The organism is Bacillus sp. FSL W8-1143, from assembly GCF_037965155.1.
Taxonomy (GTDB): Bacteria; Bacillota; Bacilli; order Bacillales; family Bacillaceae; genus Bacillus; species Bacillus pumilus.
This window is the reverse complement of sequence record NZ_CP150182.1, coordinates 230,687-288,357: the sequence shown is the minus strand read 5'-3', so window position 1 is coordinate 288,357 and position 57,671 is coordinate 230,687. Positions and strand designations below refer to the sequence as shown.

Sequence of the window (57,671 nt, the reverse complement as noted above, 5' to 3'; positions counted from 1 at the left end):
TCTTCAAATTGAACAGGGAATCCCAGCACGAGACTTCCCTTTTCAGGCAGCACTGTTTGATCCGGTTTTACATCTACTTCAACCTTTTCAGCTGTCACCATATTCTCAAAGTAAAGAGACTCGTCCGTTTTTTCATTTAATAAAAGCAAAGATGGCTCCATGTCTGTCCATGATTGAACCACTTGTTTTGTTTTCGGACGGGTAATATCCTCCGCTTTCTTTGTCAGGAATTCTTGGAAGATGGTTTCTTTCTGATCCGTTAATGGACGGAAGAAGATGCCCCATACACTCAAATGAAAGACTGAGATTTGTTGCGTTTCTTTATCCATATCTGCAAGAAAAGAAAAATCATTAATGAATTGATTGATGGCTCTCTGATGTTTAGAGAATGCGTAATTCATTAAATCCTTTTGAACTTGTACAGCTTCCTTAAACACAAGCTCAGACGTTTGTTCTACGCCTGACTTTTGACCACAGCAATGTTTATATTTTTTTCCGCTTCCACAAGGGCAGAGCGCATTTCGTTTAATTTTTCCCAAAATAAAACCTCCGACATTCTAGTCTAACCTCACTATTTTAACAAACGATTGCACAGGAGAGTTTTATTTTCAAGAAAAAAGAAAAATCAGAATGATCAGTTAAATAATAAAGATACTTGAAGATCACGACAGATCATAGGAATAGCGGTCTTTTTCTGTTTATTTTCTCCAATCATTCCAATAGATTTTCTTCAGCTCATTCCCTCAAATAGCTGCTTTGCTTCAAAATAAAAGATTTGAACAAACTTCTTCGTATTGACTCTGCCCGTTGATCCTGCGGATGAAGAGGTTTTCTGCATTTCTTTCATTCTTTGGCTGACATCGGTAAAGTCAAAAAACTTCGATGCATAGTGCTCAAACTTAGGATTCGAGAAATCTGTTAATCCTAGTGAAGCAAAATGATTCAAGGAATGATGAATAGCGCGTCTAATCCGCTGCTCTGCCGCTTTCACTTCCCTCATCACTTCTACATCGGTCGCCCCATGATCCAGCTTCCTCTCCGCTGTTTTGATAAAGAGCTGCTTTAGCGGCGGGAAATTGACCTCATGAGAATTGGCTGACTGTGTTTCATATAAGTAGATCAGGATCTCTAGTAAATCCTTAGATCCGCTCTCTCCAACAATTCCTAGTTCGGATAAGAGAAATTCCCCCGCCTCTTTCATCGTCCTTTTCTTCAACCCAGCACCCGTTGTATTATGAGAAGTCACTGGCTCTAGTGGCAGCACATGGCGAAGGGAAGCTTGAATATCGTAAATCGATTTCTCGAGTTTGATCCGCTCTATGACTTTTCGAATCACACTGACGATCTCAATTCGATTGACAGGTTTATGAATATAATATTCGATCCCTAATTCATAGGCTTCTGCCATCATCTCTTTCGCCTCTACTTGGGAAATCATCATGATTTTACCTTTGAATTCAGGGTGAATATGACGAATCGTTTGAATGCCATCTCTAGCAGGCATTAAAAGGTCTATCAGAAGGATGTCTATTTTTTTTAGGTTCAATGAATGTGCTTCTAATCCCACTCCGTCATCGGCTTCATCCACGACCTCTCCCAAATCTTCATCTTCTATGATTTGACCTAAAATCGAGCGTATTGCACGATCATCATCTGCAATGAAAAATCGCATACACTCACCCTCTCTGTATTAAATTTTGTATAGGAAGGAGTAGCTGAAAAGCCGTTCCCCTTGTTTCTCTTTGTTCGATTTTAATTGTACCGCCAAGCTCTTTAACCAGCTCTTTCACATAGGATAAGCCAATCCCAGTTGATGGTGTTCCATATGCATCAAATTTAGAAGTATAGCCTGGATCAAATACTATTTCTCTCATTTTTTCAGGAATCCCCGGGCCATCATCTTCAATCCGAATCTCTATTTTATCATGATTTCCTTTCAATACGAGTGAGATCATTCCGTCATCCTTTATGGCTTCAACCGCATTTGCCATTAAATTATTAATGAGCGATAAGAAAATGAACACATGATAATCATGCAAATGAATGCCTCTTATATCAGATGTAAAGGAGATGTTTTTCCCTAGAGAGAGCGCATACTTTTCTTGAATGCGAAGGACAATTTGAACGAGCTCTTCCGCCTTCATATAGTCTTGCATATTTTCCTTAGAAATCAGCTTCGAAAGCCCAGCATAAATACGTTGATTGTCCTTTTTCACCTCATGGATTTCTCCTGCGAGCTTCAACAGCTCCTGACTCACTTTCTTCCCTGCTTCGTGTTCATGCAAGAGACGATAAAGCCTGTATGATTCTTGCGTAATATGCTCTGTATGTTTTAACGTTTTCTTTAAATGAACCGTTTCTTCATATAAATTTGAAATGACCATCATCATATGCTCATTTTGTTTCATGATCTGCTTCTCTCTTGATTGTGCCTCATACAGCTTCATCATATTAAAAAAGCTGATTACGACAAAGCTGTGAGCAAACGCAATGAGAAACATATCACTCAGCTTTGATAGCGTCATCGTCGTATCAAACACTAAAAATTGTACAAACAGCTCAACAAAATCAGCCACTAATTCAATCATGAGACCAATGATCCCAATAAAAATAGAACGCTGTTTAAAACGTCCCGTACGGACGGCAAAGAACAAGAAAGCATATGTAAAATAAAAAAAGAAACTTGGGAATTGCTGATAAAATGATGTAGCGAGATCAGCATGATGCTGCATCAGATCTAAACCTACTCGAAAAAGCACAATGGCTGCGCCTGTTAAAAACCCGGGCAAGAACGGTCTAGATTTCCTTAAGAGTAATAAACAAAAGAAAAACGCAGGTGCCCCAAAGCTGATCCGGAACGTTTCATTCACAGGATAAAACTTCAGTTCTCCTGCAAGCGGCACAATAACCACCATAAAAATTAATATGAATGCGTCTTTTTTAACAAGCTGGTTTAAACTCAAATGACTGACATCCCTTCCCCTTTTTGCATAGCCACAGTATACAAGGAGACTCTTTTCTTCACAACGTACAAAAAAATAATTTTCACGGCTCCTTCTTTCCTCAAAATCCTTTTTTATGACTATTCACCGAGGCGCCATGGTGACCTTTCAGCTATTCAGCATTTTGGTGATTGTCTACAATAATGGGAATTGTTTAGACAATGATCGACAAACCGATTTTTATTTGTAAGTTTTTCTGTAGATTTTCGTCAGATTGTGTAGTTTCCAAGATAAATTGAATGAACAATTTTAGTGAAACTATATGTAAGCGTTTTCTGAATTTTCACTAAAAACCCTTTTTGTTTTTTCGCCGCCAAAGCCTTCATTGAACATATATTTAGGTGTAAAGGAGTGGTACAAGCAGCGCATGACAAGTTCTTTGAAGATGTGTAACATGTTTTCGTGCCTATTTGATCGCATTTTTTGTCATCCGCCAATTCAATAGGGTACTTTTTGATTTTTGATTGGAGGAATCGTATGAAAACAGCAATTTCTAATAATACACAACACGCATGCCAGTCTTCTGTTGATCAATGGGCAGAAGAAATACGTCCGTATTACAAAAACGGACAGAATGCTGGCTACATTCCAGCACTCGGAAAAGTGAATTCCTCTCAACTTGGTATCAGCGTGATAGGCCCAGATGGATCATCTGTACGATATGGTGATTGGGACGTTCCCTTTACCCTGCAAAGTATCTCAAAAGTCATCAGCTTTATAGCTGCCTGTTTAGGAAGAGGCGTACCATACGTCTTGGATCGGGTAGATGTAGAGCCAACTGGTGATGCATTTAATTCCATCTACCGTCTTGAGATGCATAAACCAGGGAAGCCCTTTAATCCAATGATTAATGCTGGAGCTATTACCGTATCCTCCATCCTTCCCGGAAAGACTTCTACAGAAAAGCTAGCATATATTTTCGATTTAATCGAAAACTTAATAGGTAAGCGTCCCTCTGTTAATGAAGAGGTTTATCAATCAGAATGGGCAACTGCGCATCGCAACCGGGCACTTGCTTATTATTTAAAAGAAACCAATTACTTAGAATCAGATGTCGAGGACACATTAGAAGTGTACTTAAAGCAATGTTCCATCGAGGTTACAACAGAGGACATCGCCTTGATTGGGCTGATTATATCAAGTGATGGCTATCATCCCTTTAAACAGGTCCAAGTCATTCCAAAGGATATCGCAAGACTAACAAAGGCATTGATGCTGACATGCGGCATGTATAATGCGTCTGGTAATTTTGCTGCTTTCGTAGGCGTTCCAGCCAAAAGTGGTGTGTCTGGAGGAATTATGGCTTGCGTTCCGCCAAGCGCAAGAAGAGAATTCCCATTTCAGACAGGCTGCGGAATCGGTATTTATGGTCCCGCCATTGACGATTGCGGAAATAGTATTACCGGTGTCATGATGCTGAAAAAGCTCGCAAAAGAGTGGGATCTCAGTATTTTTTAAAATGAACAGTCATGAATTCGAAGAGGTGATGTTATGAACGAAAAAGCTTTGCTATCTTATTTAACACATACAAATGATTTTATTTGGACTTATATTGTCATTGCTCTGTTACTTGGAGTTGGTGTCTACTTCACATATAGAACACGCTTCCTGCAAGTGAGAATGATTAAAGAAATGGTGCGTGTCCTGAAAGAAGGAAGAAAAGAAAAAGAAGGAATATCACCGTTCCAAGCATTTGCCATCAGTATGGCGGCACGTGTAGGAACAGGGAATATCACAGGGATTGCCATCGCCATTGCAATTGGTGGACCTGGGGCAATCTTTTGGATGTGGATCGTAGCGATTATCGGTTCTGCCTCAAGCTTTGTTGAAAGTACGTTAGCCCAAGTGTATAAAGTGAAAGATAAAACAGGATTCCGCGGTGGACCTGCTTATTACATGGAAAAAGGGTTAAACAAGCGCTGGATGGGAATTTTATTTGCGATTCTGATTACAATTTCTTTTGGAATCGTCTTTAATGCGGTGCAATCAAATACAATCACTGTCGCTTTTGAAAACTCCTTTGGATTAGACCGTTTAACAGTCGGTATTGTGATGGCTGTTATTTTTGCAGCAATTATTTTCAAGGGAATCCAAGCCATTGCAAAAGCTTCTGAATACATTGTCGTTGTGCTGGCTCTAGCTTATATCGGAATTGCATTCTTTGTTATTGTGACAAATATCACTGAACTTCCTGGTGTCATCAGTACGATTGTGAAACACGCCTTCGGGTTTGAACAGTTTGCTGGTGGAACATTAGGCGGCGCATTATTACAAGGGATTAAACGCGGTCTTTTCTCGAATGAGGCTGGTATGGGTAGTGCACCTAACGCAGCAGCAACAGCTGTGACAAGTCACCCTGTAAAACAAGGATTAATTCAGGCGTTTGGCGTGTTAACAGATACATTAATTATTTGTACAAGCACAGCCTTCCTTGTCCTGTTCTCTGATGCATACAAAACAACGAACCTGCAAGGAATTGAATTAACACAGGCTTCACTCAGTCAGCACATTGGACCATGGGCCTCTGGATTCCTTGCTATCATGATTTTCCTATTCGCCTTTAGTACATTAATCGGTAACTATTACTACGGCGAAACGAACATTGAATTCCTTGGAGCCAACAAAGTTTGGCTTAACATTTATCGAATTGCCGTTATTGGAATGGTTCTTTTCGGTGCAGTTGCTACTGTTCCTCTCGTGTGGGGTCTAGCCGATCTCTTCATGGGACTCATGGTCATCGTCAACCTCATCGCCATCACCATGCTGTCTAAGGTCGCCTTTGCAGCATTGAAGGATTATACGAGACAGAAAAAAGAAGGCAAGGATCCTGTCTTCTATAAAAATGTCGTTCCAAACAATGAGAAAATTGAATGCTGGGACGACGAACCTGCTTCGTTGAAAAAGAATCGAATCGGTTAAATCAAAAAAGCTCTGGTCCTCTTGGGACTGACCCCATAAGATGAGACAAATAAAAAACACCTTCAAGTTTGAAAACGGATCGTTGTGATCCGAAATAAAACATGGAGGTGTTTTTTCTATGGGGACAAGAGTGAGTTTCCCCCTCTGATCAGAGCTTTTTTCTTTAGTTCAAAAATTCGAGTATGAGTTTGTTCACCACTTCTGGTTTTTCATGATTGATCCAATGAGAAGCATCATCGACAAAAATTAGTTGTCCATTTGGGCAAATCTTCATCGTTTCCTTCGCCAGCTTTCTGCTTAAAAACTTGTCCTCCATCCCCCAGATCATGCGAACAGGTACTAAAATGCGCTTTGATATCGGCTTTTCAAAGCCGCCCTTTTTGATGGCGCGGTACCAATTCAGCATTGAGGTCATGGCACCTGGCTGCGTCCAAGCCAGCTTATAGCTTGATACATCTTCCTTCGTGAACAAATGGGGTCTTGCAGTCAGCCCAATGGCTTCATCCAGCTTTTGAAAGTGATTTTCCTGAAGAGCTGCCTCTGGCACATTCGGAAGCTGAAAGAATGCGATATAGGAGCTCTTCTTCCACTGCGGGGGATAAAATGGAAGAACCTTCATCATCACCCGCGGATGCGGCATGTTGACAATGATTAGTTTCTCTACATATTGAGAACGTGTGGATGCCAAATGCCAAGCAACTGCTCCGCCCCAATCATGACCACCCACAATCGCCTTTTGATTCGGACTAAGCGTCTTAATCAGCCCTACGATATCATCTCTCAGTTGATCTAATACATAGGATTCGATTCCTTCTGGCTTATCACTTAGATGGTAGCCCCTTTGATCAGGAACGACGACACGATAACCTGCCTCGGCTAGGGGCATAATTTGATTCTTCCAGCCGTACCAGAACTCAGGAAATCCATGTAGCAGTATAAGCAGCGGGCCATCCTCAGGTCCAGCCATTGCTGTGTGAAGTGTTACACCATTTGTTTGGATTGATTGAAATTCAATTTGCTCCATCCCTTTGCCACCTTTCTCCTTGTTCTTTATTCTTCCAACATAGCATATTTCCCATTTTTCAGAAAATAAAAGCACTCCCAAAAAAACCTTCACGAAGGTGAAGGTCTTGGTTTATTGCATATAATTCAGCACCCAGATCAACCCATTTTTGCGGTCCTGTACTTGCCCGTGAAGGGCGCCAAAGAACGTATCCTGTAATTCGACCAGTACATCTCCATCAGCTTCTAGCGCTTCATATACAGCCTTTAGTTCTTCTTCATTGTCAAACTGCATAATCAATCTGAGATTCTCGGGCTTTGGTGTGCGGTCAAACGTATCTGAAAAGTGAAGCAGCGATTCTCCAAGGTGCAGTTCTGCATGCAGCACACGGTCTTGATGTTCATTTAAAATATGAATATCACCGCCAAAAATCCCTTGATAATATTGAAGAGATTCCTTCACATCGTCTACCACAATATAAGGACTAACACTAATCATACCCCTCATCCTCCTCTTGTTCCGTCCATCTTCTCTTTTATAGCTTATCCCAAATCGTATGAAAAAAGGCACAAATCGTCAACGGATTTGCACCTTTTTCTCATGAAGATTTCGCTAATTCACTATGTTTGTTTGAATACGCTGCGTACATGACAACACCGATTAACAGCCAAACACCAAAGTAAAGCCACGTCCGGCCTGGTAAGTTGAACATAAGGAACAAGCAGCAGCCCATTGAAATAATCGGCAAGACCGGCACAAATGGAACCCGGAATCCCCTCTCAAGCTGCTGATGTGTCTTTCTCAAAATGAGGACAGATAAACTCACCATTGCAAACGTCAATAAAGCACCGATATTCGCTAAATTGGACAAGTCCTTTAAATCAATAAACCCTGAAATAACAGCTGTCATGCCGCCAATCATCCATATGCTTGCAACAGGCGTATCGCTTTTGTTTGTTTTCGAAAACACTTTCGGCAAAAGACCATCTCGTCCCATCGCATAGGCAATTCGAGTTGCTGCATAATTATTGGCGAAAATCACAGCCATCAATCCAATGACCGCACCGACAGAAATAATACCGGCTACACTATTTTGATGTACACTTTGCAAGACATAGGACATCGCCTCTGTGACATTCAGTTTTGTATAGTGCACCATACCTGTCATAATCAAACAAACGACAATGTAAATGATCGTGCAGATGAGTAATGAGCCAATAATGCCAATTGGCAGGTTCCGCTGCGGATTTTTCACCTCTTCTGCAGAAGCAGAAATCGCATCAAATCCTAAGAAGGCAAAAAACACAGCAGCAGCACCAGCAATGACGCCTTCTGCACCAAACGGCATGAACGGCTGCCAATTGGATGGCTGTACATAAAACCCGCCTACTACAATGAAAAGAACAATAATACCGAGTTTCACAAACACCATGATATTATTGAATTTTTTACTTTCCTTCGTTCCTCTAGATAAGATCCACGCAATCAGTAAGGCAATGATAATGGCTGGCAGATTCATATATCCGCCTTGTTCAGGTCCCGCTAAAAATTGATGGGGAATCGAAATTCCAAACCCGTCAAGCAAGCTGTTGAAATAGCTCGACCAGCCACTGGCGACAGCTGAAGCAGTCAGCATATAAACGGACAATAACGTCCATCCCATTAGATGCCCGACAAGCTCACCCATCGTTGTATATGAATAAATGTACGCACTGCCGAATACAGGCAGTGCTGAAGCCATTTCTGCATAGCAAAGTGCTGCCAAACTGCACACAATCGCTGCGATGGCAAAGGAAAAAATGACAGCCGGCCCTGCATCCTTAGCCGCTGTAATTCCGGTTAACACCATGACCCCCGTGCCAATCACTGCCCCTATACCAAGGAGCGTGAGATCGAGCCCGCCCAGCGTTTTCTTTACCTTTTGCTGCCTGCTCTGTTCTAACAAATCGTGAATGTGTTTCTTACGTAGAATATGTCGCAAACCCTTTCCCTCCAAAACGTTAGAAAAACAAAAAATCATTCAAATTTCATTATAGCAGAATAGGTACTACGCATTCACAACCAATTCACGTAAATCTTTCTTCATGATTTTACCAAGCTTGTTTTTTGGCAGCTCCTGTGTGAAATGAATGGAGGGCACTTTGTAATCTGCCAAACGTTCCTGGCAATAGTTCACCACATCTTCTTCGCAAAAATCGACAGAATCGTCTTTTACTATATACGCACTTGGCACTTCACCATATAATTCGTCTGGTACCCCAATGACAGCTGATTCAATCACACCTGGAATTTGATCAATGACCTCTTCTACTTGGTCAGGGTAGATATTATCCCCACCGTACAGAATCACATCTTTGTATCTCCCTGTGATGAAAAGAAAACCGTCTTCATCTAGATAGCCTGCATCTCCCATATGGAACCAGCCATCTTTCAGCACCTTCTCTGTAGCGTCAGGCTGATGATAGTAGCCTAGAAAATAGAATGGGCTTCTCATAACGACTTCGCCAATTTCTCCAGCTGGCAATGTCTCCTCTGTCTCAGGGTGCATGATTTTCACTTCTACATCCGGATCCACTTTACCTGCAGAGCCCATTTTATCCTCGCCCATCGCTGGATGCCACGCACTCACAACCCATGCTTCGGTACTTCCATAGCCATGCATCATCTGAATGCCTACTTCTTTGTAATCTTTAATTAAGCGTACCGGCACCTTCGTACCGCCAGAAATCGCAATTTCAAAAGATGAGAGATCGTACGAACCGCGTTTCATTTCTTCTAGCATGTACGTGTAAGCTGATGGGAAAGCCATCATGAACGTAATTCTTTCTTTCTCAATCGTTTCTAAAATGCGCTTCGGTGTTGCATCATGTAAGAAGACAAGCGTATATCCTTCAATCGCAGCTGCGATCAGGTGATTAATCGAACTCATATGATACAGAGGGTGACTCGCCAAGTACCGTTTTCCTTTCAGATCGAATCCTCGATTCCCATGTCTTGTTAAAAATTGATAGATTCGTCCATGTCCGACCATACAGCCCTTTGGATTTCCCGTTGTCCCAGAGGTGAATAAAATCATCGCTAGATCCTCTTCTGATACCTCTTCAGCAAGGTTACTTCCATCATTTGAAGCCAACATGTCTTCAAACAGCTGTGTTGTATTCGCATTGGCACCGGATTCCACCATCAGACAATCTTCTAAAGACACATTCACTGCCGCAATGATGTCACGGAATTCACGGTCAAAAAATAAAGCCTTTGGCTCTGCTTTTTTCAAAATACCTTCCAGCTCAAAAGAAGTAAGCTGCCAGCTAAGCGGAACTGCGACTGCACCTGCTTTAATGGCTGCCAGCATAATTGTTGAAAAGTGATGATGGTTTTGACAAATAAAGCAAACACGGTCCCCTTTTCGAATCCCCTTTTGATGTAAATAATGAGCGAGCTGGTCAATACGCTTTGCATATTCTTCAAATGTATAAGACACACCCCCGCCAGTTACCGCTTCAATTTGTGAAGAGCGTTCCATTCTGTCGTTAAGTAATGCCTGTAATGTATTCAATATCTTCATCTCCAAACGTTTGATTTACAATAGCCAATTTCCAGTGAATGGGTTGGCAGATTTTATCTCATTCACATTCTAAAATAAAACCAGCTGAAAGTAAAATCATTTCAATTTGGAATTGTTCTTTATATTAATTGATAATATAGGTAATTTTATAGCCGTCTTCCATTTTGGTTTAAATGATGATAACTATTATGATAAGATAGACCTAGTAATTGATCGGAAAATGCGAATGCAATAGGAAAAGAGGTATGGAGAATGCAACATTTCGAGCTAGAGGCAAGTTTATTAGACCATGCGCTGACAAAGTATTTAAAGGCGACGAAACAAATAGATGAAGAGAACATTCCGAAAAACGTCACGAATGTGAAAGGGTTTATTTTACGCATCATTTATCGTCATCAATCATGTACTGTGAAAAATATTCTGCAGGAAGTTTCATTATCTCCCTCTGCAACAACAACCGCTCTCAATCACTTAGAAGATGAAGGGTTGATTATTCGCTCTCGAAATAATAATGACCGCCGCACTGTATGGATTGAACTCTCTGAATCAGGTGAACAAATTGCAAAACAAATGATTGACAACCGCCAGCTGCTTGTCAATCAGCTGTTCAACCACCTTTCAGAAGAAGATAAAAAAACATTTTTTGAATTAATCGAAAAAATGATGGACGAGCCATTAAAGGCTTAGGAACATTCCTAAGCCTTTGTCCTCTTTTCAACCTTTGCAGTCTAGGAAGGACGAGTACCGAAGCGGAGCGAATTTAGATTCGTGAGCACCGGAACGCAGACCTGACACCGAATGCGAGGGTTTGTCTACACGCTGAGGCTTAGGAGAATTCCTAAGCCTTCTTTTTTATGGCTTTAAGATGACCTTTATACAATCATCCTTCTTATCATTAAATATGTGATATGCATGAGCGGCATCATCTAACGGCAATTGGTGTGTGATGATCGCTTTAGGATCAATTTCACCGGTTGTCACTTTTTGATAGAGCTTTGACATGTAGCCTCTCGCCGGGGCCTGCCCCATTTTCAGGGTGACGTTTCTTGCGAAAAAGGCACCTAATGGGAACATATTATATAGGCCGCCGTACACACCCGTCATCTGCACCGTTCCACATTTACGGACGGCTTTTGTGGCAATTTGAATCGGTCCGATCGTTCCACCTTGTAGCTTGAGTTTCTGCTCAATTTTTTCAAGCGGCGACTTCTTCCCGTCCATTCCCACACAATCGATCACAACATCGGCTCCACCTTTGGTCAGCTCCTTTAACGTTTCTCCCATGTCGGGATCTTCTGTAAAATCAAATACTTCTACGCCGCTCATCCGTTTTGCATGTCGCAGACGGTAATCAATGTAATCGACCGCAATCACACGGTCGGCCCCTTTTTGCCATGCAAATTGCTGTGCCATTAACCCAACAGGTCCACAGCCTAACACAATGACCGTATCACCTTTTTTCACACCGGCGTGCTCCACGCTCCAATAAGCAGTTGGAAGAACATCCGATAAGAACAGCAATTGTTCATCCTCCAGCTCACAATCATCTGGGATCTTAAACGGAGTGTAGTTCCCAAAAGGCACGCGTAAATATTCTGCCTGTCCTCCAGGGTAGTCCCCATATTTCTCACTATATCCAAAAAGTCCACCCGAATCGTAGTGCGGGTTTGAGTTGTCGCATTGGCTTTCTAAGTGGTGATGACAATATTGGCATTGACCACATGCAACGGTAAATGGAATAACGACACGGTCTCCCTTTTTTACTGCCGTGACATCTGGGCCAACTTCCTCCACAATCCCCATTGGCTCATGCCCAATCACATAGCCGATTGGAAGCGGGAAATTCCCCTGATACAAATGTAAATCAGATCCACAAATTGCTGTTGATGTGATTCGGATGATCACATCTTCCCGATCTTGAATAGATGGCGCATCTACTTTCTTCACTGCAATGCTATTTTTCCCCTGATAAGTAACAGCTCTCACATGCATTTCCTCCTTTAGCGAAAATCATCTGTACATAGCTTCACCTTGAATGGATGGTTCATGCATCAGATCAGGATTATTAAAAAACAAAAAAGCCCGTCGATCGGTTCGACAGGCACTTATACAATCATGTGTAACGCGTTACCTATTTATCCTTTTTCAATAAAGACCAAATCATATTGAGAGGAAGTCTCTCGATCAATCATCAAGTTCCCTTCTTGAATAAAATAAGGACATATACTCGGGCTTTGTGATTCTTCAAACTGCTCATACAACTGCTCAATCTTTCCAGGAAGCAGCAATAGCAAAAATTTATTAGAATGGGACACGAGTTCAGAAGAGTGAATTGTATCCGGCGGTATATAGGCAAAGTCACCCGGCATCAGGCATATATCTTCTCCGTTCAATTGCAGATTCATTTTTCCCTCAACGCAATAGAGTGCTTCTGTATGTACTTGATGATAATGCGGAGGAAAATACTTTCCCTTCGCGCCTTCAATCACAAAATGACTGAACCCGCCTCCAGTTGTTTCTGTTGTTGCGATCAGCTCATGAAGCTGACCATCAATAATGTATTGCTTTCCTTCACCAGCCTCTAATACGTAGGGCTGCACCGCCTGAGGGAGCTGACTATGAAATAAAACGGAGGGCTTAGTTGTATTTGACAGCTGCCGGATACCATGCATCAATATGATATCGCTTTCTTTTTCAGCTTGTTCAAAGCTGTCTGCATCGAAAGCATGATCGGTCATCGGCCATTCGTTCCGCTGAAGCCTTTTCCCAATTTGCTGATAGACATCTGTCATTTGTCCGCCCAACGTATATGAAATAAATCTTGTTTTGTGACTATGCATTCTGTAGCCATGGATCGTTTTGGGTGGGATATGAATATAATCGAAGGCTGTGACCATATATTTTTTACCGTCCAAGATCACTTCAAGCTTTCCTTCCAGCACAAAAATGGTTTCAAATAAGTGCTCATGACAGTGAAGTGGAAAATAAGCTCCTTTCCCACCTGTGATTAAGACAAGCTCAAACAGCTGATTCGTTTGATTTACTTCTGCCAGCACATGAACAAGCTGATTTTCCAGCCCATACAGTTTCCCTGAACCAGACACGGTATAAAAAGAGGTACCTTCGGATTGCTTGATCGATTGCGGTTGCTCCGACATCCCATCACTCCTCATGACTAATTGACTATCTTTATTATATAGACCAATCGATATAATAGATAGACAATATGCGAGAGATTTTACTCTTCTCGCATAAATAAGTGTCTAAGGTAACATTTCACATGTTCTAACGGGGTCGTTTGTTTGAGTGCGGTGGTCATCGATAGACCCCCAATCACCATTGAATGAAGGAGAGAAGCCAGCTCATCCGCTTTGTTTTCTTCATATCCGCTGTTCATGAGCTTTTCTTTCACAAGCTTTTGCCAGCGGATCATTTCTTGCTTACATGCAGTATGAAGCTGCGTATGTTCTGGCTTGGATTCTGCCGCCAGCAAGACAATCGGAATGCCTCTTTCATTTTCTTGCTCCGCAAATCCCCGGATGATGTTTGTCATAAAGCGGTCGATGGCGATATAAGGATCATCCGAATAGGCAAAGCTTTCTTCAATTCGATTGATGACCTTTTGACTAATATATTCAACGGCTGCTATGGCTAGCTCTTCTTTTCCGTTTGGAAAATAATAATAAAGAGATCCTTTAGGCGTGCCGCTCTCTCTAATGATTTGATTCAATCCTGTCGCATGATACCCCTGTTTGCGTAAAAGAAGTGCGGCCGTTTGAATAATTCTATCCTTCGTACTCACGTGTGACACTCCTTTCCCTCCATAGACAAATGTCGTTTCAACGTATGAGTTGATTTGTTCCTTTCCAAATCGAGGATGTCTCCATCTCTGCTGCAAGCCGAAGCAGCCAATCCTCTTTCCCCTTAGGTGCTGTGACCTGTACCCCTAAAGGCATGCCCGCCTTAGTGAGATGAACAGGAACGCTCATAGAAGGCTGACCCGTTAAGTTGGCAAGCTGTGTAAATGGTGTGTAGGTCAGACTCTTTAAGAACATGTCATAAATGAGATCCTGCTGCGCTTGCATTGAGAGAGATGACACACGTAAAAGTTCTGTGATTTCTTCTTTCGAATGCATCAACTCACCAACCTTAGGAGCTGAATAGGCAGTCGCTGGTGTCACAAAGAGATCATAGGTTTGATGAAATGACGCCATTTGTGCAGCCGCCATATCCCATGCATCAAGACTTTCTGTGTAAGCAGCAGCGGTTACATTCTTGCCAGCCTCTGCCAACACCCATGCCACGATGTCTGTTTCCTCCGGATTGACTGGACGTCCTAATGAACGATTCAAGGACGTGAATAGCGCAGACATTTCTCCGCTGTTCATGACGTAGTATTGCTGCATCAGATGAATCCCATCGATTGCAGGCCCTGCTTCTTCTACTTGGTGCCCTTGATCACTCAACCATTTCACTGTTTGCTGCACCGCCTGCTTCGCTTCCTCACTGACCTTCGTACCAACTGGAGATTCTACACTGTAAGCAATACGCATAGAAGATGTACGTTTCTCTAGATCTTCTTGATAGCTGCCGTCGTATAATGGCGTTTGGAAAGCCGCTTCAGGCTGAATGACTTGAAGTAGATCAAGAAGGGCTGCACTGTCCCGCACTGTTTTTGTAAGTGTAAAGTCAATGGATGCCCCTTGCCACTGCCTTCCTGCGCCTGGTCCTACCGGCGTTCTTCCTCTTGTTGGTTTGAGACCGAACAAACCTGTAAAGGATGCTGGAATCCGAATGGACCCTCCACCATCACTTGCTCCACCAGCAGGTACGATGCCGCTCGCAACAGCTGCTGCCGTCCCGCCGCTTGAACCGCCAGGAGAATAGTCAGGATGCCAAGGGTTCCTCGTTGGACCATGTAAAGCAGGTTCTGTTACATTTCTTAATCCGAATTCTGGTGTGTTTGTATGTCCCATCATGAGAAATCCAGCCTGCTTCAATCGCTGGACAAAGTGGGAGTCCGTTTTTGCCTTTACATCCTTTAATAATGCAGCTCCTGCTGTCAGCGGTTCATTTTCCAGCCCTTGCGATATATTTTTCAGTACAAATGGAACGCCCGCAAACGGCTGATTCGTATGTAATGTCTTGATTTCTTTTAATACTTGATCTTGTCTTGTCTGAATCAACGCATTTAGTTCAGGATTGACCTCATTCAGTCTAGCAAATGCAGCTTGTACAAGCTCGTCTGGCGTTACCTGCTTATTCCGTACAAGTGCCGCCAAGCCAATCGCATCATACGTCATATACTCTTTTACGTTCATCAGCATATCCTACTTTCTCTTATTATGTTCTCTCTATTGTCTACTAGATTTGTATGAATTTCAATTTCAGGTTACTTGTAAAAAAAACTTTCTGACAAACAATATGATTCTTCTAACCATCCTTCTCATTTCTCCGATATAATAGAGAAAAAAAGACGGAGGTCATCGTATGCAAGGGGCTATCGCCTTGAAAAAGAAAATATTCGTAGTCATCGCGTTTCTTCTTGCGTTGACAACTGCCTTGCCTTACCATTCGCAGGCAGCTGCACCGCCAAAAGAAACAGATGTCATCATCGTCTATAAAAACCAAAAAGGAAAGCAAACAGCGATTGAAGAAAGTGAAAAAGTGAACGCACAGTACATACATCTTCCCGCTGTCGCTGTGACAGCAGATGAACAAGCGGTCACGTCACTCAAAAAAGACCCTAACATCGCGTATGTCTCAAAAAACATAAAGGTCAAACTCGCTTCTTCTACGATGAAAAAAACCGCTGCCTCTACGAATCAGGATGCATTGGTTCAAAAATCTTACAACCTGCAAAAGCTGAATGTAAAGCAAGCGATAAAAGAAGGCGTCACGGGGAAAAATGTGAAGGTAGCCGTTTTGGATACTGGTATTTCTCCCCATGAGGATTTAAAGATATCCGGCGGTAAATCATTCGTGAACTACACTTCCTCCTATAAAGATGATGAAGGACACGGCACACATGTCGCAGGAACGATTGGTGCCCTCAATAACGATTACGGCACAGTCGGCGTCGCTTCTGGCGCGAAGCTGTATGCTGTGAAAGTGTTAGATAAAAAGGGAGAAGGCGACTTGTACAGTCTGCTTCGAGGAATCGATTGGGCCATTAGCAACAAGATGGATATTATGAATTTAAGTCTAGGTTTTGAAGACAATATCCCTATTTTGCGTTCAGCAGTGGATGAAGCATACAAAAGAGGACTGCTTGTGGTCGCTGCAAGCGGGAATGATGGGAAGAAGAATCATATCAGCTATCCTGCCGCCTACAATAGCGTCATTGCCGTTTCTGCAACGACGGACAAAGACAAACTCGCTTCTATCTCAAATACAGGGAAAGGTATTGAATTTTCTGCCCCTGGTCAGAACGTCATCAGCACTTATTTAAAAAATGAATATTGGTATGCAACAGGTACATCACAAGCCGCACCGCATGTCACAGGCATGCTGGCACTGTTGAAGCAGCTTCATCCGAAGAAAACAAATGTTCAGCTTCGCACCTTATTGCGCAGCTATACAGTGGATCTTGGCGCAAAAGGAAAGGATCCACAATTCGGCTATGGCCGCGTGCAATATATAGCACAATCAAGCTTTTTGAAGGCTGCGACTAGCGCTGTCAAAACAGCCGAAACTTCTAAAAAGCAGGCAGATGTCAATCAAGCCAAAACGAGAATTGGCCGACTCACTGCAAGTAAGCAAAAAACAGCACTCACTGAACGGGTGAAAAAGGTACAAGGAACCATTGATATCCGCTTGGCACGTGCAAAGGTTCAAACAGCCGAAAAAAGCAAAACACAAGGCGCCATTAAAAGCGCACAAGCGGCCATCAAAAAGTTAAACAAAGGCAAAGAAAAAACAAGCCTGCAAAATCGGCTCGACAAAGTCAAAAAACAGGTCGCCTATCAAAAGAAAGTGACAGACGCCAAACAAAAGGTCAAAAAAGCGGAAACCAAACGAACGAAGAAAACAAAAGCAGTAGCGCAAACCGCTGTCAAACAGCTAAAAGCTTCTAAAACGAAAACCAGTTTACAAAAACGATTAAACCGTATCAAGGTGTAACAGAAAAAACGATTCCTCGCTGAAAGGAATCGTTTTTTTCTATTTTAACAGCGGTGCAAACAAGCTGTGATGATATTTTCCATCAACATCTGCCCTCACTTGATCAAGTATGTTTTCTAACGAAGCCATCACACTCTCTAATGCTCGGTGCACTGAACCTTGTTCAAAATCCACTAAACTCTCTGGCAACTCATCTTCATCCAATACAAAAAAATCACCATTCGGAAGAACGAGAAGATCAACAATGAGGTCTTCAAACATGACCAGCTGGCCGTTGAACGATGTATTCCCCACAATATTAAAATAAGAACCTAGTTCCTTCCCTTGATCATCTCTCCAGAAATACATATTGTAAGGACGATCCTTCCAATAATAAGCGGTCGTATAGCTCCCTTTTGGAATCGTCAGAGCACCATCACCTGCCCTCATCGTAAACGTGTCTTCAATCTTGTGAAACAGCACAGCCTGCTGTCCCTGTGCGTCTAACAGCTGACAAGTATGTTCCACAATCTTCTGATCGTATTTGATTTTTCTCTCGATTACTTCATCCCACCGATCCGCATGTAGCGAAAACACCATGTCACAACTCCCTCTTGCATCTAGATTCTCTCTTTCCAGTATACATCGATTTTTTTTGAAAAAATAAAGGGTTGCTACATTCACATATGGAAGACCTATTGATGAGGTGAAATAAATGAACGGAATCACGATTCTTGAAAACCTTACACAGCTTGGACAAATCATCCTCATTTTTTGCGGCTATGCCCTTTATTGGCGGCTGGTGAAAACGAAGAGAGAACGAAGGCTATCTCCTTATGAGCGCATGTTAAAATTCTTTGTTATGTTCGGTTTAATCTCGTGGGGGATATCATATTGGGCGCTTATACTGTGGGCGTAAATAAAAAAAGAAGAGCTGTCCATCGAGGACGTGCTCTTCCTTTTATTATGCGTGATGTGATGAACCAGCTGGTTGTTCTTTCTGGATGACATATTGATAGCTTTTAACATGCGTCCCATTTTGATTCACAAATTCTTTATCTGGAGCACGCTCAAAGCCCATTCTTTCATAAAGACGAATGGCAGCCTGCATTTTATCAGAGGTATGAAGGTACAGAACATTTTCGCCCCATGATTGCGTGAGCTCAATACTTTTACGTAACAATGACTCTGCAATTCCTTTTCCTCTGACATCGGGATCTACTCCTAAAAACCGGACGATGGCTGATGTAATGCCCATTTCGGGTTTGTCATACGCTTGCGCTGATGACCGGAACATTTGAAGCGTCCCTACGACCTGACCTTCAAGCTCCGCCACAAGCATCAGCTCCATGTTTGGATTATCTACAGCTGCTGCAAGCGCAGCAGAATAATTTTGCCAGCCTTCCTCTGTAAATTGAGGCTCATACTGTGAATAGGATTTGATTAGTACGTGTCTAATGGCCTCATGATCTTCTTTGACTGCTTGACGAATGATCAGCTCTTGCTGCTCCATGTCAGCACCTCCTGTTGTTTAATTGCCAGATATACGTATCATGCAAATACTGCATGTCGATGACCTTGTTCTTTTCTCTACTCATTCAATGTAAAGAGTCTCCTTCGAAAGATCAATTATTTTGCACGGAATCCTCTTTGAAAATTTCCATTGAAAAGGGACGCTCGATTCATTATGCTGTTTTGAGGAAGTATACGAGGAGTGTAATGTCATATGAGTTCTTTATCTTATCCCCAAGAATCGAAAAAAAACCGATTTCTCCTTGCTGCATTGCTTGGTTCTTTAACCGCCCTTGCACCGCTTGCAATGGATATGTATTTACCTGCATTGCCTCATATTGCACGAGATTTTGAAGCAAGCACTGCTTTGTCCCAATTAAGTCTGATGGCTTGTCTGATTGGACTCGCGCTTGGACAACTGATTGCAGGTCCTATTAGTGATACGATCGGCAGAAGAAAACCGCTGATGATCGGCTTAATCATTTTTATCGCCGCCTCTCTTTTATGTACGGTGGTCTCGTCGATTTGGATGTTCATCCTCTTAAGATTGATTCAAGGACTCGCTGGTTCAGCAGGCATTGTCATTGCACGAGCCATTGTGCGAGATCATTATGAAGGCTCAGAAATGACGAAATTCTTTGCACTGCTCATGTTGGTCAACGGGGTTGCTCCGGCAGCGGCACCTATTGTGGGCGGACAGATGTTACGCTTCACCACATGGCAGGGTGTATTTGTTCTATTAGGCATCCTCGGGGCCTTGATGCTGCTGAGATCTATTTTTTCACTTCAAGAAAGTTTACCTACGGAGCGCAGACAGACAGGAGGCTTTCAACAGATTGTAAGTGCCATGAAAATTTTAGCGAGTGATCGTCTCTTTGTTGGGTATGCCCTCTCGCAAGGTCTTGTATTCGCAGCGATGTTTGCTTATATTTCTGGCTCACCGTTTGTGCTTCAGGAGCTTTTTCACCTTTCTCCACAAGGATTCAGTGCTGCCTTTGCAGTGAATAGTCTTGGGATCATCACAGCTGGACAAGTATTTGCCCGCGTCGCTGCTAAAATCGGCGAAGAGAAGGTTCTTCGCATTGGATTGCTGACAGCTGCCTTAGGCGGCATCACCTTATTTTTGATGATCTCCATTGATGCTGGATTATATGGCATTCTCATTCCGCTCTTTTTTGTGGTCTCAAGCGTTGGAATTGTCGGCACCTCTGCCCCGTCTCTTGCGATGCAGCATCACGGCGCACATGCAGGAAGTGCGGCTGCCCTGATCGGTGTGGCACAAATGCTGCTAGGCGCCTGCATGACACCTCTTGTCGGACTAGCCGGAAGCCAAACAGCCTTTCCAATGGGCCTGATCATTATGCTTTGTGAACTAGGTGCACTTTGCTGTTATTTCTTCTTTGTAGCCAGAGCAAAAAAACCCGCATAAGCGGGTTTTTCATTTATGGCTTGCTCCAATTGATAGTGCGGAACACATTGTTCTGGTCATTGTTGTGATATGCATCTAGGTCAAAGCCCGATAGTCCAAAACCGATTGCCATGATCATTCCTCCGGCAACGGTGAAGATGATCCCCCATTTGATGCATTGCTTTTTTAAATCATTCACATTCATATTCTCACGACCTTCTTTTTAAACATTCCCATGAATGCCTTAGTGGTTTGAACAGTCATTTGAACAAATAGCTTTGTCAAATACACCGTGGCTATGCCGCATAATAATCCGACACCTAATAGAAGAATACCAACGCCAATTTGCGTCACCACCACATGCAAACCGTCCTGAAAGATAAATGGAGAACCAATGATGCTCCAAAAACCTCCGAGCAGACCAACTAGCGTCACTGTACCTGTCACGAGCGGAATGCACCAAATCACCATATACACAGAAAGAATTAGTAGGAAGACTGTTGCTAGAATACTGCCCCATAATGGAAAGCCTAAAATGAGGATGGAGAGCCTTGTGGCTTTTTCTCCAAACGTCGGCACCTGAACGGTTTTAATTCCTTGTTCCTTCAAAATCCCTTCAGCGATGATAGCAGGCTGCCCGACTTGATCGACCGCTTCCTGTTCACTGTATCCATCTTCTTGATAATCCTCGATCATTTCATCGTAATACTCGATGAACCGGTCACTTTCTTTTTCGCCTAGACGATGCAGGTGCTTCTCTAAGCTGGCTAAAAATTCTTTTTTATTCATTGCCCTGTCCTCCAGAAATAAAGTCGTAAATCGCCATCACTTGATCCCATTCCGCTAAAAACTGCGCCATATGCTCACGGCCGCTTTGTGTCATCCGGTAGTATTTTCTTAATCGACTATTATGTTCCTGGGAATAGGTCTCCACATAATTGTTTTGCTCTAATCGCTTTAATATCGGATATAATGTCGATTCTGAAATCTCAATACAATGGGACATATCTTTAATCATTTGATAACCATAGGAATCGCCTTTCTTTAATACCGCCAGTACACAGAATTCCAGTAAACCTTTTTTTAATTGTGCATTCATGATTACAACTCCTAACCATTTATACTATACATTACATAGTATCATGTGACAAGAGGTATAAATATAAAAAAAAAGACCCTTTTGGGGTCCTTTCGTTTTTATATATTCACAAATCCTTCTCCGAACACATCACGCACGTCATGGACAACAACGAATGCGTCTCGATCAATTTTCTTAATGATTTTCTTTAGACGCATAAGCTCTTGTTTTTGAATGACTGCATAGAGAATTTCCTTCGATTCCTTTGAATAATGACCGCGTCCGTTTAAAATCGTCACGCCTCGATCCAAGGTGTGATTGATTTCTTCGGCAATATCATCTTTGCATGAAGAAATGATCGTCACTGCCTTTTTCGTGTTAAGCCCTTCTATCACGAAGTCCATCACCTTTGTCGCCACGTACAGCATCACAATCGTGAACATTAATTTTTCCGCACCAATAATAAAGTAGGAAGCAAATACGACGATCAGATCAAAGAACAAGATGGCGTAGCTCACGTTCCAGTCTAAATACTTGTTGGCAATTCTTCCGAGTATGGCAGAACCCGCCGTTGTACCGCCTGCTCTTAGCACAAGACCAATCCCAATTCCGATAATGATTCCTGCGAAAATGGCCCCAATGATCAATTCGTGAACATTCACGACCCATGTTGTGGTCAGGTGTAAAAATAGGGAGTTACTTGCGACGGCAACCACAGTATAAATCGTCGTCTTCTTGTCTAAATATTTATACCCCACAAGCAGCAGAATGGCATTAAACACTAGGTTCGTCAGCCATGGTGCAATTTCAAACAAATAATAGAAAATGATGGACAGCCCCGTTACACCGCCTTCACCAAATTCAAGCGGAATGACAAACATGTTCACTGCGGCGGCAAATAAAAAAGAACCAATTAGAATCATTGCGATATCTTTTACACATTTTTTCAATTTCTTCTTTCCTCCTTTTTTAAGCATATAAAAAACCCTCTTTCTGCACGAAAGAAGACAGTCGTTGAACAAAAAAAATCAAAAGACAGCGCCTTTTGACGAAGCTTTCTGAAATGAACCTTTCCATAATATATATCTCTTTTTAGAGGCTGTCAATGACTTGGTTTTCTATTATTTTGACTGCATGTTTATGCATGGAAACCCGCATGTTTTCAGGGTTTTTCCGCGGTCACATGCTTTTTCCTCTCCTTGACAAAAACACTTTAGTCATTTAAACTACTGCCTCATATCATATCCATCATTTCCGACTAAAAAGGAGGGTGTTCAATTCGATGAATCCTATTCAAAGCCGTTTACAGGCTCACGCACCTTTAATTTTAGACGGTGCACTTGCAACAGAGCTTGAACGAAAGGGCTGCAATTTAAACGACAGTTTATGGTCAGCCAAAATACTGATTGAACAGCCAGAATTGATTCAGCAAGTACACTTGGATTACTTCCAAGCCGGAGCTGACTGTGCCACAACAGCGAGCTACCAAACAACGATTGATGGCTTCGCTGAAAAAGGCTATTCAAAAGAAGAAGCCATTGAACTAATGAAACGATCTGTCAATTTAGCAAAAGAGGCACGCGATCTTTTTTGGCAGGATGAAGCGCGTCGTAAAGGGCGGACAAAACCATTTGTCGCAGGATCTGTGGGGCCATTCGGCGCTTATTTATCTGATGGTTCAGAATATAAAGGAAATTACGGACTCACAGAGCAGACACTCATTGATTTTCATAGACCAAGGATTCAGGCATTAGTAGAAGCTGGTGCAGATATTCTTGCGTGTGAAACGATCCCTTGTCTCATTGAAGCAACGGCCATTGCAAAGCTGCTGCAAGATGAATTCAGTGGTGTATCTGCTTGGATTACATTCAGCGCGAAGGACGACCTTCATATTAGTGAAGGAGATTTGCTCAGAGAATGTGTACAAGCACTGGAACCTTATGAACAGATCGCTGCTGTGGGTGTAAACTGTACGCCGCCGCAATTTATCTCGTCTCTCATTCAAGAGATGAAAAAGGGGACGAGCAAACCGATTGTCGTGTATCCAAACTCAGGGGAATTATATGATCCTGAAGAAAAGGTATGGAGCGGAGATACGCTTCAGCATACATTTGGTGAATGTGCGCATCAATGGTATCAAGACGGCGCGCATATCATCGGCGGCTGCTGCCGGACGACCCCAGAAGATATCACGGACATCTTAAAACTTACCACAGCATAGCACCATGAATCATCACACATACTTCTAAGCAAAAGGGCGGGAAGACATGGAACAAGCAAAAGATCAGTCACAACAATATCAACGAAAAATGACGAGCCGCCACCTGTTCATGCTTTCTCTAGGCGGCGTCATTGGAACAGGGCTCTTTTTAAGCTCTGGGTATACCATCAATCAAGCAGGACCCGCGGGGACGATCCTTGCCTATCTTGTCGGGGCATTAATTGTGTACCTCGTGATGCTCTGTTTAGGCGAGCTGTCTGTGGCAATGCCGGTTACAGGGGCCTTTCATACGTATGCAACAAAATATATTGGACCCGGCACAGGCTATACAGTCGCTTGGCTCTACTGGCTGACATGGACAGTCGCGCTCGGATCGGAATTTACAGCGGCAGGGCTTTTAATGCAGCGCTGGTTCCCGGACACATCGGTTTGGATGTGGAGCGGTGTCTTTGCTCTTCTCATCTTTCTACTCAATGCTTTTACAGTGAAGTTTTTTGCAGAATCAGAGTTTTGGTTTTCCAGCATTAAAGTAATGGCTATTATTCTCTTTATTATTCTTGGCGGAGCTGCGATGTTTGGCTTGATTCCGTTAAAAGGCGGTGAGGCCGCTCCGTTCCTTTCTAACTTCACCGGGGAAGGCGGTCTTTTCCCAAACGGCTTTTTACCGATTTTAATGACAATGCTTGCCGTCAATTTCGCTTTTTCAGGTACGGAGTTAATTGGGATTGCTGCGGGTGAAAGCGTCAATCCTGATGAGACCATTCCAAGAGCGATTCGCACAACCGTACTGCGTCTTGTCTTGTTTTTCGTTGGAACGATCGTGGTCTTAGCCGGCTTGATCCCAGTGGAAGAAGCCGGGGTGATCAAAAGTCCATTTGTTGTGGTGTTTGATCGCATCGGGATTCCATATGCCGCAGATTTCATGAATTTTGTCATTTTGACAGCGATCTTATCTGCCGCAAACTCTGGACTATACGCGTCATCCCGTATGCTCTGGTCACTTTCTGAGGAACGGACACTGCCTAAGAAACTGGCGAAGCTGACATCTAAAGGAATTCCTTTGAACGCACTGATTTTAAGTATGATCGGTGGGATTCTTTCTTTGTTCTCAAGTGTCATCGCACCAGAAACGGTATACCTTGTCCTTGTTTCGATCTCTGGACTGGCCGTTGTGATCGTGTGGATGGGGATTGCTGCCTCACAATTTATGTTTCGGAAACGTTTTTTACAGGAAGGCGGACAGCTCCATGATCTTTCCTTTCGAACCCCGCTCTATCCAGTGGTTCCGATTGCTGCCTTCTTCCTGTGTCTTGCCTCTGTGATTGGCATTGCCTTTGATCCAAATCAGCGGATTGCCCTTATCTGCGGCATTCCTTTCATCGCGCTCTGCTATGCTGCCTATTATGTGACAGCTTGGATTCAGAAAAAACGTGAAGAACCTGGTGTATAACGCCAGGGTTTTTTCTATCGTAAACAATTTGACAAAAAAGGATATCGCTAGTAAAAGAAGCGCACTTTGGTATATGATAGGAATCTATGATTTTCAGGATGAATCAAGGGAGTTGTCACTAATATGGAAATGACCATTACAAGAGCATTAAGTGAACTGAAAATGTTAGATAAGAGAATCAACCGAACCGTTGATGAAGCCGTACTTGGTGGATTGATGATCGGGAAATATATACAGCACGGGTTTCAACATCAAGAAGACATCGAAAAGAAGGCGAAGGCTGATGACCAATCGATTCAAGCATTAATCAAGCGCCGGAATGCCATCAAATCAGCCATCGTTGTGTCGAATGCGACGACAACGATTGATGTTGCGGGTGTCAGCATGACGGTGGCAGAAGCGATTGAACGGAAGACGTCGATAGAATACGATATTCGTTATTTACGGAAATTGAAAAAAGTGTACACAGAGCTAGTAGACAAAGCAGAACAAACCAATGAAGATGTGAAGAAGAGGCTCGACCAGCATTTAGAAACCTTGTTTGGAAAAGACGGAAAAACACAAGCGGCTGCCAGAGATCGTCAAGTCGTTCCTCGCTGAAAATGAGGCGACGATCATCGATCCGCTTCGTCTTCGAGTGAAGATTGAAAAGCTTTCGACCGAGATTGAGGATTTTCAAATGGAAGTTGATTTTTCCTTGTCAGAAAGCAATACACTAACGAAAATACAGATCGATTAATCAATTTTGTTAGTGAGCCGAAAATCGATAGAACTAAACACCTCCGAGGGAAAGGTCATTCCCTCCTCATCTGATCATCTCTGGATGATCCTTGATAAAAGCTCAAAGCTGAACGTTCAAGGATCAACGTTCAAGTGTAAAAGTTCTTATCCATCAAAGCTCAGAATTAAAAGGTAAACGCTCGATCGAATCTGGTAGTCACGGCTCATGAGTGTTTGTTTATCGACTCTTTCGGTTGCCGCCCAGCAGGTTTGCTAACAAAAAGAAAAGGATGTCACATGAAGACATCCTTTTTTCTATGAAAAAAAACGACAAGGCTTTCGCCAAGTCGTCTCTTCCACCAGATTAGTTAAGAATTGATTGAATATGCCAAATGGTACACATCTGTAACATTTGAAGATAGTTTGATATCGTTTGAAGTAAAAGTGACTGGAACGATATCAAAATAATGTTTAAACCTGCCATTATCAAAATAAAGGTAGCCTGCAGCTGAAGGAACTTGAATCGTTAGTGAAAATTGTCCATTCTCGTCTGTTGTGCCTGTCGCTGTTTGAGTTAATGATTTGATCTCTGCTTCAAAATAAAGCTGGATTGGCTGATTAGTCATCAAGTTTCCATTTTTATCCTTTAATATTCCTTTAAACGTAGCTGGATAACGCGGACCCACTCGATATTTATTGCCATAACCGTAATTGGCCATTCCACCATTTTTTGCTGTAACACTTGTTACTTGTACAGATGCTGGTACTGCTCCTGTTTCCTCTGCATGTGCAAAGGCTGGGAATACGAGAAGCAATGATAGAAAGAAAGCAAACAACATTTTTTTCATCGATAAATCCTCCTTTTTTTTCCTACAATATTACCATCGGCAGAAATTAGTATTTTTCCAGTAAAAAACAAAAAACCTCCCTTTTTTTAGAAAGGGAAGTCCTTTTTTTATTTTTTCACAACCACTTTCACCGCTTTGCTTTCTCTTTTTCTCACATCAGAAGCGGTCACATACAAGACTGTTTTGGCTTTTTGCGGTTTTATTTGGGCAGTAAATGCGCCCTTGTTATTTGTTTTTACCGTTTTGATGACTTTCTTTGATTTATTTTTCACTTTAATGGTCAATCCTGCACCCGCAGTCCCTTTGACCGTTTTACTTTTAACCGTTACTTTGCCCACTTTCGGCTTAGCTGGTGCTTTGCCTTTTTTGACGACTGTTTTGAGCGTTGTAGCGGCCTTTCCTTTTGAAATCTTAATGTGAAGGACTTTGTTTTTGTTCTGATGCTTGATCTTCACGCTAAAGGTTCCATTTTTGCCTGCTGTGCCTTTTCCAAGCAGTGTTTTGCCTCTATACACAGAAATAGCAGCGCCAGCCTTTGCTTTACCTGTCACCTTTTGATGCTGATCCTCCACTTTGCTCACAGATGCGTTCAGTTCGACAGCACTTAAAGCAGCAAATGCATTCAGTCTGCCATGTCCTGTCATCCAATCGATCCCTGGAATTTTCGGATCGACAATTGGCTCATCGTTTTCATCATAGAAAACGTCATCTGTTCCATCAACAGAAGTAAAGGAGATGTTATCGGCTGTGCTTTGCAAGATATTCCTTACTTGATTCGGCTTCAAGGTTGGATTTTTAGAAAGGAGTAATCCTGCTGCCGCTGCCACATATGGTGTCGCCATTGATGTCCCGCTCAGGTATGAGACATTCCCATCTGGCATTAAGCTTGGAATATCAGATCCTGGTGCAGACATGCTCAGTCCTTTACCAAAGCTTGAGAATTCAGCGGCAATATCCATACGGTTGCTTGCGCCAATGGCCATTGCGTATTTTGATGTCGCAGGATAGCCCATTTCTGGAACGCCATCATTTCCACTCGCCACAACCACTAGTACATTTCTTTGAGCCGCGTAGTTCATTGCATATTCAATTACCCGGCTGTAGTAGCCACCAAGGCTCATGTTGATGACCTTTGCGCCTTTATCTACTGCATGCTTAATTCCAAGTGCAATATGCTCTGTATCTCCAAAGCCATAGGCATCCAGCACCTTCACAGGAATGATGCCCGTATGTTGGTTAAGACCTGCCATCGAGTAATGATTATCGGCTTTTGCGGCAATGATGCCCGCCACATGCGTACCGTGTCCATTGTCATCAATCGCATCTTTGTTTCGTCCAATGAGATTCGCACCTAAGTCTGTACGAACAGTCCCGCTTAAATCAGTCAAACGGCTGTCTACACCTGTATCCACAACAGCAATTAATGTTTGCTTCATTTTGCTTGTGCCAATCAGTGTATTCATTTGTTCAAATTTGACGTCAGCGCCTTTTTTCCCGCTGTTTTGCGCACTGTTTTTCAGCGGCCACTGATAACCATACTGCGCGTCGCTGCTTAGCGCGCGATAGGTTTGAACAGGCTCCGCAAATTCAACATTCGGCATGCTGGACAGCTTTCTTGCCGTGCTTTTGATGACAGCTTTGCCTGCTTTTAAAGTCTTTCCAGCTGATTCTTGCCCTGCTGGCACATCATAGACATACATTCCTTTAAATAAAGGACTGACTGACTGTGATGTCACACGGTTTTCTTGGATGCCATAGCTTTTCATCTTCTTTTTCGCAGATTGAAGTGTTTGGCCATCCTTTAATTTAAAAATGATCTTATTCGTTTTAACCTTCTCTTCTTTTACAAGCTTTTGTTTCTCTAATACATAACCAACTGATTTTCCTTCAAGCTGATTGATGCCAATTTTTTGACTGACGGCTTTTAATTCCTTTTTTAAATAAGCCGGACTTGCTTCTTTGAGCATATCAAAAAGGGACCTGATCGCCTGTTGTTCTTTTTCTGTTACGATATGCCCACTAAATGCACCATTTTTCTCTACGTCATTTAGCAGTGACTTTAATGTCAGCAGATGATTGTATACCTTTTGCTGCTCATTTTTTTGTTTGATGAGTTTCGATTTGAGAAACGGCTTTGTTTTTTGGAGCAAGCGGCTCAGCTTCTGTCCATTTGGTGTTTCATTAAAACGTTTATCTTCGATTGTACGAATCGATTGGAGAATTTCTCGCCCGTACTTTTTCTCAATAATAATGATACCAGGCTCATCGTCTTCAGGGAAAACGGGTTCAGAGGGCGGAAGGTTAGCTCCTTTATACCCGATTGTATAAGCCGCATCCTCTTCCTCATCACGGCTGTCTTCCTCCGACCCTAAATAGAGCACTTTGACAAAGTAAGGACCTGACCATGCATGAGGGAAGTCGATCTCTGTCTCTCCACTTGCAGTGTCCACACGATATCTGGAATAAGTGTCATCCTTCATCGCTCTGTCTTTACTTGGATAGACCGATACGGATAATACTTGTTTACTTTTTACAGAAATTTTCATATGTGTATGTTTTGCCACCTCTTGTGCTGATGGCGTGATTTGGTACCATGACTCTTCCATTTCATTCTGTAATGTCCCTGAGATGACTTCACCATTTTTTAACCCAATGGCTTCATTGACATTTGTTCCTTTACTGGCAGCTGCTGCCTCGTATCCAGGTAATGCCGCCATACAGAGAATGATGGCCATGAGTACGATCACACAGGATTTGACCTGCTTTTTGAACATGAAAAGACCCCCTTATCTTTTGTAATACCTTGGAAGAATATCACAGAAATGCATTTAGTAGAATCTGTTTTTTACATAATTAAACTCGTTTTAAGCTAGGATTTGAGATATACAGACAGCAAGACGAATAGCTTCATAAACTTTTTGCCATTTCAAACGGAAAATGATGCTATTTAACCATGTCGAAAAGTACATTACAATCAACTTGTAAGCGCTTAACAAACAAGAGAGAAGGGATCAGCTTGTTCCAAAAAGATCATGTTTTCACACAAGTAGACGGACGATCAAAGAATGAGATTTTACAATACATTGCCGAGAAAGCTGAAGACCTTCAGATTACAAACGATCAGGCGGGGTTATTATCAGATTTGTTGACTCGCGAAGATGAAGTCTCAACAGGACTTCAGCAAGGCTTCGCCATTCCTCATACAAAAAGCTCCGCTGTTCAAACGGCTTCACTTCTTTTTTTAGAATTAGAACAACCGATTGAATGGGGAAGCTTTGACGATTTACCCACAAGCTATTTATTTACACTGCTCGTTCCATTAGAAGAAGCAAACATCACACACCTGAAATTACTGTCAGGCATTGCGACAAGCCTCATGGAGCCGGTTTTCATCGAAAAGATTCAACCAGGTCAAACCGCTGACTATTATTACGAAGTCATTGAACAACAATTGAAAGAGGGGATTACACAATGAAAATTGTCGGTGTCACTTCATGTCCAGCAGGGTTAGCTCATACACCAATGGCAGCAAAGGCGTTAGAGAATGCGGGTAAACAGCTCGGTCACGAGATCAAAATCGAGCAGCAAGGAATTATGGGACAGGTGAATGGCATTACACCAGAGGAAGCAAGACAGGCAGACCTTTGTATCATTGCCTCCAATCAGCATATCAACGATGCGGAACGTTTTTCAGGCATTCCCACAGTACGTGTCGAGATCGGACGCGCCTTAAAAAATGCCGAGCAAATCATCACAAAAGCTGTAGCACTTGTTGAAAAGAAAAAATCTGAATCTCAATAAACGTGAGCAATGCCATATAGAAAGGAGCAAAGCAAAATGAAAGCAAAATTAAAAGTCATTGAAGGCCATCTCATGACCGGTATTTCTTATATTCTTCCTGTAATCATCGGTGCCTCCCTTATCGTTGGTTTAGCAAAACTAGTCGGATTAGGATTTGGTGTTTCAGATTTAAACGCCTATAAGGATGCTGGTGGCATACTGCACGGCGCCTATTTAATGGAGCAGGTTGGTTGGACAGGGATTGGCTTAATGAACGTCCTGCTCGCTGGATTTATCGCCTATTCGATTGCGGATAAATCAGGGCTTTCGGCCGGTTTCATCGGTGGTGCCCTTGCCAGCTCAACGAATGCTGGATTTATCGGTGCCGTTATTGCAGGCTTCTTCGCAGGATATGTCGCTCTTTTTGTGAAACGAAAAATTCAAATTAAAGGCTCCGCAGCCGGACTTGTTCCTCTGCTCATCTTACCGCTCATTACCGTTGGCTTAACTGGACTTCTCATGTCCGTTCTGCTGGGCGGGCCATTAGGTGCTTTGAACACAGCATTAATTGAATGGATCAAAGGCATGGTCGCTGACGGGACAAGCACACTCGCACTCGCTCTCATTCTAGGTGCGATGATTGGCTTTGACCTTGGCGGCCCAGTGAATAAATCTGCTTGGATGGCAGGTAACGCGCTCTTCCTATCAGGCGTCTACCTCCCTGCCATTCTCGTCAATATTGCGATTGTCATTCCGCCGCTTGGATACGGGATTGCGACATTGATTCGAAAACGCAATTTCTCTCCAACCTTTAGAGAAGCAGGACGTGGCGGCCTTGTCATGGGCATTATCGGTATTACGGAAGGGGCGATCCCTTTTACCCTCGTCAATCCATTGAAATTGATTCCGCTCAATGTTGTCGCATGTGCTGCTGGAAGCGGGGTTGCTGCATTATTAGGTGTCCATGACATCATGCCGCCAATTGGCGGGCTATACGGCTTCTTCTCAGTCGGAAACTGGTGGGCTTATTTAATTGGAGCTCTCACTGGCGCACTCGTCATCGGTATTGGCGCCAACCTGCTTGTCAATTTCTCTGAGAAAAAAGAACCAAAAACGCCGGAACATGATCAGAAGCAGAAAGAAGAAGACGATTTTGACCTTGTACTAGAAGGATAATTTGAACAAAGAAAGGTGTCGTTACTCAATGACTGTTAATGTACATGTGATTCCACATACTCACTGGGACCGGGAATGGTATTTCACCACCTCCCGCTCCCGTATCTACTTAATGAAAAGCGTAATGGACATTTTAGACACTCTTGAAACAGATGAAAGGTTCCATTACTTCATGCTCGATGCCCAGGCCTCCTTACTGGATGATTACCTCAAATGGCGTCCAGAGGATGAGAATCGAATCAAAAAGCTCGTCACAGCCAAACGTCTCATCATCGGCCCGTGGTATACCCAAACCGACCAGCTCGTCATTTCAGGTGAATCCATTGTACGGAACCTGCAATATGGAATTGAACGCTGTCAGCAGTTTGGTCATGTGATGAAAGTCGGTTATGTCCCTGATTCCTTTGGTCAATCCGCACAAATGCCTCAAATTTACCGCGGCTTCGGCATTGTGGATACAGCTTTTTGGCGCGGCGTTTCAGACCATATGACGAATCACACTGAATTCAATTGGCAAGGGGCTGACGGCAGTGAAGTCTTTGCGGTGAACCTGCCATTTGGCTACTACTACGGTGGAAATATTCCCGAAAAAGATGAGGACTTACAAGTCTTTTTATCTGAAAAAATCGGTGCGCTGCAAGCAAAGGCAACCACAAAGAATGTCTATTTCCCAAATGGATTTGACCAGGCACCGATCCGCAAAAACCTGCCTGACTTATTAGAAAAAGCCAATGAACTGGACGAGCACCACTATCAAATCAGCAGTTTAGAAGATTACATTGCAGCAGTGAAAAAAGAGCGGACGTCTTTTGAAACTTTAAAAGGAGAGCTCATTCATGCGAAGCATATGCGGATTCACAAATCTATTTTTTCAACACGAGCTGATTTAAAAATCTTAAACAATCAAATTGAAAACTATCTCGTCAATGTGATGGAGCCTATCCTCACGATTAGCTATTCACTCGGACACGACTATCCGCATGATACGGTTCGTGATATTTGGTACCTCATGTTTGAAAATGCAGCACATGACAGCATTGGCGGCTGTAATAGTGATACGACGAATCAAGATGTCTTCTTCCGCTACAAGCAGGCAAAGGAAATTGCTGAGAACCTTGTGGACTTACACATGCGCCTCATCGCCATTCGACTGCAAACAGAGCAAGAAATCACGTTTACTTTATTTAATACACTGCCTTCAAAGCGTTCTGAAGTTATTGAAGTTGAAACCTTTATCACAGAACGTCCTTTTACACTAAAAGATGCCAATGGAAAAACGCTTCACTACACAGTAAAAAGCAAAACTGATGTCACAGATTATGTGCTGGCACAGCAAATTTCTCTTAACCCAAGTAAAGATGTGTACATGCCAAAACAAGTATGGAAAGCCGTTCTGCTGATTGAAGCCGCCGACTTACCGTCCGTTGGTTATACACAAGTCAGCATGGTTTTCGATGAATCAAGCGAATCTGTATGGGAACAAACAGAAGAACACGCGATTGAAAATACGTATTACCGCATTGCGGCAAATGACAATGGATCGCTGGAGATCACAGATAAACAAACTGGCCGGACATTCTCTGAGCAAATGATCTTTGAAGACAATGGAGACGATGGGGATTCTTACAACTATTCACCGCCGCGTGAGGATCTGTATGTGTCATCCAAGGACCTTTCTTCAGCAGACATCACAGTATCTAAAAGCGGCTTGCAAGAAGAGCTCACCGTCCAGCTTACTCTTACTGTCCCTTATGACTTAGAAGAGCGCTCTCAGCAATCAGTCACGACTTCACTCCCGATTACAGCGAAGGTAGCATTAAATAAAGATGAGCCTGTCATCCGTTTTCATGTCGATGTCGACAATCATGCGTTAGACCATCGTCTGCGTGTCCTCTTTGATACAGGCATCGCATCAAAGGTATCACTGAGCGATCAGCAGTTTGGAACCATCGAACGCCCAACAGAGCTCACGCAAGAGCTTGAATGGTGGAGCAATGAGCATTGGGAAGAAAAACCGATCACCATTGAACCGATGCAATCCTTTACTGCACTTCGTGATGAAGCATATGGTGTCGCTCTATTGACGGACTGCGTGAGAGAATATCAGATCACAGGAGAAGGCTACACAACAATTGCGTATACGCTTTTCCGCTGTTTCGGAAAAATGGGGAAAGAAAATCTTCTTTACCGTCCAGGACGCGCATCTGGTGAAAAAATTGTTGAGACACCTGACGCTCAGCTACAAGGTGCACTGTCGTTCTCATTTGGCATGCACTATAGCAAGGATGCTGTCAGCGAGGGGCACTTAGCGCAGCTTGCCAAGCGGTATACAACCCCAGTTCAATGCTACGAACGGGCAGACTTTTTAAACGGTCGTTTAATTTTCTCTTTCCGAGATGAAAAAGAAGACTTACAATCTACTTATAGCCTGCTTGACATTGAGACAGACGGAGCCATTCTAAGCGCTCTGAAAAAAGAAGAGCATGGAACAGGCATTGTCATCCGTCTCTTCAATCCATTTTTAACGCGTCAAACAGCCGCTTCAATCAATAGTTCATCTCTACAGCACGGAGAAACAGCGAATTTAGGCGAAACACCTGAAGGACATATACTCAAAGCACAACATGGATCATTACACATTGAACCGCTCACACCTTGTCAGGTACAAACCTACATTGTAAAGAAAAAATGAACATGTAGGGGCGGGGTCCATTTGGATTCCGCCCCTCTTTAATGGAGGGCATTGATCATGCGAATTGGAGGCATTGAAGCAGGCGGAACAAAATTTGTCTGCGGCTACGGAACAACAGATGGAACGATTGAACACACGACTTCCTTTGCAACAGGTAATCCAGATGAAACATGCCGGCAAGTAATCGATTACTTTACAAAGCATCCTGTCGATGCCATTGGCATTGGGGCATTCGGGCCTGTCGATGTAAAAGAACAAAGCCCAAGCTATGGGACGATTTTAGAGACACCCAAAACAGCCTGGCGCCAATTCCCTTTCCTTTCTACTTTAAAACAAGCCCTTGGACTCCCTATGAAGCTTGATACAGACGTGAACTGTGCAGCACTCGGGGAAGCCCGCTTTTCGGTTGAAGCAGAAAAGCCTGCTTCTTTGGTCTATATCACTGTTGGAACCGGAATAGGCGGCGGTGCCTATATTGAACACCGCCTCATTCACGGGTTGCTGCATCCAGAAATGGGTCATATCACAGTGCAGCGGCACCCTCATGATTCCTACGGTGGCTGCTGCCCTATACACCATGACTGTTTAGAGGGACTGGCATCAGGACCTGCCATAGAAGGGCGCTATCATACACTGGCACAAATACTGCCAGAGGATCATCCTGCCTGGTCACTTCATGCCTACTATCTCGGACAGATGACCGCCAATTTATTACTCACCCTTTCGCCAGAGCGCATCATTCTCGGTGGAGGTGTGATGAAACAGCCCGCTATGCTGCCGCTCATTCTTGATGAAACAGAAAAGCGGCTTCATGGGTATTTACAACTGCCAAAGCCTTTAAATAAAATTATCACCAAGCCATCCTTTGATGGATTATCAGGTTTAATGGGCGCCATCGCTCTTGGTACTGATGCCTTACAGGCGCAAGGAGCCGCGCAATGATGATGACGGCAGATCCTCGAACCTATCAGCTGATTCAGCAGCTATTTGAAACGAAGGGGTTCGTGAAGCTGGAGGAGCTCACTGCCTCTTTTCGCTTATCTGACCGCTCCATCCGTCATTTAATCAAAGAAGCAAATGAGCAATTAAAGGAAGCTGGAGCCAAGATTAAAACGATCCGCGGAAAGGGATACACCCTATTAACGAGTGACCAAGATGCCTTCCTGCTTTGGCTTCATCAACAAAAGCTTCCTGCCCGCTCTCTCGTCCCCGTCATGCCAGAAGAGCGTGTACGATTTATCATGAGGAAGCTATTGCTTCAACAGGATTACTTAAAAATTGACCAGCTGGCTGAAGAACTGTTCATCAGCCGCATGACGGTCAGCAGTGATTTGAAAAAAGGACGAGAGCTGTTAGCCCGTTACGGTATGACCCTTGTGTCAAAGCCTGGATTTGGCTTAAAAATTGAGGGAGACGAATTGCAAAAAAGAACATGCTATGCAGACTTACTCCTTGAAGAAGAGCCTGCACTTTCTCATATCACCGAGCGGGAGCAGCACCATTTTCCCGATATTTCTCTTGAAACCATTCGATCGATTGTCCTGACGAACCTGCATCAAGAGTCATTGCTCATTAAAGACATTGCCTTAAAAAACTTAGTCATTCACTTAGCAATTGCGATTCAGCAAACACGAAAAAACCAGCGGATACCCGCCAGTACCACTCGTACACAACGATCACCCGTCTTGATGAGAATTGCTCAAAAGATCATACAGCAGGTGAGTGACACCTTTCATGTCACCTTATCAGAGGATGAAACAGATTACTTAGTCATGCATCTATTGGCAAATCAAACGTGGAAAGAAGCCGCCCAGCATCAGACGACAGTGGAAGTTCAGCAGGCGGTTGCGGTCTTTCTACAGCACATTGAGAAAATGAGCGGACACCACTTTGCAGATGACAACATCCTGCAGCAAGACTTGATGCTTCATATGAAGCCATTATTAAATCGAATCCAATATGGCGTATCCTTACAAAATCCGCTGTTGCATGAAATCAAAACGTCCTATCCATACCCGTTTGATTTGGCTGTCAGCGGACTGAATGCCTTACAGCTGGTGCGGACGCCAAATGAAGATGAGGCGGCATATGTTGCCCTGCATATCGCTGCTTCTTTTGAAAGAAGTCAGCTCGATACCTCGCAAAAAAAGAAAGCCATTATCGTGTGCGGGTCTGGACTAGGGACGGCAAGACTGCTTGAAATTAAATTGAAGGCAGCCTTTCAGCACGAACTGGACATCGTCGAGCTTTATTCCTATCAGGATTATCTCATGAGCACCACCCTTCCCTGTGACGTCATCATTACAACCGTCCCGCTCGCATCAAAGGGAAAACCAGTGATACAGGTTAGCGCCTTTTTTGAACAACATGATGTACAGCGGGTGAATGAGGTCATTCATTTATTAAATGGACACGGGACTCCCTCGCAAGAACTGATGGCGTTTTTTCAAGAACGATTAACCTTATTGAACGCTGACCTATCCAGTAAGGACGAGGTATTAGACACACTATGCAGCCATTTAGAAACGTATCAGCTAGTATCGTCATCTTTTCGGTCCTCGGTGCTTGAGCGGGAGCAAATGTCGTCTACCTACCTTGGAAAAGGGATTGCCATGCCGCACCCGCTCATCACAAATGAAGGCACATCCTGCGTAGCCATCGCACACTTAAAACAGCCGATTGACTGGCAGGGAAACCAAGTATCACTTGTCTTTTTATTAGCCATTCATAAAGATGACGCAGCTTGCATGAATCAATTCTTTGAACAAGCCGTTGATTTACTGGATAATCCAAACCGCATTCACGCTCTGAATCAATCAAAAACATTCGATGAGCTGATGAATGCGTTGTTTCAATAAGATCAAACAAAAGGCCGCCCAGCTGTTGATGAGGCGGCCTTCGTGTGATTGAGAATCATCAATCGTATATGACATTTTTCCCTTCTTCACTTAATTTCTTTAAAGAGCTCAGCATATGATCGATTTCTTCATCGGAATGTCTTTCCCACGAACCTAATTCTGCGACGATTTTCAAAGGGGATTTCGACCGATAAGAACGTGTTGGGTTACCCGGAAATTTTTTGTCAGTCAAATTCGGATCATTTTCAAACTCGCCTAACGGTTCTACAACATAAATTCTCTCTTTCGCATCAGATCTTGCTAACTCAGCACCCCATTTGGCTGCGTTTAATGTTCCGGTGAAATAGATATGGTTTGATTTTTGATCCTGATAATTCGATAAATACTGCGGTTCAAGCAGATCTCCAATCTTCAATTCCGCTTTCGTCCCATGAAAAAATGGTCCAGGGTCTAAAACTTGTTGCTTCTCGTTCATACAGCCACACCCCTTATCGTTTTTGACTTGCGTATAACAGTATACGGCCTGATCTGGGTAGAAAACAGTCTATAAATGAGATAACATTCGGGGTATAATGATAGTAGAGAGTAAGATGGGATTTGTAACCTCCAGAAAGTTAAAAAACAGCAAGAATACATACAAAGCAGTCTTATTAAAAGAGATAAAAAGCTATTAGAAGCCATAAGAGAAACAAGAAACTAAAAAATTAATTCGACAACGGAGCAGAAGGAAAAAAGGGCAAAAAAATGTTGGTGACAGTTTTGGAAATAGCGTATTGATGCCTAGGAAGAATCTCTGAGCAGGATTGAAGAAGATGAGGATAAAGTAGCCAATGAGACGTTTGAGGTCTTGGCATGTTGGCATCAATAATTATATAATTAACTAAATTTTACTTTGGAGGTGCTTTTTGTATGTCTATTCAAGTGGATGATGATGATGTTTTAGAGATGTGTAATATATATGCTCAAGAAACTCATCATAGAGAAGCATTGATTTTAGGAAACAGGAAAGGTCTATTGGAATTAAAAAATGCGATAGATCAGGCTTTAAAAACTGGTAGTGCTGTTGCAAATTTATACCCATCTGATTTTGAAGGATATGAAACTTGTATTGCTTTAGTAGATGATGAAAATAAGTTTGAGAAGTTGATGACTCCTTATGTAGAGCAATATGTACAAGATGATGATGCAATTGATCCAATTGAAATTATTAAAGATTACGATGCTAAAAAAGAAAAGCCCTCCTAATAGGGCTTTTCTTTTTTAGTGGAGTATTGTTCTACCTTTTACAGCTTTGTGTTTACTTGGTACTGATGCTCTCAGAGCATGATGTATATTAATTTTTGGAGCTACGTGAAAATGCCAGTACCAGTTTGATGATCCTGGTTTTAGTGGTATGACTCCGTTATCAACTGCAAATACTCGTATTTTCTTTTTTCCTTTTTTATGGAACACTTTTACAAGACTCTCGACTTTTCCTTTTCTATTTTTTACATACCAATCGATATGATAGTTCTTCCCAAAACCTTTTATTCTGTTTTTCAAATACTTCAGTGCAACTTTTGCGCCTTTTGATCTTATGGCCCATAAAGCAACTCTTCCTACGGTCATTGCAATTGGTACGAAGAATATTGGTAGTGCTTGTGTTGTGATTTCACTCTGATTACTTTTGGAGTCAAGTTGTTTCATTCGGTTTTCTATAGCTAAAAATTCTTCATTGTTGAAATATTGATCTATCACTTTATTTTGTTCTGTCTCTGACATGTTTTCGAATTCTTTTTCTGTAAATGGAAGGTTTTCTATGTATTCCCCCATTTTCGTTTCAAGTTCGTCTAATTCTTTGGTAGTTTGTTCATTTTGTAGAACTGTTGGTGTTACTAACGCTTCTAATTCTTGTGAATTGATAGAGTGTGTTTTTGCTGATGCTTCTGATGAAAATGGAGACCATATTGATATGACAAGAGCTAGGGTAATTAGGATTAAGAGTGTTTTTTTGAACATTTTGTTTATATTCCTCCTTTTGTATTAAATTCCAAAATTAAGGTTATCAAATCAAAATGAGTCTATCAATGTATTTAAGATAGATTTAAGAAAATTACTTTTTTGGTTGCGGTGTCCGCAATCATTTTTTTATTTTTTAGAACTTCGTTTTAATGAAAATTTCTGTGGTAGACAAATGACACAAGCCGAAATGCATATGTTCCTAAACAATGGTGCACGATATTCCCACCACAATCTAAAGAAGCCCAAACTAAAAATATCGTCACTACAATAGCAAAAAAACTTGCTGTTCAGGCTCTTCACAAGTCAGGCACATATTTAGAAAAACCCTTTATTGAAAGTAATAGACAAGAAATATGCAAAGAAAGCTAAATCAGGTTTTTACAAAGTAGCGCAATTTTTATACAGGCAGGCCTTCCACCTGATGTAGCATTCGAAACAGCAAAATTTCTTTGGATTATAAAAGAAAGTAGTTTATTAGGCTGTTAAAATCAGGCTATCTTTTTAAAACAATTCGAACAATATAATCTTGCCAATAGAGTGAACGAAAAAAAGCCAACCACCCGCATAAGGTGATTGGCTTTTTTATTTGTTACTCCCCGATCTTCTCTCCATTTTGCTGAATTAATGTTTCATACCAGTAAGAGCTCTTTTTACGAATTCTCTTCAGGTCTTTTAGGTCAAATTCATCGCGGTTGACGTAGATGAATCCGTAGCGCTTGGAGCATCCTTGGTGTGTGCTGATTAAGTCGATTGCAGACCACGGGCAGTATCCGAAGACCTCGACGCCGTCTGTGATCGCCCATTTGATTTGTTCGATATGCTTTTCTAAATAGTCAATTCGATAATCATCTTGAATCGATCCATCTTCTTCTAATTTGTCGAAAGCACCCAATCCGTTTTCCGTGATAATAAGAGGCAGCTGATAACGGTCGTAAATCTCACGCATCGTTGATCGGAAGCCGACAGGGTCAATCTCCCAGCCAAACGCATTTTTACTTAGGAACGGGTTGTTGCCGCCTTTGTATACGCCATCTTCACCAGATTTCAAATGCTGGTCTCCGCCGCGCGCAAATTCATCCTTGCCATCTCCTTTACTCGCTTCAACCGTTTGAGATGTGTAGTAGTTAAAGGCAATGAAGTCCGGCTTCGCACTTTTCAAAATATCCATATCTCCCTCTTCAATCACAGGAAGAATGTCTTTTTCTTTCATGTACGCCCAAGCAAGGTTGTTATAACGGCCGAAGACTGCCATATCAAGATACAGCCAGTTGCGGATCGCATTGTAATTCGCCGCAGCAAGCACATCCTCAGGCTTTGGAGATGCCGGATAAATGAGCGCAATGTTTGGCGCTGGTCCAATTTTCGCTTCAGGCAACATTTGATGACAAAGCGTCATGGCTTTCGCCTGAGCGACGAGCATATGATGGTTCTGCTGATACAGTTCTTTTTTCGGATTTTCTAAATTTGGATCAAGTGTACCAAGCGCTGATCCATGTAAGATCATCATGTTTTGTTCATTAATGGTCAGCCAATAGTTTACCTTCTCGCCATACTCCTGAAATAGAACCTTTGCATACCGTTCAAACGCATCTACTGTCGCACGATTTGACCAACCGCCTTTTACTTGCAGTGCATGAGGCAGATCAAAATGATACATCGTCACGATTGGTTCAATATCATAGCGGCGCAATTCATCGATGAGAGAATGATAGAATTCAATCCCCTTTTGATTGATCTCCCCATCTCCATTTGGAATGATCCGTGTCCATGCAATAGAGAAGCGATAAGCCTTCAAACCCATTTCTGCAAACATCTTCACATCCTCTTTATAGCGGTGATAGTGATCGCTTGCGACTTTAAAATCTGTTGTTCCTTCAGGGTAACTTGCTCTCATATCAATGACAGATGGCCCTTTGCCATCCTCGTTCCACGCACCTTCTACTTGGTAGGCGGATGTAGATCCGCCCCAGAAAAAGTCCTTTGGAAATGGTGCTAGTGTTGAATATCTCATGATTTCTGCCTCCTCTTGATTAAACGAGATGTAAAAATGATTGTCCTGGTGTGATTTGTTTTTCTTCTGTTTCTATGATATCGCTAAACTCACCTGAATTGGTAATAATCACTGGTGTTGTGACGGACAGGCCGGAAGCTTGGATGGCTTCAATATCAAACTCCGCAAGCAATTCGCCCTCAGTGATGGTTTGCCCCTGTACGACCTTCGGGGTAAAATGCTGACCGCCTAATTGTACGGTATCCAGTCCAATGTGAATGAGCACTTCTGCTCCGCTTTCAGAAGTAAGACCGTACGCATGACCTGTTGGGAACACCGTTGTCACGACTCCTGATACTGGTGCAAACAGCTTGCCTTCTGATGGAATGATGGCTGCGCCCTTTCCTAGTGCACCAGATGAGAATGCCTTATCCTGTACTTCCTCCAGCTTGATTACCTCACCCTTTAAAGGACTTTTCACATGAGCTGCTTTGACCCCATGTTCGTTTTCCATTGTTGGTGCGGCAACCGGTGCTGGGGTTTCATCTTCATCTACTGGATCCTTAAATCCAATCAAATAAGTCAAGACGATGGATAGAACAAATGAGACCGAGATTCCGATGATGAACCCTGTAAACCCTTGTCCGTAGAAAATCGGAAGTGTCAGTAAACTTGGAAGCCCTGACGCAATCGCAATACTTTGTGAATAACCAATGATCGCACCGCCGACTCCAGCAGAGATAACGGCTGCAATAAATGGTTTTTTCAAACGAAGCGTGACCCCGTATACAGCTGGCTCTGTGATCCCAAACACGGCAGAAACCGCTGTCGATCCAGCCAATGATTTCAGCTTTTTATTCTTTGTTTTCAGCATAACACCGATGGAAGCACCGGCTTGTGAAAATACAGCTGGCGCAGTCGCCGGCTTGATATGATCTTTTCCGTGGACGGCAATATTATTTAAAATCACTGGCACTAGACCCCAGTGGATACCGAAGATCACAAGAACCTGCCATGCCATCGCAATTAAAGCACCTGCAAGTGTAGGACTAAAGGAGAATACTTTCAGCAAGACAGCGGCAATGCCGTTCCCTGCATACACACCAAATGGTCCGAATACAATGAGTGTCAGCGGAACAACCGTGACAAGTAAAATCAGTGGAGTAATAAAGTTTTTGACACTTTCATGAATGACTTTGTTAAAGAAACGTTCGATATATCCCATGACAAACACTGCCAAAATGATTGGAATAACCGTTGATGTATAAGACATTAAGACGACTGGAATACCGAAGAAGGTCACATCTCCGCCGCCTTTTGACAATTCTTGAATGGTTGGGTAAATGAGTGCACCAGCAATCGTCACAGCGACAAATGGATTTGCTTTAAACTTCCTCGCCGAAGTGAATGCGAGCAGTAATGGCAGGAAGTAGAACAAGCTGTCCGACGCAGCAAATAAAATTTGATACGACGTATCTTCAGGTGATAACCATTTTGCATTGATACAGATACCTAATAGACCTTTTAAAATACCAGCACCTGCCATGACACCGAGAAGTGGTGTAAAAATACCAGAGACAATGTCGACAAATTTTCCGAAAAGGCTCGTGCTCTCTCCACCTGATTTTTCAGATGAAGAAGTGGAATCCTCTAATAGATTTGTAAACTCCCCAATCTCTCGATAAACCTCTGGTACAGTATTTCCAATGACTACTTGAAATTGGCCGCCGCTTTCCATAACGGTCACAACGCCATTTAATTTTTCAATGGCTGCTTTGTCTGCTTTTGATCGGTCATTTAATGTGAAGCGAAGTCTTGTAGCGCAATGGACCAGTGAATGAACGTTTTTCTCTGTGCCAATGTGTTTGATAATGTCTTCTGCTAATTGACGATAACTCATACAAAAACCCCCTTTTTTTCAAAAAAATACGTTTTTGGGCAAAATAAAAACCTAAACGGGCACCAAAAATAGTCGCAACTTGCTATTGCGCTTTTTCAGTGAACGTTTAGGTTTTGCCTGCCGAACAGTCACAATCCTCTAAGACGATCATTGTGAAACCGTATTCTTTTATGTTTATGAGCAAATAGTACCACTCAGCTTTTCTCATGTCAACGCTTTCTTTTGAAAACTACCTTTATTTTTCTCGTTTGATCAATCGATTCAAATGAATGGATAGATACAGCATCTCCTCTGATGTGAGATCTCGGTGATAGGTTTGATAGACGTATTCTGCGATTTTCTTTGCACATTCGTATGCCTTCGGATATTTTACCTTGATCAGCTGATACAAATCCTGATCTTCGCTGACAAGCATTGTTTCGTTTATCAGACGCTGGACGAAAAAGCGTAAATGTGTGAGAAAACGATAAAAGTTGAGTGAGTCTTCATCAAATTCCATATTGAGATGATATTTCACAATGGTGAGGATGGCGTTTACTTCTTTTGTAATATTGACCGTTGTATTCATGTCCTCATTGAGCTCTGCATTAATGATATGCATGGCAATAAAGCCTGCTTCATCCTCAGGCAATTCAATATGAAGACGCTCTCTAATCGTCTCAAGACAGTCCTTTGCCACAAGAAATTCATCTTTGTATAAGCGTTTAATCTCCCAAATGAGCGAATTCTCAATGAGATGATTTTTCTTCAGTCGTTCGATGGCGTAATGAATATGGTCTGCAAGCGATACATGCAGACTTTCATTTAATCTTCGGTTCAGCTTTGTATGTGCATATTGAATCATTTCTTCGGTTACCTTGACCACATCATACGGAACCTCCAGAAGCAGCATTTTCATTCGCTCATGAACGGAATGATCCTCTAGGCGGAAAACTTTATCGATTAACGATTCGTCTACCGGATCCCCGGGCCTCCGCTGGAAGGCGATACCTCTTCCCATGACGACGATTTCTTTTCCTTGTTCATCTATCACACTAATGACATTATTGTTTAGAACTTTTTGTATCTGCAACCCCAAACACCTCCGTCTATAAACCACAATCTTCACTCAAAATATGCTCTCATCTTAACATAACTGTCAAATCACTTGGTGTTTTTATCTGACTTTTGCAATAGATTTCACCATAATTCTACCCCGTCATAGCTGGTCTGATCCTTCAATTGCCTGCATACAATACTCCAAGGAGGTGACCTTCAGTGAAGGCTTTTTTCTGGTCTGCATCATTTTTATTCGTGCTTTTATTCACACTCGTCTTTCTAGGAATCGTGTTTTTGCTTAGTGGACAAGGTATGAATCTGCTTTGGAAGTATGTGCTCATCTCATTTGTCACAGCAGCCGTTTTACGCGGTGTCACCACTTGGCTAAGGCAGCACGTGATGCATCATTTATCAAAATAAAACGGCTGCCCATGATATTCAGGCAGCCGTTCCTTTATTCTTTGGATGATGCGGCTTCTTGCGAAGAAGTACGCAGCTCATCATTGATTTTTTTCGCATCCTCTAGAAATTCTGTTTCAAATCCACTTTTGAGTGCCCACATATAAAATAGCAGAGCAACCACTGTAATAAGTGCCATGTCCCAGCCATAATGAATGACGTTATAGCCGCCGAATTTGTCACTGCCCAGGCAGGAAATCGTCATCATTACAAGCAAGTACACGACCATCCAAGCACCCGCCTTGAAGTTGCGGCCGAAGCCTTTCCATTTCGCTTTTGCTTGATAGTAAAAATAGATCGGAAGACCGATGAGAATAATGAACAGCACCTGACCTGTTAACGGCCATCTCGCCCAATACAGCGTCAATGACGCAAAGACAAAGCCGAGAGGAGCAATGATGCTGAGTCCTTTTATTCGCAGCGGACGATATAAATCTGTCCCTGTCTTTCTCAGTGTCATGACAGTTACTGGGCCTGTCAGATAAGAAATAAGTGTCGCAACAGATATGATTTCTGCAAGTACACCCCAGCCTCTAAATAAAAACAGAAAGATAAACGATACGGCTAAGTTAAAAAACATCGCTGGACGAGGCACGCCATAAATAGGGTGCAGACGACCAAGTACACTTGGCATGTATTTGTTTTTTTTCATTCCATAAATCATACGGGATGTCGTCGCCGTATACGTAATCCCTGTACCAGAAGGTGATACAAACGCATCTGCATATAAAATCAGAACCAGCCAGTTAATCCCAAGCGCAATGGCAAGGTCGGCAAATGGCGAATTAAAATTCAAATGACCCCATCCATTCACAATCATGGACGGATCGACAGCACCGATAAAGGCGATTTGTAAAAGCACATAAATCACAGTCGCAATCAAAATAGATCCAACAATAGCAATCGGAATGGATCTGCCTGGATTTTTCGCCTCACCCGCCATATTAATCGGGCTTTGGAAGCCATTGAAGGCAAACACAATTCCTGATGTCGCAACAGCTGTCAGCACACTCGCCCAGCCGTTAGGAGCAATACTTGTTCCAGAAGTAAAATTCTCACTATGAAAACCTACGAATAAGAGCGCACCAATTGTTAATCCTGGAATGACAATTTTAAACACGGTAATGAATGTATTCGCTTTTGAAAATAACCCAACGGTCCAATAATTGAGCAGAAAGTAAATCACAAGAAGCACACTGGCGACCATGAGCCCTTCTGTCGTCAACACCCCTTTTGTGACCAAATGGGTTGTCCACTTTGCCCATTCCCAAGGCCATGAGCTCATATACTGGACAGAAGCCACCGCCTCAACCGGAATGACGGAGACAATGGCGATCCAGTTTGCCCAAGCGGCAATAAACCCGATAAAAGAGCCGTGTGAATATTGCGTATATTTCACCATCCCGCCTGCCTCTGGAAACATCGATCCGAGTTCACTATAAGACAAAGCGATAAATAAAATTACGACCATCCCAATCAACCAAGATAAAATAGCAGCAGGACCGGCAATTTGAGCGGCACGCCAAGCACCGAATAGCCAACCTGAACCAATGATTGAGCCAAGACCTACCATCATTAAAGCGAAAGTTCCCATTCTACGATGTAAATGATTCATGTTCATAACACCTTTCGATTAAATTACAAAGCATGTGCCTAAGTAAGCACCTTTCTTTCATTGCAGCTCACTTTTCATTCAATTAACAAATATTTCTTCAACTAAATCTTTACCCTTGTTCATTTTTTCGCCTGTTTTATTATCTCTCAATTCTCCATTTTCTGAAATAGTCGAACATGCTTATTTCTTAAGAAAGCGCTTTTTCAATGATGCAATCTATTAGACTGAATAACTACCTTTACCCTTATTTTGAAAAAAACAAAACAAAAAAGAAAGAGGAAATGAATCCCTCTTCCTTCTGAGCCCTATCATGAATAGAAAAAAAGGATAAAGGGGGGTTCCCTCTATCCTTGTGAGATCGCTTGTTCTTGTTCAATCACAGCTAGTCTTTCTTGCACTTCTTCTTCAGACAGGTTGTGCTGTTTCACATAAAGGTTACGTTCACTTGTACGACATTCATGGCTGCAGCTACGCATATATTTATGCTCGCTTTCTTCTGTTGCAATCATTTTGCGGTTACATGCAGGATTTGCACAGTTCACATAACGCTCGCAAGGCTCACCAGTGAAGAAATCTTTTCCGACAACCACATGCTCTGTTTGATTCACGGGCACTGTTAAACGAGTATCAAACACATAGCATTGACCATCCCAAAGCTTCCCTTGAACTTCTGGATCTTTTCCATACGTGACTATTCCGCCGTCAAGCTGAGAGACATCTTCAAAGCCTTCACGCTTTAACCAGCCTGAGAATTTCTCACAGCGTACGCCGCCTGTGCAATACGTCAGGATTTTTTTCCCTTCAAGAATCTCTTTATTGTCACGAATCCACTCCGGTAATTCGCGGAATGTCTCAATATCAGGACGAACTGCCCCTCTAAAGTGGCCGACATCAAACTCGTAATCATTACGTGCATCTATCACAACGGTATCAGGTGATTGCATTTGCTCGTAAAATTCAACCGGGCTAAGATGCTTACCTGTTAATTCTAACGGGTTCACATCATCTTCAAGGCTCAGATTCACTAGTTCATTTCGATGGCGGACGTGCATTTTTTTAAACGCATGACCGTCTGCTTCGTCAATTTTGATCGGCATAGACGCAAAGCGCGGATCTTCCTTTAATGCTTGCATGTACTTGTCCGTTTGCTCAATGGTACCAGAAACCGTTCCGTTTATGCCTTCTGCTGAGATAAGGATACGACCTAACAAACCAAGCTCCTTACAGAATGCTAGATGCTCTGCTGTAAACGTCTCTGGGTCCTCGATGGGGACATATTGATAGTAAAGTAAGACACGATATTGTTTTTCCATATATATAAACACCTCTTAAATTTAATCAAAACATACCGTTCTTTATCATACAGGAAATACATACCTAAAGGCAATGACAGCGGCTTAATTCCATAAAACGGAAGGGTCTTTCTTCTCATATTTGACAGAACTTTCTGTAAAATGAGATGATTTATCAAATATGATGTTGTAAAGGAGCAGAACGCAATGATACAGCCAGAAGATATCGTCAGAAGCGGTCCAAACCAATTTATTTCTCAAAAAGGCATTTATCATGAACTCGATTCACTTGTTTCTCCATCCTTCCGGTCACCCGCTGTCGTGACAGGATATGATTCATTTCATGCTTTTTCACAGTATACAAAGCTTCCGTCTCATTGGCCTGTTGTCCAGCACAAAGGATACAGTTCACCCAATGCAATCACTCGAATTGCAGAAGAACTGAAAGAGGCAGATGTGGTGATTGGGATTGGAGGCGGCACGATTTTAGACACTGCCAAGTCAGTAGCAGAGGCTCTTCAAATTGAAGTGATCATGGTTCCAACCATCCCGGGGACATGTGCTGCATCTACACCGCTTAGCGTCATTTATGATGACAAGGGGAATTTCATGAGAGTCGATTACCATAAACGGTCCAGCTACCTCACGCTCATTGATCATACATTTTTGCTCTCTTCTCCTCTTTCCTACCTTCAAAGTGGGATTGGAGATACGCTGGCCAAATGGTATGAAGCGGAAGCCATTATTCGAAATGCAAAGGATTCCTTGCCGCTCATGGTGCATGCAGCACTAAAACAGGCGGTATACGTGAGGGATATTCTTGTTTCCCATAGCGAAGAAGCTGTCCACAGCTTGCAAACGGGTCAGCTTTCGCAAGCATTTGCAGATGTAACGGATACCATTATTACATTAGCTGGCACGGTCGGCGGCTACGGAGGACGCTACGGAAGAATGGCAGGAGCCCACGCCATCCATAACGGATTGACGTTTATTGAGGAAACGCACCATATGTTACATGGTCAAAAAGTGGCATACGGCATTCTTGTTCAGCTTGCCACAGAAAATCGAATGGGTGAAGTAGAAGAATTACTTGAGCTTTATGAAACACTCGGATTACCTAGAAATATGCGTGAGCTTGGCATCACAGCTCAGCTAGAAGAAGCCGCAAAAACAGTGGCAAGCCATGCTGCACGTATAGATGAAACTTTTTGCTTGATTGGAGACTATTCCAAAGAGCAAATGGTCGACGCCATTCAAGTCATTGAAACCGTATCAGCCTCGTAAAATCGTTCAATAAAAAGCACAGGCATGCCACCTGTGCTTTTCTTTCGATTAAAAATCAAAGTTATCTGGATCTGGACCTGTGCGCTCATCTTCATTGAGCTGATCGATGACACCCATCTCATGTGCGGACAGCTCGAAATCGAAGACTTGTGTGTTTTCGATGATTCGGCTCTTCGTCACAGATTTTGGAATGGTGATAATGCCATGCTGCAAGTCCCAGCGAAGAATGACTTGAGCCACGGATTTGTCATGTTTTTTCGCAATATCCTGAAGAACAGGATGGTTCAGCAGCTTCCCGCTGCCTAATGGTGACCACGCTTCTACATGAATCCCTTTCTCCTTGCAGTAGTCTCGTAAAGGCTCCTGCGTCAGCTTTGGATGCAGCTCGATTTGATTGACCATTGGCACAACTTCTGCTTCTTCTAATAGATCATCTAGATGGTGCTGATGGAAGTTACACACACCGATGGCTCGAACGCGTCCATCCTTATACAGCTTCTCTAGTGCTTTCCAAGTTTCTTTATATTTGCCTTCAACTGGCCAATGAATTAAATAAAGGTCTAATACATCTAGCCCTAGCTTGTTCATACTTGTTTCAAAGGCTTCAAGTGTTGATTCATAGCCTTGATCACGATTCCACACCTTTGTCGTAATAAACAGATCATCGCGAGAGATGCCTGATTGCTGAATGGCTTTGCCTACCCCTTCTTCATTTTGATAGGCTGCTGCTGTATCGATGCTGCGGTAGCCCGCTTCAAGAGCGTCTGTGACTGCATTTACAGCCTCATCCCCATCTTTTACTTGCCATACACCGAAGCCTAGCTTCGGCATTTTTACTCCGTTTGCTAATGTGACTGTATCTGTTAATCCACTCATCAAACAAACCTCCGCTTCATTTTTGCTTACCAAGCACTATACCCGAATTTTTGATTGATCATGCATGAATTTTCGCTTGTGTTATTTGATATATTTTCCTATATCGACTTGATTGGCGTCAACGATTTGGTATTCGCTTGTTTGATCTTTCTTTTTAGAAAAATCATATGTCTCTAAAAAGCTTTGGTCATAAAAAGTCAGGCCATAAGTTTCCTTTTCATTCTCGTACACTCTGATCCAATAAGATTCTTTTGAAGCTTTTTTGGCTTCGTTCATTTTCTTTAATTTCACATCTGAAAGTTCCTTCAACAGCTTTTGAATGTCTTCTTTTTTCTTCAAAACAGCACGTTCATTATCATGCTCAATTTGTATGGATGTCACTTTGTTTCGATCAATCGAGACCACATCATCAAAAGAGTATGTTTTGGCATTGATCATAAAATAAATACCCATTCCGATTAAAATAACGACAACTACACCAATGATCCACTTTTTCAACCTAACTCCTCCTTCTAATCACGCCACGCCTATTGAAACACCGAAGTCCAATCATCCTCCTCAGAGAACACTTGAATCCCGTGCTGTTTTAGCAAGGCGGACGTCACACCATCTCCAGCTTTTGTCTTGCCGTTAAACTCTCCCAAGTAAATCAGCTGGCTCCCGCAAGAAGGACTGTACTCTTTTAGCACAACCGCTGTTGCTTTCAGAGACTGAACCTGTTCCAGTGTCGCTTTCGCACCTTTTACATACATCTCTGTTACATCAGTTCCATGAACATCGACAACAGAAGCCTGCCCTCGTATTACATCATGTCCATCTCCGCCAATGATTTCTGCCGGAGGTCTTGGCGTAGAAAAGCCGCCAAGCAGTTCAGGACAAACTGTCACAGCCTTTCCTTCCTGCACAAGCTCTTCGATTCGCTGATCTAATCGATGGCTACCATTATACCGGACCTTCAACCCAGCAAGACAAGCGCTGACCACTATCATGAATGTTCCTCACTATTTTTGCTGACTTTAAAATAAATACATAATGGCAAAAAACATATCGTGTTCACAAAAAAGGGCAGAGCACAATACAAAGCAGCAGCCCAAATCGACCCTTCAACTCCTGTGATACCAAAAAAATAAACAAATAATAGCAAGCTGACAAACAATCCCACGAACGGCATGATGAATACGTACTTTTTAAAATTTTCCATCATTTCTTTCCCCAAAGAAGCTCCCTCCCTTTTAACATGATCACGAATAACGTCAATATATGTTAATTTTACCATATAAAAAACCGAAATCATCTCATTTTCTACGATGGTTTCGGTTTTTTTAATCTATATTTTTTCTTTCCATGCCTTCAAAAAGCGCTCAATCACTTGTAATTCATCTTCATGAAACTGCTGGAGAAATTCTAAGTAGGACGCGACAGCTTTCTCATGTAATTCATCATGCAGTGCCGCCAATTGCGTGCCTTTCTCTGTCAATGAATAGTAGACAGATTTTTTATCCCCTTGCCGGTGGCAATAGCCCACCATGCCTTTATCAATTAGTTTTTTCACAGCCTTTGTAATAGCGGGCTTTGATAGTTTCAGTTGTTGAGAAAGAAATGTATTATTTGATTCGTTTGGATTGGCTTGAATCATCGATAAAATGTGAAGCTGTGTGAGTGTCCAATCTTGCTTGAGTGTATCAGTCGTGGTAATCAGTGGATCTGTTGGATCATTCCTTCTCTTTTCTCTATGAATAATCAGATCTTGAATCGCTTTTAATACAATCTGCTCTTTAGTCTCCATCTGAACCTCCACTCTTAACTGGTTAATAAAATGGTACTAATAATTAAGATAGGAGTCAAAAGAAATGTCAGTGTGATAAAAATAATAGGCCATCAGACCTGAAAATGGTATATGTACTTTTCTACTAGATGATCTATGATGTCACAGCTCCTCTTTCTTTTATTTGCTATAATTCATAGGGGATGACATCCAATTTTTGATGAAAAAGGTGAGCTAATGAAAACCGAACAACACATCGCCATTCGCCAATTAGAAGAAAAGATCCACCTGTTTTCTTCAGCTGTGGACGGAACCTTCCTCGCAACGGACGATTTCGTACTATCCAATACTCACATATCGACAGACACATTCAATTTGCTATTACCGACATCAGCGCAAATTAAAGATCCGCAAAAAGTGAAAGCAACCATCGAATACTTGCAGTCACAGAAACTATTATTTAGCACATGGGTGGATCACCGCTTGCTTCATCCTGATTGGACTGATTTACTAAAGGAATATCAGCTTGAAGAGGTTGAACGCAATACCATCATGATGCTTGAACAGACAGAAGGCATTGACCCAGCTACATCTTCACCACTTACAATCAAAGAAGTACTTGATGACCAGACACTGCTTGATTACAAAAATATCTTTATCGAGCTATTCAAAGAGTCACCAGAGGCTATCGCCTTAGAGGACTATTTCCAGCGTTTTTCGCTTGAAGCTATACAATCACGCGCTCGCATGTTCGTCGGATATGTAGACCACAAACCGGTCACAACAGGCTTATTACTCGAAGCAACCGATAGCTACGGTATTTATGATGTCATCACAAAGGCAGATCACCGCGGAAAGGGACTTGGCAGTGACATGTTTCATTACCTTCTGACCCAGACAGACAACAAACAGAAGCGCGTCCTGTTACAAGCATCGGCGGACGGCAAAAATATTTACCAACGTGCCGGCTTTCAACCAATCGGCGAAATGGTTGTTTTTGAATAGAGTAAAATAGAACATAAAAAAAGCTGCCTATCATAGGCAGCTACAGATTGTTGACAAAGGGCTAAAATGATTTTTATTTTAGCCCTTTGTCTTCTTTTCAGCGTGATAGAAAACCTTTGAAGTCTAGGAAGGACGAGTACTGGCGCGGAGCGAATTTGACATTCGTGAGCACCAGCACGCAGGACTGACAACGAATGCGAGGGTTTGTCTACACGCTGAAGCTGCCTATCATTAGGCAGCTATTCAGCACGATGCTGACGATCCATATAAAGTGGTGGTCTCTTCAACGAAATCACCGCACAGCTAAAGGCAATCAGTACAAACACTGCACCGAACTTCGCCAGATCAACAGATGAACCGGTCATCGTAAATAGGACACCGCCAACCGCTGATCCAATTGAGATACCAATTTGCAAGGCCGATGTATTTAAGCTTTGCTGAATATCAGACGTCACAGGATCTGTTTGAATCAAATAGCTCTGCAAGGCAGGCGTTAATGCCCAGCTAAGAGCTCCCCATAGGACAACCATGATCATAAAGAGGACAAACACACCCGCTGTATAAGGAATGATAAACAACACAACCGCAAACGCAATTGTCACCAGCAAAATGGCTTTCCCTGAACCCAGCTTGTCACTAAGCCAACCGCCTAACCCATTCCCGCCAATAGATGCAAGCCCGAAGACCAAATAACAAATACTAATCCAGAACGGGGTCATATGCAGAACTTCCATTAGAAACGGAGTGAAATAAGAATAAAGCATATAATGACCTGCAAGCATAAACAAACTGATCAAGTGTGCACTAAAAATTTTCGGATGCCCTAAAGCACGAATTTGCTCTCTAAGAGGTGTCACTTTTTCAACAGGCATTTTCTCTAATAGGAAATAAATTAGCACCATCGATATCGCTGATAAAATACTGATTCCTAAAAACATCACTCTCCAGCCAAAGCTCTCTGTAATAAAAATACCGATCGGTACACCGAGAACAAGTGAAGAACTAATCCCAATAAAAATCAGACCTAATGCCTTCGCACGATGCGCTGGCTCCACCAACTTAGCAGTGATCGTCAATGATAACACCACCACTAGCGCTGTACTCATTGCGATCAATACCCTAGAGATCATGACAAGGGCAAAGGTCGAACTAAAATATGTGAATACATTCCCTATTGTAAACACCAATAACGCGATTAAATAAAGACGCTTTCGTTCAATTTTAGCTGTGGCAGTCAGCAGCACAGGTGCTGAAATGGCATACACAATGGCAAATACGGTGATAAGCTGCCCAGCTGTCGCAAGCGATACATTCAAATCCTCTGCAAGGCTTGGCAAAATGCCTCCGACCACAAGCTCAACTAATCCAACCGCAAAAGTAGAAACGGCTAATAAATATACTCTCCAGTTCATGTCTAACATCCCTTCTCTATATCATCGCTTTCACTTTTGATACAGGGTGAAGACAAACAAAAAAACCCTGATTACAAAAAAGGAAAGCACGCTTTTGTAATCAGGATTTATCGGATCCTGGTAGAAACCCTCAAACCATATTATTGAGGTTATACAAGTCTATTTTTTCTTCAAATATAGTAGCATATGCTTACATAACTGGCAAGCTATAAAAATAGGAAATGACTGCAAATTCACGATCACACAAAGCACTCAGAACAGCATGAAAAGAAACCCCAGTACAACTTGCTTTCTCCTGCATTTACAGGTAAACTGATGAAAAATCAACGAACATTGATCAACGTAGATCTGGAAAAGTAGCTTGAATTGACCTTTAACAGAGAGGGAACGGTGCTGAGAAGTTCCTACTGACATCTTCAAGTGAACCTGCCGATTTAGTTCTGTTTCATACAGCGGTTCATACCGTTATCATGATCGAGTGTAAAGCTGTGCTTTAAATTAGGGTGGTACCACCAGGAATGGTCCCTAACTTAAAGCACAGCTTTTTTGCATTTTAAAAGGAGGAATATGCAATGTCAAAGAAACAATTTGTTGAAAAAATCACAAGCATGGAAGACGACTTTGCCCAGTGGTATACAGATGTTGTCACAAAGGCACGCCTCGTCGATTATTCAAGCGTCAGAGGCAGTATGATCATTCAGCCATACGGCTTTAAAATTTGGGAGAATATTCGCGACGAACTGGACCGCCAAATCAAAGAAACAGGGCATGAGAATGTGTATATGCCGCTCTTTATCCCAGAAAGTCTGCTGCAGCAGGAAAAAGACCATATCGAAGGCTTCGCTCCTGAAGTGGCGTGGGTCACACATGGCGGTGAATCCGAATTACAGGAAAGGCTCTGCGTCAGACCGACCTCTGAAGTACTGTTCGCTGAGCATTACAAAAACATCATTCATTCCTACCGTGATTTACCGAAGCTTTATAACCAATGGGCGAATGTCGTCCGCTGGGAAAAGACCACACGTCCATTCCTTAGAACGCTTGAATTCCTATGGCAGGAAGGACACACATGCCATGAGACGGAGCAAGAAGCGATTGAGGAGACAGAAAGAATGCTTCACATCTACGCTTCTCTTTGCGAAGAGCTCCTTGCCATTCCTGTCATTAAAGGGAGAAAAACAGAGAAGGAAAAATTCGCTGGTGCCCGCTTCACCTATACAGTTGAAAGCCTGATGCATGATGGAAAAGCGCTGCAAACGGCCACTTCTCACTTCTTCGGAAACGGATTTGCCAAAGCATTTGGCATTGAATTCTTAAACCGCGAAGGAAAGCTAGAGCATGTCCAGCAAACCTCTTGGGGCTTCACCACAAGAATCATCGGTGCCATGATCATGGTGCACGGCGATGACAGAGGACTCGTCCTTCCGCCAAACATTGCGCCAACCCAAGTGCGGATCGTGCCAATCGCCTCTCATAAAGAAGGTGTACTCGATCATGCCTACGAGTTGAAAGAACGACTCACCCGCATCGCACGTGCTGACATTGATGCAAGCGATAAACAGCCAGGCTGGAAATTCAACGAATGTGAAATGCAGGGCATTCCTCTACGTGTCGAAGTGGGACCAAAGGACATCGAAAAAGGACAGGTGATGCTCGCAAGACGAGACACTGGTGAAAAGCAAGCTGTCACATTAGATGCACTTGAACAAACCATCACATCCACGCTTGAAGATATTCAACGGACGATGTACGAAAAGGCGAAAGAACGATTACATGAAAAAACATCAAAAGCTCACATCATCGAAGACATTGAGCACATTCTTTCAGAAGAAAACCGATTGATTAAAGCCATGTGGTGTGGTGACGAAGCCTGCGAGAACGACATTAAAGAAAGAACAGGGGCGACCTCACGCTGTATCCCATTTGAACAGGAATCTGTCTCTGATACATGTGTCTGCTGCGGAAAGCCAGCATCTGATATGGTTTTCTGGGCAAAAGCTTATTGAGAATAGAAACGAAAGAGAAGCATCCCTCACGATGCTTCCTTTTTGTTAAAAAGACCCAAACACCCATTGACCTCACCAGCACGATCCCCTATAATTCATATTAATATAATCGGTTTTTAAGACTTTAACTGGAGTGGTGATGTATGAAGCGCTGGCCCTCACTGTTTGCCGAACGCTGCCCTAAATGTAAAACAGCATTAGAAGTCTCTAAGTCCAATGCCCTGCAAGGCAAAGTCGTGAAAACATGCCCCAACCTTCATTATCAAAAAGAGTTTCACCCAGCCCTTGAAACATATATCGAGCACGATGACGTCAAATAAAAAAGACCAACACGCTTTGCTGGTCCTTTCTTTATAATAAATCCAGCCAAATTTTGACCGCTGTCGCCGTAATCATCACAGCAAGTGCCCATTGCAAGTAGACGGCATTGATTTTCTGACCGATCTTAGCACCAATCGGAGCGGCTATTAAACTTGCCAGCATCAGCACAACCGCAGGAAAAAGCATGACTTGACCCGTCAATATCTTTCCAGTCGATGCGCCAATCGCAGATAGAAACGTAATCGCTAGTGAGGACGCAATCGTCATCCGGACAGGAATTTTTAAAATAGACAGCATCACCGGTACCAATATAAATGCTCCGCCCGCGCCTAGCACCCCGGAAACACTGCCAATCACAAAGGCGATACCTGCCGCAAGTCCTTTATGAAAAGTGACTTCTCCCTCTGCATCTGCACGCTGTCCCTTTTTTGGAATTAGCATAAGAATCACAGCCACAATCGCAAGCAATCCATAGACGAGATTCATCCCATTCTCTGGCATAAAGTGAGATACATAACTGCCTAATAAGCTGCCCGCCAATATACTGCTCCCCATATATAAAATCAACGACCGATGTAAAAATCCGCTTTTTCGGTAGGCCAATACCCCACCGAGCGTCGAAAAAAGCACTTGAATGGCGCCAATTCCTGATACCTCATGTGCCGATAGTGCCATCACACCGACCAGTGGCGGGATATAAAGCAACATAGGATAGTTGATCACAGATCCCCCGATCCCCACCATTCCTGATAAGAAGGAACCAATACATCCGATGATAAAAAGTGTAATCAAAAACGCAAAATCCACGCTGGTCTCCTCCTTTGCAAAAGGAAAAGGGGATCTTCAGCAGATACCCCTACATCCTTTAGGACCCTTTTCTCACCCAGAACTTCAGCACATGTCCTTCTTCCGTCTGCGTGATCAATTCATGTCCGCTTGACTTCGCCCATGCTGCTAAGTCAGCTTTAGCCCCTTTATCTGTTGCATGTATTTCTAACACTTGACCCTCCGTCAAGTCATTCATTTTTTTCTTCGTCCGAATAATCGGCATTGGGCATGCAAGCCCTGTGACGTCTAATATTTGATCTGATGTCATTTGATTGTTCCTCTCTTCTTATTTTATTGGACATCACCGAATCGCACAACGGTTTGGACCAATTTCCATTTCACGCTGCGCTTCATCATCTGGACTCAGCTTCCCCATATTGGTTTGACGAATGTCTTGATAGGCGTTTGGCTGTGCAGGCAGATTCTTCGTGACCATTTGTCTAAATACGTCATCATCTTCAATATTCAGTCCATGATTTTCTTCAAATAGGACGCCTAGCTCCTTCCAAACGCTTCCGTCTTCATTGACTTCATCCATGACCATGA

55 protein-coding genes, 1 pseudogene and 1 riboswitch (2 of these 57 running past the window's edge) are annotated in these 57,671 nt (G+C 42.7%); of the genes and pseudogenes, 21 read left to right on the top strand and 35 right to left on the bottom strand.

Annotation, left to right across the window (positions count from 1 at the left end):
- From NSQ36_RS01620 to NSQ36_RS01610, 3 genes are all read right to left on the bottom strand, one after another.
- Window positions 1-539: the beginning of an SEC-C metal-binding domain-containing protein gene (locus NSQ36_RS01620; RefSeq protein WP_339206561.1), read on the bottom strand. The gene continues 547 nt to the left of window position 1, outside the view; 539 of the gene's 1,086 nt are visible here — the first part of the coding sequence; its start codon is at window positions 537-539; the stop codon falls past the left edge of the window.
- A 191-nt stretch (window positions 540-730) separates the two neighbouring features.
- Entirely contained in the window at window positions 731-1,672 is a 942-nt protein-coding gene (locus tag NSQ36_RS01615; RefSeq protein WP_251191177.1) for a response regulator, read from the bottom strand.
- Between the two features lie 4 nt (window positions 1,673-1,676).
- Window positions 1,677-2,963, bottom strand: coding sequence for a sensor histidine kinase (locus NSQ36_RS01610; RefSeq protein WP_310427412.1), 1,287 nt, complete (start codon window positions 2,961-2,963; stop codon window positions 1,677-1,679).
- A gap of 516 nt (window positions 2,964-3,479) precedes the next feature.
- On the opposite strand from NSQ36_RS01610, the gene NSQ36_RS01605 reads away from it, so the two are divergent.
- Window positions 3,480-4,460: a glutaminase gene (locus NSQ36_RS01605; RefSeq protein ID WP_008342152.1), complete on the top strand. Its 981-nt coding sequence runs from the start codon at window positions 3,480-3,482 to the stop codon at window positions 4,458-4,460.
- Window positions 4,461-4,493: 33 nt separating this feature from the next.
- Window positions 4,494-5,921 carry an alanine/glycine:cation symporter family protein gene (locus NSQ36_RS01600; protein ID WP_003216901.1) on the top strand — a complete coding sequence of 476 codons (1,428 nt, stop codon included), beginning with the start codon at window positions 4,494-4,496 and terminating at the stop codon, window positions 5,919-5,921.
- A gap of 163 nt (window positions 5,922-6,084) precedes the next feature.
- Here NSQ36_RS01600 and NSQ36_RS01595 read toward each other — a convergent pair whose 3' ends face one another.
- The 4 genes from NSQ36_RS01595 to NSQ36_RS01580 all read right to left on the bottom strand — a co-directional run bounded on the left by NSQ36_RS01595 (window position 6,085) and on the right by NSQ36_RS01580 (window position 10,480).
- Window positions 6,085-6,945, bottom strand: coding sequence for an alpha/beta hydrolase (locus NSQ36_RS01595; RefSeq protein ID WP_106029660.1), 861 nt, complete (start codon window positions 6,943-6,945; stop codon window positions 6,085-6,087).
- Between the two features lie 111 nt (window positions 6,946-7,056).
- A complete protein-coding gene (locus NSQ36_RS01590) occupies window positions 7,057-7,422 on the bottom strand; it encodes a VOC family protein (protein ID WP_339206558.1) in 366 nt (121 codons plus the stop codon).
- Between the two features lie 100 nt (window positions 7,423-7,522).
- On the bottom strand, window positions 7,523-8,905 hold the full coding sequence (locus NSQ36_RS01585; RefSeq protein ID WP_339206556.1) for an amino acid permease: 1,383 nt from the start codon (window positions 8,903-8,905) through the stop codon (window positions 7,523-7,525).
- Between the two features lie 66 nt (window positions 8,906-8,971).
- The gene (locus tag NSQ36_RS01580) at window positions 8,972-10,480 is read right to left on the bottom strand and encodes an AMP-binding protein (protein WP_106032908.1); all 1,509 of its coding nucleotides are present in this window, start codon (window positions 10,478-10,480) and stop codon (window positions 8,972-8,974) included.
- Between the two features lie 261 nt (window positions 10,481-10,741).
- On the opposite strand from NSQ36_RS01580, the gene NSQ36_RS01575 reads away from it, so the two are divergent.
- The gene (locus tag NSQ36_RS01575) at window positions 10,742-11,176 is read left to right on the top strand and encodes a MarR family transcriptional regulator (RefSeq protein ID WP_335365095.1); all 435 of its coding nucleotides are present in this window, start codon (window positions 10,742-10,744) and stop codon (window positions 11,174-11,176) included.
- A 165-nt stretch (window positions 11,177-11,341) separates the two neighbouring features.
- Here NSQ36_RS01575 and NSQ36_RS01570 read toward each other — a convergent pair whose 3' ends face one another.
- The 4 genes from NSQ36_RS01570 to NSQ36_RS01555 form a co-directional block, all read right to left on the bottom strand.
- The gene (locus tag NSQ36_RS01570; protein ID WP_339206553.1) at window positions 11,342-12,475 is read right to left on the bottom strand and encodes a zinc-dependent alcohol dehydrogenase; all 1,134 of its coding nucleotides are present in this window, start codon (window positions 12,473-12,475) and stop codon (window positions 11,342-11,344) included.
- A gap of 149 nt (window positions 12,476-12,624) precedes the next feature.
- Window positions 12,625-13,647 (bottom strand): quercetin 2,3-dioxygenase, encoded by a 1,023-nt coding sequence (locus NSQ36_RS01565; protein WP_050943335.1) that lies wholly within the window; start codon window positions 13,645-13,647, stop codon window positions 12,625-12,627.
- 80 nt (window positions 13,648-13,727) lie between these two features.
- On the bottom strand, window positions 13,728-14,291 hold the full coding sequence (locus tag NSQ36_RS01560) for a TetR/AcrR family transcriptional regulator (protein WP_309216183.1): 564 nt from the start codon (window positions 14,289-14,291) through the stop codon (window positions 13,728-13,730).
- Between the two features lie 37 nt (window positions 14,292-14,328).
- Window positions 14,329-15,810, bottom strand: a complete 1,482-nt coding sequence (locus tag NSQ36_RS01555) for an amidase (protein ID WP_339207308.1) — start codon at window positions 15,808-15,810, stop codon at window positions 14,329-14,331.
- Between the two features lie 187 nt (window positions 15,811-15,997).
- Between NSQ36_RS01555 and NSQ36_RS01550 the strand changes: the two genes are divergently transcribed.
- A complete protein-coding gene (locus NSQ36_RS01550; protein WP_335365093.1) occupies window positions 15,998-17,611 on the top strand; it encodes a S8 family serine peptidase in 1,614 nt (537 codons plus the stop codon).
- Between the two features lie 39 nt (window positions 17,612-17,650).
- Here the strand turns inward: NSQ36_RS01550 and NSQ36_RS01545 are convergent, their stop codons facing one another.
- Window positions 17,651-18,190, bottom strand: coding sequence for a DUF402 domain-containing protein (locus NSQ36_RS01545; RefSeq protein WP_170966022.1), 540 nt, complete (start codon window positions 18,188-18,190; stop codon window positions 17,651-17,653).
- Window positions 18,191-18,305: 115 nt separating this feature from the next.
- On the opposite strand from NSQ36_RS01545, the gene NSQ36_RS01540 reads away from it, so the two are divergent.
- On the top strand, window positions 18,306-18,509 hold the full coding sequence (locus NSQ36_RS01540) for a hypothetical protein (RefSeq protein WP_226804604.1): 204 nt from the start codon (window positions 18,306-18,308) through the stop codon (window positions 18,507-18,509).
- A 45-nt stretch (window positions 18,510-18,554) separates the two neighbouring features.
- Here the strand turns inward: NSQ36_RS01540 and NSQ36_RS01535 are convergent, their stop codons facing one another.
- The gene (locus NSQ36_RS01535) at window positions 18,555-19,103 is read right to left on the bottom strand and encodes a GNAT family N-acetyltransferase (RefSeq protein WP_335365092.1); all 549 of its coding nucleotides are present in this window, start codon (window positions 19,101-19,103) and stop codon (window positions 18,555-18,557) included.
- A 213-nt stretch (window positions 19,104-19,316) separates the two neighbouring features.
- Here NSQ36_RS01535 and NSQ36_RS01530 point away from each other — a divergent pair, with 213 nt between their 5' ends.
- Entirely contained in the window at window positions 19,317-20,531 is a 1,215-nt protein-coding gene (locus tag NSQ36_RS01530) for a multidrug effflux MFS transporter (RefSeq protein ID WP_050943343.1), read from the top strand.
- 13 nt (window positions 20,532-20,544) lie between these two features.
- Here NSQ36_RS01530 and NSQ36_RS01525 read toward each other — a convergent pair whose 3' ends face one another.
- From NSQ36_RS01525 to NSQ36_RS01510, 4 genes are all read right to left on the bottom strand, one after another.
- On the bottom strand, window positions 20,545-20,715 hold the full coding sequence (locus NSQ36_RS01525) for a hypothetical protein (protein ID WP_170966021.1): 171 nt from the start codon (window positions 20,713-20,715) through the stop codon (window positions 20,545-20,547).
- The gene (locus NSQ36_RS01520) at window positions 20,712-21,299 is read right to left on the bottom strand and encodes a DUF1700 domain-containing protein (protein WP_251191184.1); all 588 of its coding nucleotides are present in this window, start codon (window positions 21,297-21,299) and stop codon (window positions 20,712-20,714) included. Before NSQ36_RS01520 ends, NSQ36_RS01525 begins: the two co-directional genes overlap by 4 nt.
- Window positions 21,292-21,609, bottom strand: a complete 318-nt coding sequence (locus tag NSQ36_RS01515) for a PadR family transcriptional regulator (RefSeq protein ID WP_012008800.1) — start codon at window positions 21,607-21,609, stop codon at window positions 21,292-21,294. The genes NSQ36_RS01520 and NSQ36_RS01515 overlap by 8 nt, the downstream gene beginning before the upstream one ends.
- Window positions 21,610-21,707: 98 nt before the next feature.
- A complete protein-coding gene (locus NSQ36_RS01510) occupies window positions 21,708-22,538 on the bottom strand; it encodes a YitT family protein (protein WP_034320763.1) in 831 nt (276 codons plus the stop codon).
- A 332-nt stretch (window positions 22,539-22,870) separates the two neighbouring features.
- On the opposite strand from NSQ36_RS01510, the gene mmuM reads away from it, so the two are divergent.
- From mmuM to NSQ36_RS01495, 3 genes and pseudogenes are all read left to right on the top strand, one after another.
- A complete protein-coding gene (mmuM, locus tag NSQ36_RS01505; protein ID WP_339206549.1) occupies window positions 22,871-23,809 on the top strand; it encodes a homocysteine S-methyltransferase in 939 nt (312 codons plus the stop codon).
- Window positions 23,810-23,855: 46 nt separating this feature from the next.
- Window positions 23,856-25,259 (top strand): S-methylmethionine permease, encoded by a 1,404-nt coding sequence (mmuP, locus tag NSQ36_RS01500; protein WP_050943350.1) that lies wholly within the window; start codon window positions 23,856-23,858, stop codon window positions 25,257-25,259.
- A gap of 123 nt (window positions 25,260-25,382) precedes the next feature.
- Window positions 25,383-25,998: pseudogene (locus NSQ36_RS01495) on the top strand (hypothetical protein).
- 349 nt (window positions 25,999-26,347) lie between these two features.
- Here the strand turns inward: NSQ36_RS01495 and NSQ36_RS01490 are convergent.
- A complete protein-coding gene (locus NSQ36_RS01490) occupies window positions 26,348-26,827 on the bottom strand; it encodes an Ig-like domain-containing protein (RefSeq protein WP_251191188.1) in 480 nt (159 codons plus the stop codon).
- A gap of 107 nt (window positions 26,828-26,934) precedes the next feature.
- On the bottom strand, window positions 26,935-29,601 hold the full coding sequence (locus tag NSQ36_RS01485) for a S8 family peptidase (protein ID WP_251191189.1): 2,667 nt from the start codon (window positions 29,599-29,601) through the stop codon (window positions 26,935-26,937).
- 179 nt (window positions 29,602-29,780) lie between these two features.
- Between NSQ36_RS01485 and NSQ36_RS01480 the strand changes: the two genes are divergently transcribed.
- Genes NSQ36_RS01480 through NSQ36_RS01455 form a run of 6 tightly spaced genes read left to right on the top strand, consistent with a single transcriptional unit; the run spans window position 29,781 to window position 37,333 of the window.
- Window positions 29,781-30,302 carry a PTS sugar transporter subunit IIA gene (locus tag NSQ36_RS01480; RefSeq protein WP_322000254.1) on the top strand — a complete coding sequence of 174 codons (522 nt, stop codon included), beginning with the start codon at window positions 29,781-29,783 and terminating at the stop codon, window positions 30,300-30,302.
- The gene (locus NSQ36_RS01475; RefSeq protein WP_034620720.1) at window positions 30,299-30,628 is read left to right on the top strand and encodes a fructose PTS transporter subunit IIB; all 330 of its coding nucleotides are present in this window, start codon (window positions 30,299-30,301) and stop codon (window positions 30,626-30,628) included. Before NSQ36_RS01480 ends, NSQ36_RS01475 begins: the two co-directional genes overlap by 4 nt.
- A gap of 36 nt (window positions 30,629-30,664) precedes the next feature.
- On the top strand, window positions 30,665-31,783 hold the full coding sequence (locus tag NSQ36_RS01470; protein ID WP_050943354.1) for a PTS fructose transporter subunit IIC: 1,119 nt from the start codon (window positions 30,665-30,667) through the stop codon (window positions 31,781-31,783).
- Window positions 31,784-31,811: 28 nt separating this feature from the next.
- On the top strand, window positions 31,812-34,475 hold the full coding sequence (gene mngB, locus NSQ36_RS01465; RefSeq protein WP_212046255.1) for a mannosylglycerate hydrolase: 2,664 nt from the start codon (window positions 31,812-31,814) through the stop codon (window positions 34,473-34,475).
- A 57-nt stretch (window positions 34,476-34,532) separates the two neighbouring features.
- Entirely contained in the window at window positions 34,533-35,417 is an 885-nt protein-coding gene (locus tag NSQ36_RS01460) for an ROK family protein (protein ID WP_212046256.1), read from the top strand.
- Window positions 35,414-37,333, top strand: coding sequence for a BglG family transcription antiterminator (locus tag NSQ36_RS01455; protein ID WP_339206544.1), 1,920 nt, complete (start codon window positions 35,414-35,416; stop codon window positions 37,331-37,333). The genes NSQ36_RS01460 and NSQ36_RS01455 overlap by 4 nt, the downstream gene beginning before the upstream one ends.
- Before the next feature lie 58 nt (window positions 37,334-37,391).
- Here the strand turns inward: NSQ36_RS01455 and arr are convergent, their stop codons facing one another.
- A complete protein-coding gene (gene arr, locus NSQ36_RS01450) occupies window positions 37,392-37,808 on the bottom strand; it encodes an NAD(+)--rifampin ADP-ribosyltransferase (RefSeq protein WP_212046258.1) in 417 nt (138 codons plus the stop codon).
- A 434-nt stretch (window positions 37,809-38,242) separates the two neighbouring features.
- On the opposite strand from arr, the gene NSQ36_RS01445 reads away from it, so the two are divergent.
- Window positions 38,243-38,578 (top strand): hypothetical protein, encoded by a 336-nt coding sequence (locus NSQ36_RS01445; RefSeq protein ID WP_203144058.1) that lies wholly within the window; start codon window positions 38,243-38,245, stop codon window positions 38,576-38,578.
- A 15-nt stretch (window positions 38,579-38,593) separates the two neighbouring features.
- Here NSQ36_RS01445 and NSQ36_RS01440 read toward each other — a convergent pair whose 3' ends face one another.
- The 4 genes from NSQ36_RS01440 to NSQ36_RS01425 form a co-directional block, all read right to left on the bottom strand.
- Window positions 38,594-39,331, bottom strand: a complete 738-nt coding sequence (locus NSQ36_RS01440; RefSeq protein ID WP_339206542.1) for a hypothetical protein — start codon at window positions 39,329-39,331, stop codon at window positions 38,594-38,596.
- Window positions 39,332-39,923: 592 nt separating this feature from the next.
- Window positions 39,924-41,345 (bottom strand): glycoside hydrolase family 1 protein, encoded by a 1,422-nt coding sequence (locus NSQ36_RS01435; protein WP_137055180.1) that lies wholly within the window; start codon window positions 41,343-41,345, stop codon window positions 39,924-39,926.
- 19 nt (window positions 41,346-41,364) lie between these two features.
- On the bottom strand, window positions 41,365-43,224 hold the full coding sequence (locus tag NSQ36_RS01430) for a beta-glucoside-specific PTS transporter subunit IIABC (protein WP_253621901.1): 1,860 nt from the start codon (window positions 43,222-43,224) through the stop codon (window positions 41,365-41,367).
- A gap of 235 nt (window positions 43,225-43,459) precedes the next feature.
- Window positions 43,460-44,296: a PRD domain-containing protein gene (locus tag NSQ36_RS01425; RefSeq protein ID WP_322000261.1), complete on the bottom strand. Its 837-nt coding sequence runs from the start codon at window positions 44,294-44,296 to the stop codon at window positions 43,460-43,462.
- Between the two features lie 185 nt (window positions 44,297-44,481).
- Here NSQ36_RS01425 and NSQ36_RS01420 point away from each other — a divergent pair, with 185 nt between their 5' ends.
- Window positions 44,482-44,682, top strand: coding sequence for a hypothetical protein (locus NSQ36_RS01420; RefSeq protein WP_050943366.1), 201 nt, complete (start codon window positions 44,482-44,484; stop codon window positions 44,680-44,682).
- Window positions 44,683-44,716: 34 nt separating this feature from the next.
- Here NSQ36_RS01420 and NSQ36_RS01415 read toward each other — a convergent pair whose 3' ends face one another.
- On the bottom strand, window positions 44,717-46,336 hold the full coding sequence (locus tag NSQ36_RS01415) for an APC family permease (RefSeq protein WP_339206538.1): 1,620 nt from the start codon (window positions 46,334-46,336) through the stop codon (window positions 44,717-44,719).
- Window positions 46,337-46,680: 344 nt separating this feature from the next.
- Window positions 46,681-47,649 (bottom strand): rhodanese-related sulfurtransferase, encoded by a 969-nt coding sequence (locus tag NSQ36_RS01410; protein WP_003217237.1) that lies wholly within the window; start codon window positions 47,647-47,649, stop codon window positions 46,681-46,683.
- A 189-nt stretch (window positions 47,650-47,838) separates the two neighbouring features.
- Between NSQ36_RS01410 and NSQ36_RS01405 the strand changes: the two genes are divergently transcribed.
- A complete protein-coding gene (locus tag NSQ36_RS01405) occupies window positions 47,839-48,912 on the top strand; it encodes an iron-containing alcohol dehydrogenase family protein (RefSeq protein WP_310427668.1) in 1,074 nt (357 codons plus the stop codon).
- A 48-nt stretch (window positions 48,913-48,960) separates the two neighbouring features.
- On the opposite strand, the gene NSQ36_RS01400 is transcribed toward NSQ36_RS01405, so the two are convergent.
- The 5 genes from NSQ36_RS01400 to NSQ36_RS01380 all read right to left on the bottom strand — a co-directional run bounded on the left by NSQ36_RS01400 (window position 48,961) and on the right by NSQ36_RS01380 (window position 51,574).
- A complete protein-coding gene (locus tag NSQ36_RS01400; protein WP_012008778.1) occupies window positions 48,961-49,788 on the bottom strand; it encodes an aldo/keto reductase in 828 nt (275 codons plus the stop codon).
- Between the two features lie 81 nt (window positions 49,789-49,869).
- Window positions 49,870-50,286 carry a DUF5301 domain-containing protein gene (locus NSQ36_RS01395; protein ID WP_339206536.1) on the bottom strand — a complete coding sequence of 139 codons (417 nt, stop codon included), beginning with the start codon at window positions 50,284-50,286 and terminating at the stop codon, window positions 49,870-49,872.
- Window positions 50,287-50,315: 29 nt separating this feature from the next.
- Complete coding sequence (locus NSQ36_RS01390) at window positions 50,316-50,777, bottom strand: DUF523 domain-containing protein (RefSeq protein WP_335365087.1); 462 nt, start codon at window positions 50,775-50,777, stop codon at window positions 50,316-50,318.
- Window positions 50,774-51,004, bottom strand: coding sequence for a hypothetical protein (locus NSQ36_RS01385; RefSeq protein ID WP_251191199.1), 231 nt, complete (start codon window positions 51,002-51,004; stop codon window positions 50,774-50,776). The genes NSQ36_RS01390 and NSQ36_RS01385 overlap by 4 nt, the downstream gene beginning before the upstream one ends.
- Before the next feature lie 111 nt (window positions 51,005-51,115).
- Complete coding sequence (locus NSQ36_RS01380; protein ID WP_050943378.1) at window positions 51,116-51,574, bottom strand: MarR family transcriptional regulator; 459 nt, start codon at window positions 51,572-51,574, stop codon at window positions 51,116-51,118.
- Between the two features lie 216 nt (window positions 51,575-51,790).
- Between NSQ36_RS01380 and NSQ36_RS01375 the strand changes: the two genes are divergently transcribed.
- A complete protein-coding gene (locus NSQ36_RS01375; RefSeq protein WP_268459786.1) occupies window positions 51,791-52,558 on the top strand; it encodes a GNAT family N-acetyltransferase in 768 nt (255 codons plus the stop codon).
- Window positions 52,559-52,797: 239 nt separating this feature from the next.
- On the opposite strand, the gene NSQ36_RS01370 is transcribed toward NSQ36_RS01375, so the two are convergent.
- Window positions 52,798-53,970: an MFS transporter gene (locus NSQ36_RS01370; RefSeq protein ID WP_003217034.1), complete on the bottom strand. Its 1,173-nt coding sequence runs from the start codon at window positions 53,968-53,970 to the stop codon at window positions 52,798-52,800.
- Window positions 53,971-54,047: 77 nt separating this feature from the next.
- Window positions 54,048-54,147, bottom strand: a riboswitch (purine riboswitch).
- Window positions 54,148-54,542: 395 nt separating this feature from the next.
- Here NSQ36_RS01370 and proS point away from each other — a divergent pair.
- On the top strand, window positions 54,543-55,976 hold the full coding sequence (gene proS, locus NSQ36_RS01365) for a proline--tRNA ligase (protein WP_251191202.1): 1,434 nt from the start codon (window positions 54,543-54,545) through the stop codon (window positions 55,974-55,976).
- Window positions 55,977-56,119: 143 nt separating this feature from the next.
- Window positions 56,120-56,296 (top strand): hypothetical protein, encoded by a 177-nt coding sequence (locus tag NSQ36_RS01360; RefSeq protein ID WP_003216908.1) that lies wholly within the window; start codon window positions 56,120-56,122, stop codon window positions 56,294-56,296.
- Between the two features lie 31 nt (window positions 56,297-56,327).
- On the opposite strand, the gene NSQ36_RS01355 is transcribed toward NSQ36_RS01360, so the two are convergent.
- The 3 genes in view from NSQ36_RS01355 to NSQ36_RS01345 are tightly spaced (at most 58 nt apart) and all read right to left on the bottom strand, a layout consistent with a single transcriptional unit that may run on beyond the window.
- A complete protein-coding gene (locus NSQ36_RS01355) occupies window positions 56,328-57,104 on the bottom strand; it encodes a sulfite exporter TauE/SafE family protein (RefSeq protein ID WP_339206533.1) in 777 nt (258 codons plus the stop codon).
- Window positions 57,105-57,162: 58 nt separating this feature from the next.
- Window positions 57,163-57,393, bottom strand: a complete 231-nt coding sequence (locus tag NSQ36_RS01350; RefSeq protein WP_044139185.1) for a sulfurtransferase TusA family protein — start codon at window positions 57,391-57,393, stop codon at window positions 57,163-57,165.
- Window positions 57,394-57,426: 33 nt separating this feature from the next.
- Window positions 57,427-57,671: the end of an MBL fold metallo-hydrolase gene (locus NSQ36_RS01345; protein WP_251191204.1), read on the bottom strand. It continues 883 nt past the right edge of the window; only the last 245 of its 1,128 coding nucleotides appear in the window; the start codon falls outside the window, past its right edge; the stop codon is at window positions 57,427-57,429.

Coding starts and splice junctions, on each gene's coding strand:
- NSQ36_RS01615 (WP_251191177.1), bottom strand. CDS start 1,672: ATGCGATTTTTCATTGCAGATGATGATCGTGCAATACGCTCGATTTTA.
- NSQ36_RS01605 (WP_008342152.1), top strand. CDS start 3,480: ATGAAAACAGCAATTTCTAATAATACACAACACGCATGCCAGTCTTCT.
- NSQ36_RS01600 (WP_003216901.1), top strand. CDS start 4,494: ATGAACGAAAAAGCTTTGCTATCTTATTTAACACATACAAATGATTTT.
- NSQ36_RS01595 (WP_106029660.1), bottom strand. CDS start 6,945: ATGGAGCAAATTGAATTTCAATCAATCCAAACAAATGGTGTAACACTT.
- NSQ36_RS01590 (WP_339206558.1), bottom strand. CDS start 7,422: ATGATTAGTGTTAGTCCTTATATTGTGGTAGACGATGTGAAGGAATCT.
- NSQ36_RS01575 (WP_335365095.1), top strand. CDS start 10,742: ATGCAACATTTCGAGCTAGAGGCAAGTTTATTAGACCATGCGCTGACA.
- NSQ36_RS01565 (WP_050943335.1), bottom strand. CDS start 13,647: ATGTCGGAGCAACCGCAATCGATCAAGCAATCCGAAGGTACCTCTTTT.
- NSQ36_RS01555 (WP_339207308.1), bottom strand. CDS start 15,810: ATGAACGTAAAAGAGTATATGACGTATGATGCGATTGGCTTGGCGGCA.
- NSQ36_RS01545 (WP_170966022.1), bottom strand. CDS start 18,190: ATGGTGTTTTCGCTACATGCGGATCGGTGGGATGAAGTAATCGAGAGA.
- NSQ36_RS01540 (WP_226804604.1), top strand. CDS start 18,306: ATGAACGGAATCACGATTCTTGAAAACCTTACACAGCTTGGACAAATC.
- NSQ36_RS01535 (WP_335365092.1), bottom strand. CDS start 19,103: ATGGAGCAGCAAGAGCTGATCATTCGTCAAGCAGTCAAAGAAGATCAT.
- NSQ36_RS01530 (WP_050943343.1), top strand. CDS start 19,317: ATGAGTTCTTTATCTTATCCCCAAGAATCGAAAAAAAACCGATTTCTC.
- NSQ36_RS01525 (WP_170966021.1), bottom strand. CDS start 20,715: ATGAATGTGAATGATTTAAAAAAGCAATGCATCAAATGGGGGATCATC.
- NSQ36_RS01520 (WP_251191184.1), bottom strand. CDS start 21,299: ATGAATAAAAAAGAATTTTTAGCCAGCTTAGAGAAGCACCTGCATCGT.
- NSQ36_RS01515 (WP_012008800.1), bottom strand. CDS start 21,609: ATGAATGCACAATTAAAAAAAGGTTTACTGGAATTCTGTGTACTGGCG.
- mmuM (WP_339206549.1), top strand. CDS start 22,871: ATGAATCCTATTCAAAGCCGTTTACAGGCTCACGCACCTTTAATTTTA.
- mmuP (WP_050943350.1), top strand. CDS start 23,856: ATGGAACAAGCAAAAGATCAGTCACAACAATATCAACGAAAAATGACG.
- NSQ36_RS01490 (WP_251191188.1), bottom strand. CDS start 26,827: ATGAAAAAAATGTTGTTTGCTTTCTTTCTATCATTGCTTCTCGTATTC.
- NSQ36_RS01485 (WP_251191189.1), bottom strand. CDS start 29,601: ATGTTCAAAAAGCAGGTCAAATCCTGTGTGATCGTACTCATGGCCATC.
- NSQ36_RS01480 (WP_322000254.1), top strand. CDS start 29,781: ATGTCGAAAAGTACATTACAATCAACTTGTAAGCGCTTAACAAACAAG.
- NSQ36_RS01475 (WP_034620720.1), top strand. CDS start 30,299: ATGAAAATTGTCGGTGTCACTTCATGTCCAGCAGGGTTAGCTCATACA.
- NSQ36_RS01470 (WP_050943354.1), top strand. CDS start 30,665: ATGAAAGCAAAATTAAAAGTCATTGAAGGCCATCTCATGACCGGTATT.
- mngB (WP_212046255.1), top strand. CDS start 31,812: ATGACTGTTAATGTACATGTGATTCCACATACTCACTGGGACCGGGAA.
- NSQ36_RS01460 (WP_212046256.1), top strand. CDS start 34,533: ATGCGAATTGGAGGCATTGAAGCAGGCGGAACAAAATTTGTCTGCGGC.
- NSQ36_RS01455 (WP_339206544.1), top strand. CDS start 35,414: ATGATGATGACGGCAGATCCTCGAACCTATCAGCTGATTCAGCAGCTA.
- arr (WP_212046258.1), bottom strand. CDS start 37,808: ATGAACGAGAAGCAACAAGTTTTAGACCCTGGACCATTTTTTCATGGG.
- NSQ36_RS01445 (WP_203144058.1), top strand. CDS start 38,243: ATGTCTATTCAAGTGGATGATGATGATGTTTTAGAGATGTGTAATATA.
- NSQ36_RS01440 (WP_339206542.1), bottom strand. CDS start 39,331: ATGTTCAAAAAAACACTCTTAATCCTAATTACCCTAGCTCTTGTCATA.
- NSQ36_RS01435 (WP_137055180.1), bottom strand. CDS start 41,345: ATGAGATATTCAACACTAGCACCATTTCCAAAGGACTTTTTCTGGGGC.
- NSQ36_RS01430 (WP_253621901.1), bottom strand. CDS start 43,224: ATGAGTTATCGTCAATTAGCAGAAGACATTATCAAACACATTGGCACA.
- NSQ36_RS01415 (WP_339206538.1), bottom strand. CDS start 46,336: ATGAATCATTTACATCGTAGAATGGGAACTTTCGCTTTAATGATGGTA.
- NSQ36_RS01410 (WP_003217237.1), bottom strand. CDS start 47,649: ATGGAAAAACAATATCGTGTCTTACTTTACTATCAATATGTCCCCATC.
- NSQ36_RS01400 (WP_012008778.1), bottom strand. CDS start 49,788: ATGAGTGGATTAACAGATACAGTCACATTAGCAAACGGAGTAAAAATG.
- NSQ36_RS01390 (WP_335365087.1), bottom strand. CDS start 50,777: ATGATAGTGGTCAGCGCTTGTCTTGCTGGGTTGAAGGTCCGGTATAAT.
- NSQ36_RS01380 (WP_050943378.1), bottom strand. CDS start 51,574: ATGGAGACTAAAGAGCAGATTGTATTAAAAGCGATTCAAGATCTGATT.
- NSQ36_RS01375 (WP_268459786.1), top strand. CDS start 51,791: ATGAAAACCGAACAACACATCGCCATTCGCCAATTAGAAGAAAAGATC.
- NSQ36_RS01370 (WP_003217034.1), bottom strand. CDS start 53,970: ATGAACTGGAGAGTATATTTATTAGCCGTTTCTACTTTTGCGGTTGGA.
- proS (WP_251191202.1), top strand. CDS start 54,543: ATGTCAAAGAAACAATTTGTTGAAAAAATCACAAGCATGGAAGACGAC.
- NSQ36_RS01360 (WP_003216908.1), top strand. CDS start 56,120: ATGAAGCGCTGGCCCTCACTGTTTGCCGAACGCTGCCCTAAATGTAAA.
- NSQ36_RS01350 (WP_044139185.1), bottom strand. CDS start 57,393: ATGACATCAGATCAAATATTAGACGTCACAGGGCTTGCATGCCCAATG.